Source organism: Streptococcus pantholopis, assembly GCF_001642085.1.
Taxonomy (GTDB): domain Bacteria; phylum Bacillota; class Bacilli; order Lactobacillales; family Streptococcaceae; genus Streptococcus; species Streptococcus pantholopis.
Map to the genome: position 1 here is coordinate 115,100 of NZ_CP014699.1, position 57,671 is coordinate 172,770.

The 57,671-nt window shown below is 42.1% G+C and carries 49 protein-coding genes and 1 pseudogene (1 of these 50 cut by a window edge); 37 read left to right on the forward strand and 13 right to left on the reverse strand.

The window, feature by feature from the left end:
• Positions 1–28, reverse strand: the beginning of a protein-coding gene (gene gla, locus A0O21_RS00605) for an aquaglyceroporin Gla (RefSeq protein ID WP_067060027.1). The gene continues 818 nt to the left of window position 1, outside the view; the window shows 28 of its 846 coding nt (coding positions 1–28); its start codon is at positions 26–28; the stop codon falls past the left edge of the window.
• A 117-nt stretch (positions 29–145) separates the two neighbouring features.
• On the opposite strand from gla, the gene A0O21_RS00610 reads away from it, so the two are divergent.
• Positions 146–2,431 (forward strand): Xaa-Pro dipeptidyl-peptidase, encoded by a 2,286-nt coding sequence (locus A0O21_RS00610; protein WP_067060029.1) that lies wholly within the window; start codon positions 146–148, stop codon positions 2,429–2,431.
• A 251-nt stretch (positions 2,432–2,682) separates the two neighbouring features.
• Here the strand turns inward: A0O21_RS00610 and recD2 are convergent.
• The 3 genes and pseudogenes from recD2 to rnhC form a co-directional block, all read right to left on the reverse strand.
• Positions 2,683–4,956, reverse strand: a pseudogene (gene recD2 / locus A0O21_RS00615) (SF1B family DNA helicase RecD2); the annotation flags it as partial.
• Between the two features lie 265 nt (positions 4,957–5,221).
• Positions 5,222–5,815, reverse strand: a complete 594-nt coding sequence (gene lepB, locus A0O21_RS00620; protein ID WP_067060033.1) for a signal peptidase I — start codon at positions 5,813–5,815, stop codon at positions 5,222–5,224.
• A 14-nt stretch (positions 5,816–5,829) separates the two neighbouring features.
• On the reverse strand, positions 5,830–6,732 hold the full coding sequence (rnhC, locus tag A0O21_RS00625) for a ribonuclease HIII (protein ID WP_067060035.1): 903 nt from the start codon (positions 6,730–6,732) through the stop codon (positions 5,830–5,832).
• A gap of 140 nt (positions 6,733–6,872) precedes the next feature.
• Between rnhC and A0O21_RS00630 the strand changes: the two genes are divergently transcribed.
• The 6 genes from A0O21_RS00630 (at position 6,873) to A0O21_RS00655 (ending at position 12,788) form a co-directional block, all read left to right on the forward strand.
• Complete coding sequence (locus tag A0O21_RS00630; RefSeq protein WP_148660286.1) at positions 6,873–7,433, forward strand: hypothetical protein; 561 nt, start codon at positions 6,873–6,875, stop codon at positions 7,431–7,433.
• Positions 7,434–7,837: 404 nt separating this feature from the next.
• Entirely contained in the window at positions 7,838–8,653 is an 816-nt protein-coding gene (gene srtB / locus A0O21_RS00635) for a class B sortase, LPKTxAVK-specific (RefSeq protein ID WP_067060039.1), read from the forward strand.
• A gap of 126 nt (positions 8,654–8,779) precedes the next feature.
• On the forward strand, positions 8,780–9,094 hold the full coding sequence (gene zapA / locus A0O21_RS00640) for a cell division protein ZapA (protein WP_067060041.1): 315 nt from the start codon (positions 8,780–8,782) through the stop codon (positions 9,092–9,094).
• Positions 9,091–9,639, forward strand: coding sequence for a CvpA family protein (locus A0O21_RS00645; RefSeq protein ID WP_067060043.1), 549 nt, complete (start codon positions 9,091–9,093; stop codon positions 9,637–9,639). Before zapA ends, A0O21_RS00645 begins: the two co-directional genes overlap by 4 nt.
• Before the next feature lie 45 nt (positions 9,640–9,684).
• Positions 9,685–12,021 carry an endonuclease MutS2 gene (locus A0O21_RS00650; protein WP_067060046.1) on the forward strand — a complete coding sequence of 779 codons (2,337 nt, stop codon included), beginning with the start codon at positions 9,685–9,687 and terminating at the stop codon, positions 12,019–12,021.
• 236 nt (positions 12,022–12,257) lie between these two features.
• The gene (locus A0O21_RS00655; RefSeq protein ID WP_227806875.1) at positions 12,258–12,788 is read left to right on the forward strand and encodes a phosphatase PAP2 family protein; all 531 of its coding nucleotides are present in this window, start codon (positions 12,258–12,260) and stop codon (positions 12,786–12,788) included.
• Between the two features lie 180 nt (positions 12,789–12,968).
• Here the strand turns inward: A0O21_RS00655 and A0O21_RS00660 are convergent, their stop codons facing one another.
• Positions 12,969–13,997 carry an NAD(P)H-dependent amine dehydrogenase family protein gene (locus tag A0O21_RS00660; RefSeq protein WP_067060048.1) on the reverse strand — a complete coding sequence of 343 codons (1,029 nt, stop codon included), beginning with the start codon at positions 13,995–13,997 and terminating at the stop codon, positions 12,969–12,971.
• A 238-nt stretch (positions 13,998–14,235) separates the two neighbouring features.
• On the opposite strand from A0O21_RS00660, the gene A0O21_RS00665 reads away from it, so the two are divergent.
• On the forward strand, positions 14,236–15,075 hold the full coding sequence (locus A0O21_RS00665; RefSeq protein WP_067060050.1) for a MerR family transcriptional regulator: 840 nt from the start codon (positions 14,236–14,238) through the stop codon (positions 15,073–15,075).
• 115 nt (positions 15,076–15,190) lie between these two features.
• The gene (gene trxA / locus A0O21_RS00670; protein WP_067060052.1) at positions 15,191–15,505 is read left to right on the forward strand and encodes a thioredoxin; all 315 of its coding nucleotides are present in this window, start codon (positions 15,191–15,193) and stop codon (positions 15,503–15,505) included.
• Positions 15,506–15,681: 176 nt separating this feature from the next.
• On the opposite strand, the gene mutY is transcribed toward trxA, so the two are convergent.
• Positions 15,682–16,836 carry an A/G-specific adenine glycosylase gene (gene mutY / locus A0O21_RS00675; RefSeq protein ID WP_067060053.1) on the reverse strand — a complete coding sequence of 385 codons (1,155 nt, stop codon included), beginning with the start codon at positions 16,834–16,836 and terminating at the stop codon, positions 15,682–15,684.
• Between the two features lie 999 nt (positions 16,837–17,835).
• Here mutY and A0O21_RS00680 point away from each other — a divergent pair.
• The 12 genes from A0O21_RS00680 to A0O21_RS00730 all read left to right on the forward strand — a co-directional run bounded on the left by A0O21_RS00680 (position 17,836) and on the right by A0O21_RS00730 (position 32,669).
• Complete coding sequence (locus A0O21_RS00680) at positions 17,836–18,120, forward strand: DNA repair protein (protein WP_067060056.1); 285 nt, start codon at positions 17,836–17,838, stop codon at positions 18,118–18,120.
• Complete coding sequence (gene lepB / locus A0O21_RS00685) at positions 18,098–18,700, forward strand: signal peptidase I (RefSeq protein WP_067060057.1); 603 nt, start codon at positions 18,098–18,100, stop codon at positions 18,698–18,700. Before A0O21_RS00680 ends, lepB (A0O21_RS00685) begins: the two co-directional genes overlap by 23 nt.
• A 42-nt stretch (positions 18,701–18,742) precedes the next feature.
• Positions 18,743–23,695 (forward strand): InlB B-repeat-containing protein, encoded by a 4,953-nt coding sequence (locus A0O21_RS00690; protein ID WP_067060059.1) that lies wholly within the window; start codon positions 18,743–18,745, stop codon positions 23,693–23,695.
• Positions 23,696–23,783: 88 nt separating this feature from the next.
• The gene (locus A0O21_RS00695; RefSeq protein WP_067060061.1) at positions 23,784–25,181 is read left to right on the forward strand and encodes a SpaH/EbpB family LPXTG-anchored major pilin; all 1,398 of its coding nucleotides are present in this window, start codon (positions 23,784–23,786) and stop codon (positions 25,179–25,181) included.
• Between the two features lie 582 nt (positions 25,182–25,763).
• Positions 25,764–26,702: a class C sortase gene (locus A0O21_RS00700; RefSeq protein ID WP_099092204.1), complete on the forward strand. Its 939-nt coding sequence runs from the start codon at positions 25,764–25,766 to the stop codon at positions 26,700–26,702.
• Positions 26,695–26,844 (forward strand): hypothetical protein, encoded by a 150-nt coding sequence (locus tag A0O21_RS10830; protein ID WP_158511681.1) that lies wholly within the window; start codon positions 26,695–26,697, stop codon positions 26,842–26,844. The genes A0O21_RS00700 and A0O21_RS10830 overlap by 8 nt, the downstream gene beginning before the upstream one ends.
• A gap of 696 nt (positions 26,845–27,540) precedes the next feature.
• The gene (locus A0O21_RS00705; RefSeq protein WP_067060063.1) at positions 27,541–28,278 is read left to right on the forward strand and encodes an amino acid transporter; all 738 of its coding nucleotides are present in this window, start codon (positions 27,541–27,543) and stop codon (positions 28,276–28,278) included.
• An 11-nt stretch (positions 28,279–28,289) separates the two neighbouring features.
• Positions 28,290–28,868: a CPBP family intramembrane glutamic endopeptidase gene (locus tag A0O21_RS00710; protein WP_067060065.1), complete on the forward strand. Its 579-nt coding sequence runs from the start codon at positions 28,290–28,292 to the stop codon at positions 28,866–28,868.
• An 11-nt stretch (positions 28,869–28,879) separates the two neighbouring features.
• Positions 28,880–29,308: an Msa family membrane protein gene (locus tag A0O21_RS00715; RefSeq protein ID WP_067060067.1), complete on the forward strand. Its 429-nt coding sequence runs from the start codon at positions 28,880–28,882 to the stop codon at positions 29,306–29,308.
• The gene (locus A0O21_RS00720) at positions 29,301–30,176 is read left to right on the forward strand and encodes an ABC transporter ATP-binding protein (protein WP_067060069.1); all 876 of its coding nucleotides are present in this window, start codon (positions 29,301–29,303) and stop codon (positions 30,174–30,176) included. The genes A0O21_RS00715 and A0O21_RS00720 overlap by 8 nt, the downstream gene beginning before the upstream one ends.
• 4 nt (positions 30,177–30,180) lie before the next feature.
• A complete protein-coding gene (locus A0O21_RS00725) occupies positions 30,181–30,951 on the forward strand; it encodes an ABC-2 family transporter permease (protein ID WP_067060071.1) in 771 nt (256 codons plus the stop codon).
• Between the two features lie 2 nt (positions 30,952–30,953).
• A complete protein-coding gene (locus tag A0O21_RS00730) occupies positions 30,954–32,669 on the forward strand; it encodes an ABC transporter ATP-binding protein (protein WP_099092230.1) in 1,716 nt (571 codons plus the stop codon).
• Between the two features lie 530 nt (positions 32,670–33,199).
• Here A0O21_RS00730 and A0O21_RS00735 read toward each other — a convergent pair.
• Complete coding sequence (locus A0O21_RS00735) at positions 33,200–33,583, reverse strand: hypothetical protein (RefSeq protein ID WP_067060075.1); 384 nt, start codon at positions 33,581–33,583, stop codon at positions 33,200–33,202.
• Positions 33,584–33,722: 139 nt separating this feature from the next.
• On the opposite strand from A0O21_RS00735, the gene A0O21_RS00740 reads away from it, so the two are divergent.
• Both A0O21_RS00740 and A0O21_RS00745 read left to right on the forward strand, forming a co-directional pair.
• Positions 33,723–34,457, forward strand: coding sequence for a response regulator transcription factor (locus A0O21_RS00740; protein WP_067060077.1), 735 nt, complete (start codon positions 33,723–33,725; stop codon positions 34,455–34,457).
• 3 nt (positions 34,458–34,460) lie between these two features.
• Entirely contained in the window at positions 34,461–35,828 is a 1,368-nt protein-coding gene (locus A0O21_RS00745) for a sensor histidine kinase (protein WP_067060079.1), read from the forward strand.
• 669 nt (positions 35,829–36,497) lie between these two features.
• On the opposite strand, the gene A0O21_RS00750 is transcribed toward A0O21_RS00745, so the two are convergent.
• The gene (locus tag A0O21_RS00750; RefSeq protein ID WP_173644624.1) at positions 36,498–37,613 is read right to left on the reverse strand and encodes an alpha/beta fold hydrolase; all 1,116 of its coding nucleotides are present in this window, start codon (positions 37,611–37,613) and stop codon (positions 36,498–36,500) included.
• Between the two features lie 51 nt (positions 37,614–37,664).
• A complete protein-coding gene (locus A0O21_RS00755) occupies positions 37,665–38,084 on the reverse strand; it encodes a helix-turn-helix domain-containing protein (protein ID WP_067060081.1) in 420 nt (139 codons plus the stop codon).
• 230 nt (positions 38,085–38,314) lie between these two features.
• Here A0O21_RS00755 and rpsF point away from each other — a divergent pair, with 230 nt between their 5' ends.
• The 3 genes from rpsF to rpsR all read left to right on the forward strand — a co-directional run bounded on the left by rpsF (position 38,315) and on the right by rpsR (position 39,647).
• The gene (gene rpsF / locus A0O21_RS00760) at positions 38,315–38,605 is read left to right on the forward strand and encodes a 30S ribosomal protein S6 (RefSeq protein WP_067060083.1); all 291 of its coding nucleotides are present in this window, start codon (positions 38,315–38,317) and stop codon (positions 38,603–38,605) included.
• Between the two features lie 14 nt (positions 38,606–38,619).
• On the forward strand, positions 38,620–39,123 hold the full coding sequence (locus A0O21_RS00765; RefSeq protein ID WP_067060085.1) for a single-stranded DNA-binding protein: 504 nt from the start codon (positions 38,620–38,622) through the stop codon (positions 39,121–39,123).
• Between the two features lie 284 nt (positions 39,124–39,407).
• Positions 39,408–39,647: a 30S ribosomal protein S18 gene (gene rpsR / locus A0O21_RS00770; protein WP_000068664.1), complete on the forward strand. Its 240-nt coding sequence runs from the start codon at positions 39,408–39,410 to the stop codon at positions 39,645–39,647.
• A 209-nt stretch (positions 39,648–39,856) separates the two neighbouring features.
• On the opposite strand, the gene A0O21_RS00775 is transcribed toward rpsR, so the two are convergent.
• Both A0O21_RS00775 and A0O21_RS00780 read right to left on the reverse strand, forming a co-directional pair.
• Positions 39,857–40,540, reverse strand: a complete 684-nt coding sequence (locus A0O21_RS00775) for a DUF1129 domain-containing protein (protein WP_067060087.1) — start codon at positions 40,538–40,540, stop codon at positions 39,857–39,859.
• A 99-nt stretch (positions 40,541–40,639) separates the two neighbouring features.
• The gene (locus A0O21_RS00780; protein ID WP_067060088.1) at positions 40,640–41,584 is read right to left on the reverse strand and encodes a magnesium transporter CorA family protein; all 945 of its coding nucleotides are present in this window, start codon (positions 41,582–41,584) and stop codon (positions 40,640–40,642) included.
• Between the two features lie 261 nt (positions 41,585–41,845).
• Here A0O21_RS00780 and uvrA point away from each other — a divergent pair, with 261 nt between their 5' ends.
• The 10 genes from uvrA (at position 41,846) to A0O21_RS00830 (ending at position 52,823) form a co-directional block, all read left to right on the forward strand.
• Positions 41,846–44,671 carry an excinuclease ABC subunit UvrA gene (gene uvrA / locus A0O21_RS00785; protein WP_067064994.1) on the forward strand — a complete coding sequence of 942 codons (2,826 nt, stop codon included), beginning with the start codon at positions 41,846–41,848 and terminating at the stop codon, positions 44,669–44,671.
• A gap of 191 nt (positions 44,672–44,862) precedes the next feature.
• A complete protein-coding gene (locus A0O21_RS00790) occupies positions 44,863–45,555 on the forward strand; it encodes a hypothetical protein (RefSeq protein ID WP_227806876.1) in 693 nt (230 codons plus the stop codon).
• Positions 45,556–45,643: 88 nt separating this feature from the next.
• Positions 45,644–46,453 (forward strand): Nmad3 family putative nucleotide modification protein, encoded by an 810-nt coding sequence (locus A0O21_RS00795; RefSeq protein WP_067060091.1) that lies wholly within the window; start codon positions 45,644–45,646, stop codon positions 46,451–46,453.
• A 230-nt stretch (positions 46,454–46,683) separates the two neighbouring features.
• The gene (locus A0O21_RS00800; protein WP_067060092.1) at positions 46,684–46,893 is read left to right on the forward strand and encodes a hypothetical protein; all 210 of its coding nucleotides are present in this window, start codon (positions 46,684–46,686) and stop codon (positions 46,891–46,893) included.
• A gap of 120 nt (positions 46,894–47,013) precedes the next feature.
• Entirely contained in the window at positions 47,014–48,078 is a 1,065-nt protein-coding gene (locus A0O21_RS00805) for a M24 family metallopeptidase (RefSeq protein ID WP_067060094.1), read from the forward strand.
• A gap of 544 nt (positions 48,079–48,622) precedes the next feature.
• Entirely contained in the window at positions 48,623–49,090 is a 468-nt protein-coding gene (locus A0O21_RS00810) for a deoxycytidylate deaminase (protein WP_067060096.1), read from the forward strand.
• 77 nt (positions 49,091–49,167) lie between these two features.
• Positions 49,168–49,728 carry an elongation factor P gene (efp, locus tag A0O21_RS00815; RefSeq protein WP_067060098.1) on the forward strand — a complete coding sequence of 187 codons (561 nt, stop codon included), beginning with the start codon at positions 49,168–49,170 and terminating at the stop codon, positions 49,726–49,728.
• Between the two features lie 32 nt (positions 49,729–49,760).
• Entirely contained in the window at positions 49,761–50,150 is a 390-nt protein-coding gene (locus A0O21_RS00820; RefSeq protein WP_067060100.1) for an Asp23/Gls24 family envelope stress response protein, read from the forward strand.
• Positions 50,143–50,589: a transcription antitermination factor NusB gene (nusB, locus tag A0O21_RS00825; RefSeq protein WP_067060102.1), complete on the forward strand. Its 447-nt coding sequence runs from the start codon at positions 50,143–50,145 to the stop codon at positions 50,587–50,589. Before A0O21_RS00820 ends, nusB begins: the two co-directional genes overlap by 8 nt.
• 770 nt (positions 50,590–51,359) lie before the next feature.
• Entirely contained in the window at positions 51,360–52,823 is a 1,464-nt protein-coding gene (locus tag A0O21_RS00830; RefSeq protein WP_067060104.1) for a glycoside hydrolase family 32 protein, read from the forward strand.
• Positions 52,824–52,940: 117 nt separating this feature from the next.
• Here A0O21_RS00830 and A0O21_RS00835 read toward each other — a convergent pair whose 3' ends face one another.
• Positions 52,941–53,906 (reverse strand): LacI family DNA-binding transcriptional regulator, encoded by a 966-nt coding sequence (locus A0O21_RS00835; RefSeq protein WP_067060106.1) that lies wholly within the window; start codon positions 53,904–53,906, stop codon positions 52,941–52,943.
• The gene (locus tag A0O21_RS00840; protein WP_067060108.1) at positions 53,887–55,344 is read right to left on the reverse strand and encodes a sucrose-6-phosphate hydrolase; all 1,458 of its coding nucleotides are present in this window, start codon (positions 55,342–55,344) and stop codon (positions 53,887–53,889) included. Before A0O21_RS00840 ends, A0O21_RS00835 begins: the two co-directional genes overlap by 20 nt.
• A 193-nt stretch (positions 55,345–55,537) precedes the next feature.
• Here A0O21_RS00840 and A0O21_RS00845 point away from each other — a divergent pair, with 193 nt between their 5' ends.
• Positions 55,538–57,451 carry a sucrose-specific PTS transporter subunit IIBC gene (locus tag A0O21_RS00845; RefSeq protein ID WP_067060110.1) on the forward strand — a complete coding sequence of 638 codons (1,914 nt, stop codon included), beginning with the start codon at positions 55,538–55,540 and terminating at the stop codon, positions 57,449–57,451.
• The last annotated feature ends 220 nt before the right edge of the window (positions 57,452–57,671 follow it).

Genomic DNA, 57,671 nt, shown 5'->3' on the forward strand with positions numbered 1-57,671 from the left:
TATACTTCACAGTCCATGCTACATCCATGTGTGTTTATTCCCTCCAAAAGTTAATATTGTTTAGACAAGTACCATTTTATCAAGTATAATAAACAATGTAAAGCTATTTAAGAGAAATAAAAACGTTTACTTGAAGGGATTTTCTATGAAATATAACCAGTATTCTTACCTATCTGTCTCACAGGAGCGCATGCTTTCCGAGCTGAAATCCCTGAATTTCAGCCTTTCAGAAGCACAATCGGATAAAAGCAATCTGGAGAGTTTTGTTCGTCAGACTTTTTTTCATTATCATGATAGCGATTATGCACTGGCGAATATGATAGCCGATTTTGAAACAGATTTGCTGAGTTTTTTTCGTTCAGACCTTCCCTTATCAGCTGCTGTTTTTGACATGGTTGCCCTGCAGCTTTTAGGTTTTATTCCCCGCCTTGATTTTACGGATACAGCTGCCTTTGTCCGTGAGATGGGTTTTCCTGTACATTATCGAAGCGGTCAGGTGATTCCGGCTCTCTATCGCCTTTTGCTTTGCCGGATGAAAAAAGGCATGACTTTGCTGGATGACCTTGTCAGCAAGGGACTGCTTCCGTTGGATAACAGCTACCGTTTTTTTAATGGAAAGAGTTTAGCAACCTTTGATACGGGCCGGCTTATCCGCGAAGCTGTATATGTGGAAACACCGCTTGATACAGATAATGACGGTCAGCTTGATTTGGTTAAAGTTTTTATTATCCGCCATGCTACACAGCATAAACTCCCTGTGATTATGACGGCCAGTCCTTACCATCAGGGGGTCAATATTCCTGCTAATGATAAAAGACTTCATAAGATGGAAGGGGAGCTTTCTGTCAAACAGACCGGAGCCATCACTGTACAGGAAAGTGAAACAGCTGTTTTACCAGTCCCTGACAACTCTCAGCCGATCGGCCAGGCAGAAGAAACCTTCAGCTATACTGACAGTTACGGTCTTAATGATTACCTTTTGGCTCGCGGATTTGCCAATATCTATGTTTCTGGGATAGGGACTGCAGGATCTGATGGTTTTATGACCAGCGGCGATTATAGGCAGATTGAGAGTTTTAAGGCTGTCATTGACTGGCTGAATGGCAGAAATACAGCTTATTCCAGCCACAGGCGTGATAAAAAGGTCTTGGCTGATTGGGCCAGCGGTTTGGTTGCAACGACAGGGAAATCCTATTTGGGAACCTTGTCAACGGGTCTCGCAACGACTGGTGTGGACGGCCTTAAGGTGATTATTGCTGAGTCTGGTATTTCTTCTTGGTATGATTATTATCGGGAAAACGGGCTGGTTTGCAGCCCGGGAGGTTATCCGGGGGAAGACTTGGACGTGCTGACGGAGTTGACCTATTCCCGTAATTTACTGCCTGGGGACAGTCTGCGCAACAACGATGCCTATCAAAGCTGGCTTGACGGTCAGTCGGCCTGCCTCGACCGCATAAATGGTGATTACAATCAGTACTGGCATGATCGCAATTATCTGCCCTATGCCCATAAAATAAATTGTACTGCTGTCTACACTCATGGTCTGCAAGATTGGAATGTAAAGCCCCGTCAGGTTTATAAGATAGTTAAGGCGCTGCCTGCTCATATTCAAAAGCATCTTTTTCTTCATCAGGGTGAGCATGTTTACCTGCATAATTGGCAGTCAATCGACTTTCGCGAAAGTATGAACACACTCTTATCTGAGAAAATGCTGGGGCAAAATCATCATCTGGACCTGCCGGCTGTTATTTGGCAGGACAACAGAAGTGAGCAGACCTGGCAGAGTCTGGAAAGCTTTGGTGGGGGAGATGCTCAAATCCGACTGCCGCTGGGCAATAAGAAGCAGCCTATCCATAACCGTTATGAGGCAGCGGATTTTGCCCACTATGGTAAAGACTTCAACGATTTCAAGGCGGATTTATTCGCCGGCAGAGCTAATCAAATCACAGTCGATTTTCAATTAGAGAATGATATCTTTCTGAATGGTGAAATAAGGCTGGACCTTGCATTAAAATCAAACTGCAACAAAGGTCTCATTTCTGCACAGCTTCTTGATTACGGTATGAAAAAAAGGCTGACAGACCGGCCGCATCTTATCGAATCGGCTGCCATCGATAACGGACAAAATTTTGCCCGCGAAGACCTGCGTGAACTGCCTTTGCAAGCGACGCCGCACCGAGTGATTACTAAAGGCGTTCTTAATCTCCAAAACAGGACAGATTTACTGCTTGTTGAGGCTGTTGAACCGGATGCTTGGATGAGGGTTTCTCTTAAACTGCAGCCCAGTCTATATAAACTTTTAAAGGGCGATACCTTGCGTCTTTTGCTCTATACCACCGACTTTGAGCACACTGTTCGCGATAACAGCGACTACACTCTGACGGTTGACCTTGCTCAATCCTATATGGCTATTCCTGTCAATGCCGAATGAGTTTCAGACAGGTTTCTTGCAGCTACTTCTAAATGCCGCTTGCTCAGAACAAAACCATCTGTAACATGAACAAACGAGCTAGGCCATTCGCCTAACTCGTTTTTTAAGGGCACTGTTTTTGAAACTTATGTTTAAAAAAATGCTTCAATATCAGCCTGGCTGATTCCAATCATCGGGTCAATTGTTAACAGATTATCTTCGGTTAATCTGAAGCTATCAGTTTGCTGATTTGAGGCAGACGGTGTCTTCTTATCACTTTCTCTTTCAGTACTGCTTTCGGGAAAATTCTGCTTTTCATTGGCAGCCGCATTTTTCTGACTGCTTTGCTGAAAGCGCTCGACCAAATAGGTTTTGCGCATAGCGCCTTGCGTTTTAACAGCTGTATCAAAGGCCGACAGTTCTCCCAGCATAACCAGTTTGCTTTTGGAGCGGGTAATGGCAGTGTAAATCAGGTTGCGCTGCAAGAGGCGGCCGCTCTGATGGGTTACAGGCAGGATAACAACCTGAAATTCACTGCCCTGCGATTTGTGGATACTCATCGCATAAGCCAATGTCAGTTTATGCCATTCATTGCGGGGGTAAGTGAGCTCTGTTCCATCAAAACGGACCGCAATTTCATCTTGTTTGGACTCAGTATACTTAGCGGGAATCAAATCGTCAATATAACCGATATCCCCATTAAAAACATTCAGCTCAGCATCATTGAGCAAATGGAGCACCTTATCATTTTTTCGGAAACGAGTCTCATTAAAAAGGAATTCTACAGTATCGTCTAAGGGATTGAGAAGATCCTGAAGCAGTCTGTTAAGATTGTCGATGCCTGCCGGGCCGCGGTACATGGGAGCCAGAACCTGAATTTCTTCTTTTGCGATACCGCTTTTAATAGCAGAACTAACGATTTTACTGACCATATCCGGGATATGCTGACCTTGGGCTTCAAAGTAGGAGCGGTCAGCTTTTTTGTCTGTAAAATCAGCCGGCAGCTCACCTTTTTTTATTTGACTGGCTAATGTAACGATAGTCGATGTTTCTGACTGTCTGAAAATTTTAGTCAAAGCAATCTGCGGCAGCCTCTTAATTTTTAAAAGGTCGGTCAAAACCTGGCCGGGTCCGACAGAAGGCAGCTGGTCGCTGTCTCCGACAATAATAAGCTGTGTATGGGAAGGCAGCGCGCTAAAAAGCTGGTGCGCCAGCCATGTATCAACCATTGAAAATTCATCAACAATCATTAAATCACAGTCCAAATAATCTTCAATAGGGTGATAGTCATTGTCGCCCGTAAGACCTAAATGACGATGAATAGTTGCGCTGGGGAGTCCGGTTAATTCATTGAGACGTCGGGCAGCCCGACCTGTCGGGGCAGCCAGCATGATGGGAAGGTCGCTTAATTTGCTGTCAGTAAGCTTATTCAGACGGGTGTAAGCTCCAATTATACCGTTGATAACAGTCGTTTTGCCGGTCCCCGGTCCTCCTGTAAGCAAGAAGACCTTACTGCTGAGCGCCTGTTTGATGGCTTGTTTTTGTATCTCATCATAAGCGAGCTTCTCCTCTTTTTCCAAATCAGCGACTGTTTTTTCGAGCTCAGATTCAGAAAAAGTCTCTTCTAAAGGCCGGTCAAGAATACGTTTAAGGTGGTTTTTAATACCTGCTTCTGCTGAAAAAAGGCTGTTGTCAAAAATTTTAGTTTCGATATTTTTGACCCTATCTTCAGCGATAAGCCGGCTCAGTTCATGAGCAACAGTAGCAGGATCCAGTTCTATCGGTCTGGCTTCTTCCAGAAGACCGATAGCTTTTTCCAGAAGATCCCGTGCTTCAACATAGGTATCACCTTGCCTGACAGCAGTTTCCAGAAGGCTATGAACAAGTGCTGCGCGCAGCCGCTGGGGTGAGCTGCTTTCAATCCCCAGTTCATCTGCCAGATGATCCGCCATTTTAAACCCGACCCCTTGGATATCTTCAACCAGCTGGTAAGGATTTGTTTCTATAATTTGCAGAGTTTCGGTCTGGTAATAATCAAAAATACGAAAAGCTAGACGATTACTAAGGCCGTATTCAGCTAACTTGGCAAGAATCTGTTCAGTACCATAGTTCAGTTTTAAAGCAGCAATAAAATTATCCTTGCTAGCCTTGGACAAACCGCGAATGGTATCCAATTTTTCCGGTTCTTCCAAAATTTTGTCAATCGTCCGATCACCGTAAAGAGCAATGATTTTTTCAGCTGTCTTTTTCCCAATCCCTTTAAAATGATTGCTGGAAAAATATTTAACCAGTCCGGAAGAAGAGGGCTTTGTCCGCTCATAACGGCTGATTTTAAGCTGCTCACCGTACTTAGGGTGCTGAACCAGCTCTCCCCAAAAAGTATAATTTTCTCCCTCTATAATATCAGCAACAGTACCTGTTACAATAATTTCATAATCAGAAAAAGGGCTGTCGGTATCTTCGATTTCTAAAAGCAGGATTTTAAAGAAATTGCTACTGTTTTCAAAAATAATACGTTCGATGCTGCCGGAAAAATAATATTCCATAAAACCCTCTTACAAACAAGATACAAAGCCCGTTTAAAACGCAAAAGGAAAATAGGGGGCTGACTGACGAATCACAAGATTCTAAGTCAGGACATCTTTTTCCCGCAGCGTTTAGGGCGTGTTTAATTAACAAGATACAAAGCCCGTTACAAGAGCCCAGCAAAAATGACGGTAAGACAGAAATCTATGATTTCGCAGACACACCTCTGTGCTAGATAAGCAGAAGTGTTTAAAAAAAGCCGGAAAGGGCGCGGCGTTCCGGGCTTTAACTAATGAAGCCGATACTTGATAACGGCCAGAAACGAAACTTAACTTCACCGGCTATAGCGCTTTCAGCAAAAGTGCCAACTTCACGGCTGTCTTTAGACACAATGCGGTCATCTCCCAGCAGATAATACTGCCCTTCAGGGACTTGGACAGTAAAATTGGCTTGGCCGTCAGCATCCGTTGTAAATGCTGTTGCCTGAGCGGCTAATTCCTGAAAGAGAGGGCTGTAAGAGTAGGTGCTTTGAAGTTTATCCTGAGTAAATTTTTCCTTATAGGCATCTAGGTAAGCTTCATCTACTTCCTCGCCATTAACAGTAAGGACATCATTATTATAGGCAATCGTGTCCCCAGGCATTCCGATGACGCGTTTAACAACCTGCTTGGTTTGGCCATCTTCCGTTTCGTCGGCGACTACGATATCAAAACGCTGAATCTTAGCAGTTTTGACCATGATCAAACGGTCACCCTCAGCCAGAGTAGGATCCATGGAATGACCATCAACTTGAACCGGAATAAAGATAAATAAACGCAGTAAAACAATAGCCGTAATCAAAAGGGTGAAGGGGCCCCATTCTTTGATAAATTTTCTCATATACTTCCTTATTATTATTTTTTTAACAGTAATTGTGCTTTTTGAGTATTGGCAAAATGAAGTTTTGCCGTACGGGCCAGGCCGGACATGCCGTAAGCGGCTAAAATTTTGCTCGCTGTCATATCCGATTGGGAACCGGCTCCGCTGGGTAAACGGTAGCCGATTTCCTGCCCCAGTTTTGTTAGATTTTCTAAAAAGAGCTTGCGGGCAATGATGGAACTGACTGCTACAGCCAGATACTTGGCCTCAGCCTTTTCTTCCAGACAGACAGCTTGGCTGAAGCGGTTGCTTTCTTTTTGCAGATATTTTTGATAATTTCTGGAACTGGTAAAGGCATCAATAATAATTTTGTCAGGCTGCAGCCCTTTTTGCAGCAGCAAAAAAATGGCTTGATTATGCAGGGCTACTTTGACAGAAACGGCGTTGTGCTGTTTATTTTTACCGACAACCTCATTATATTTCTGCGGTGACAGAAAGAGTGCTTGATAAGGGATTTCTCTTTCCAGAATTGGAGCAATTTGTAAGATTTTAGAATCTGTTAATTGTTTGGAATCAGCAACACCTAATTTTTTCAGCACATCATGTTTCTCAGGGGCAACAAAACTGGCTACAACAGCAAGACCGCCAAAATAAGAGCCGTTTCCGACCTCATCAGAACCAATTAATGACACTTTTTCGTTCCGGATCTCCGGCTGCTTAGAGGGGCTAGAGGCTTTCAGTCCTAGTTTTTGAGCAACACTTTCAACCTGGCTGCCCTGCAGGACAACCTTACCGGACGTATAGATGAGAATCGTCACTTGTTCAAGTTTGGCAGCGAAAACGACATAGGGATTGTGATGTGGAATCTGCTGATTAACCAGACGCTTCTGCAAATCTGCCAGAGCTTTTTTATCCGGCTTTGCAACAAAAGTTTTCATACCTAATATTCTATCACAAAAAGCTAAAAGTTAAAAAAATTCTCCTTGCCTTATTGTAGAATAACTTTTTCAGCGTTATAATAAAAGAAAGGAAAGCGGTTTCAATTTTATTTTTTAGTGTTAAAAGGAGGGTGATGGTTATGAAAAGAACACTTCAATTTGTGGGAACTTTGCTTATTGCTCTTGTTCTAATTGTCTTTATGTCAGCTGTGCGCAGTGAAGAGACCACAACGAACTCCAGTGAGTCTGCTTCGGAACAAGTGGTGCCAGAAGATACCTTGCCGGAAATAGCTGTTATAGAAAAACCAACTGTTAATCAACCTTCTGCCGGAGACAAGCTTATCTCGGGAACTGGGAAAGCAGGAACTGTCATCAGACTCTATATTTTTACTGCAGAAACTTATCAAAACTATGTTTCGATTAGTTCTAACTATCCTGCTACCGTTTCTGAGATGGTAGAAGTCGGACAAGACGGAAAGTGGAGCGTAGATCTGACTGGCAGGCTGTCAGATATAGACGGCAGTACTTATAATTTAACAGCAGGGCATGTTGTAGCTGTTAAGGCGATGACGCTGGATAATGCAAATATTGTGACTGGTATGTCAGAGGAAGTAGCTGTAACTGTTGCCTCTGCACAAGGAGGTTCTGCTGAAAAGGCAGAAACAAAGAAACTGCCGAATACCAGTGCCTTGCCTGAATGATTGCTCCAATGAGAGAGGGGGAACAGTGTCAGATGTCAGATACCATTTTACCCTTTCCCAAGGACTGCTGGGTTAAGACTGCTTTTTCTGCAGTAGCTGTTATTTTGTGATATACGGCAAGAGTTTGGGAGTTTTTCCCAAACTCTTAGAATTTTTTCTTATCTGACGCTAATTAAGCAATCTAAAAAAGACAGACAGCTTTACAGCAGTCTGTTACGGTACAAAAGACTGTAAAACAGCAAAGGAAAAAGGCGGTAAGTCCTATCCCTCTGATTTCGTCTGTGCTCTTCTGAGAGAACGGCTTGGCTGCGGTTGGCTGTTCAGTCAACAAAGGTTTCAGGTGTAACAGCTGAAGATAAGACAAAGAGTACGATATAAGATAAGGCTTTTTCAAGGAGGAAGCTATGAAAAGAAATAATAGGATAGCCATTTTGCTGATATTCCTGCTGATTCTAGTCTCAGCAGCTGCAGCAGTATCCTTTTTTGGAAATAAAAGCAGTCAAACACCAACTCCTCCGGCTGCACAAACTTCGGTTTCTTCTGCCCAAAACCGCTATACTGTTAGTCAGGAAGAAAAAGACTATCTCAAAGAGCGTTTTGCTGATCTTTGGAGCGTTAATCCTGAAACGGTTGCCTATATTTATGCTCCCGGTACAATGCTGGATGAACCGGTTGTTCAAACTGGAGACAACGAAACCTATCTGAACAAAACTTTTGACGGCGGGTATGAGCCTTTTATGGGAACCGTTTTTATGGATAAGGACAATTCCAAAAATTTTGATAACAGCCTTACTTGGCTTTTTGGGCATGCTAGGGGCTCTATGACATCCGATCACCGCATGTTCAATGACGTGAATTTTTATGATAGTCAGTCTTACTTCAATGACCATCCTTATTTAGTGGTAGAAACTCCCAGCAGGAAATATTATTATGAAGCAGCCTTTATGATAATTGTCCCAGAGACGACCGCTCTGTATCAAACTTCCTTTGACAGCCTGACTGATTTTAAGAAGCAGCTTACTCAAGTTGCTCAGGAAGCCCACACGAAAAACATCAATCTATTAATTGATGAAAATGACAACTATCTTGTTTTATCGACCTGCCGCGAAGAAGATGAAACCATTCGCAGCAACCTCTATTGGCGCCAAATTCCTGATGATGAATTGACTGATTTTTTGGCAAAAGAAGGTCAAAATCTGACTTACCAAAACACACGTTAAGTTTGTGTCTGACGGACTTTGTCTTATACCGTTTTGGCTGACAAAAGCTTTTTAGCAGAAAAGGCTGACCGCTATTTTACGAAAATCTTATTTTGCGGTATAATGCTAAATGAGAGGTGTGAGAGTATGACAAGTAAAAATCGCTACAAATTCAGCTTTGGGGACAAGCCTCTGACGCTGACGACTGATAAAGACAACCTTTTTATGGAAGAGGTAGAGCGTGTCGCTAAGGAAAAATATGAGGCCATCAAAGAAAAACTCCCGCAGGCTGATAATGAGACGATAGCCATTTTAATGGCCATTAATTCGTTGTCGACCCAGCTCAGCCGCGAAATTGAGTTTGAAAAAACGGAAAAAGAATTAACTGAGCTGCGGACCAAAACGATTGTCGGCATTCAAAAAAGGGCCGGACAGTCTCAAGGCGGCGGAGAAGAACGATGATTACCTTTCTGCTTTTGCTTATTTTAGTCTGGCATTTCTATATTGGTTATACACGCGGCCTTCTTTTACAAGGTTTCTATTTTGCTGGCAGTATTGCCGCCTTGGTTATTGCTGGGCAATTTTATAAAGAATTGGCTCAGGTCATTACGCTTTGGATTCCTTATTCCAATCCCAGCGAAGGGGCTGAGGTCGCTTTCTTTACAGATGTTGATCTTTTTGATTTAAGCTATGTCTACTATGCTGGAATTGCTTTTTTGCTGATTTTTATGGGGGTTTACCTGCTTGTTCGTTTGCTGGGTATTTTTCTCCATTTAGCACCGCTTGATTATTTCGATAATAGGCGTGCAAATTGTATCAGCGGTACGCTGTCAGTTCTTGTTACTCTCCTGTTTTTTAGCCAGATTTTATCTATTTTAGCGACAGTCCCTTTAGATTTTGTACAAAATGCCCTGTCAGGAAGTTTTTTGGTGCGCTTGCTGGTCAGTCATTTTCCGGCTCTTTCAGCCCTGATAGAAAATCTTTGGACGGTTAATATTCCTAAGTAAGGCAGAAGCCTTACTTTTTTTAACTTTTTAGGTATAATAAAAGGTATGAACAACAAGATTTTAGAGCAAATGGAGTTTGTTAAAGTCAAGAATCTATTTGCAGTCTATTTGCAGACGGAACAGGGGGAGCAGGAACTGGCTGCCCTGACACCGATGACCGAAGAGAAAAAAATCAAGCGCGCCTTTGCGGAAATTTTGGACATGGAGGCTGTTTTCACAGAAGCGCATTCTTTTGGGGTCGGTCAGATTCAGGATATTTCGGTCAGTATTCAGCGGCTGCAGGCAGACGCTGATTTAGATCTTACAGAGCTGCTGGGAATTAAACATGTTTTATTAACTGCAGCCGATCTAAAGCGCTTTTACGCTGACTTGGAAAATGTCAGTTTAACGGAACTGCAGCGCTTATTTGAAGATCTGACTGTCTTTCCGCAGCTGCAGGGCAGTCTGCAGGCGGTTAATGATGCCGGTTTTATCGAGGATTTTGCTAGTCCGGACTTGACTAAAATCCGCCGTCAGCTTCGCCAGCGTGAGGCTGAGCTGCGTCAGCTCCTGCAGGATTTGTTAAAAAAACAGGCCGAGTTTTTATCTGAAAAACTGATTGCCAGCCGTAACGGACGCAGCGTTCTGCCGGTCAAAAACACTCACCGGCACCGGATTCCAGGTGTTGTACATGATATTTCAGCATCAGGTGCTACTGTTTACATTGAACCGCGGGGGGCTGTCAATTTACATGAAGAAATCAGCCGCCTGCAGGCAGATGAGCGCTATGAAATTCAGAGAATTCTGCATGATTTATCTCAGCTTTTGCGGCCACACACAGCTTCTCTGCTTCAAAATGCCTGGATAATTGGGCATATTGACCTTGTCCGGTCAAAATATTTTTTCCTGCGTGACTATAAAGGGACAGTGCCGTCTGTATCGAAAGATAAGACAATCCATCTCCTTGCAGCTCGCCATCCTTTGCTGACTGACCCAGTGCCTAATGACTTGCAGTTTGCTGATGACTTAAAGGCGATTTTAATCACTGGGCCGAATACGGGCGGTAAAACGATTATGCTGAAAACGCTCGGTCTGGCTCAGCTTATGGCCCAGGCCGGTCTGCCTATTCTGGCGGCTGCTGGTTCAAAAATTGCTGTTTTCCGCCAGGTTTTTGCCGATATCGGTGATGAGCAGTCTATCGAACAAAGTCTCTCAACCTTTTCCAGTCATATGACACAAATTGTTGCTGTCTTAAATAAAGCCGACCAAGACAGTCTCGTTCTTTTTGATGAGCTTGGAGCAGGTACTGATCCCAAAGAAGGAGCAGGCTTGGCCATGGGGGTTTTGGAATATTTGCGTTCACTTAATATTAAGACTATGGTAACGACGCACTATCCCGAACTCAAGGCTTATGGTATTATGACAGACTTTGTAGCCAACGCCAGCATGGAGTTTGATCAGGACAGCCTCCGCCCTACCTATCGCTTTCTCCAAGGCGTTCCCGGACGATCTAATGCTTTTGAAATTGCCCGCCGTCTGGGCCTGTCCGATACCATCATTAAAAAAGCCGAAGAACTGACGGAGATGGACAGTGATGCCAACTCCATTATTGAAGAGCTGGAAAAACAAACGCTGGAGAGCCGCCGGCGCTTGGAACACATTGCAGAAATTGAAGAGGAAAACAAGAAGTTCAACCGGGCTGTCAAAAAACTCTATAATGAGTTCTCCCATGCGCGCGACCAAGAGCTTCTGAAAGCAAGCAAACAGGCGCAGGAAATTGTCGACCGCGCCTTATCTGAGAGCGATGAAATCCTTAAAAATCTTCGGGAACAATCGGCTTTAAAACCTCATGAAATTATTGCTGCGAAAGGCCGGCTGAAGGAACTGGCACCGGCAGAAGAGCTGTCCAAAAATAAAGTGCTGAAAAAGGTCAAACACAGCAAAGCACCGCATGCTGGTGATGATATTGTCATTACGGCTTACGGCCAGCGAGGAACGCTGACTAAACAGTTAAAAGACGGGAAATGGGAGGCGCAGGTTGGCCTGATTAAGATGACGGTTGGGGAGGATGAGTTTACCTTAGCTAAAAATCAAACCGGCAAGCAGTCTTCTAAAAAGAAGGAACTTAAGGTTGTTAAAAAAACCAATAGGAGCAGCAGTCCCCATGCTCGTTTGGACTTACGCGGCAAACGCTATGAAGAAGCGATGCAGGAATTAGATGCCTTTATTGACCAAGCGCTTCTTAACAATATGACGCAAGTGGATATTATCCACGGTATCGGAACAGGAGTTATCCGCCAAGGGGTGACTCAGTACCTGCGCCGCAATAAGCATGTCAAAAAATTTGCTTATGCTCCGCAAAATGCCGGAGGCAGTGGCTGCACCATAGCCCATTTAGGCTGACAGCTAAGCACTAAAAATCAATCGGTACTGTTTTTCAGACTGAGCCTCAGTGCTGTAGAAAAGGTATTTGGGAAGAAAGCTGCGGACATTCCGGTGTTTTCATGCTTTTCCTAAGATGGTTTGGTGCAAAGCCCGGTATCTGAAATGCGAGCTATCAGGTTGGATACCTAAATTCAGCGCTTTGATCGCCCTTTAGACTTTCGGTTTCAGATCACGGTTCAGCCGATCTCAAAATCATGATTGCATTTAGTATGACAGTATTTAAGAAAACAGAAAAAAATTATGCGGCTTTTTACAATAGCCTCACAGCTAGAATTCGCCAGCAGCCGCAGAAAATCCGCCTTCTGAATCAGATCAATACGTTTCTAACTAGGCTGATTTATCTGACCTATCCCCTGCTTTTATTAGCTGTATTATGGCAGAAAGACTATCCTTTTCTTCCTTTTGTACTGATTCCTGCCCTCAGCTTTGCCGGTGTATCGCTGCTGAGACGCATTATCAATCTGCCGCGGCCTTATGAAGCATGGGCAATTGACCCCTTAATCAGCAAGGACACCAAGGGCCAGTCTATGCCCAGCCGACATGTTTTTTCAGCTGCTATTATCAGTATGTCCGTCCTGAGGCTTCATACTTGGCTTGGTTTGCTTTATCTTATTTTATCCCTTTTGCTGGCTTGCTGCCGCGTTCTGGGAGGCGTTCATTATCCTAAGGATGTTATCGTGGGCTATGCTTTAGGTCTGCTTTACGGTCTGCTTTTATTTCTATAAAAAGCTATCTTTAGCATTATAGCTTGACTATTCAGACATTGCCTCAAGCAAAGTATCTGTATTGAGACTATGCTCTTTGACTGCTTTTTAGACAAATATCCGAAAAGCTGAAACAGCAGCTAAAAAGAAGAAAGACAGACCTCTGTGAATAGAGACCTGTCTTTTTCTTAATTGGATAGTTTACAGATAAGTGTGCAGAGGAAAGCTTGGGTAAGACAGAAGCGGTAATTTTTCAGCGGTTATAAAGCCTGCCGGATCACTAATAACACTTGGGATACGGTTGACAATGGTAGCGCAGGTTAAGGCAACCGTATCAGGTTTAGAAACTGAAAATTCCAAATCAGGCTGACCGGAAATAAACCAATCGCACATATCGCCGTCTTCTTTACGGTAGACTTTGCCGATGCATTCCACCTCCAGCTCGATTCCCTGCTGTGTTTTAATTTCTGTAACCGCAGACATTCCGATAGCCTGTCCGGCTGGAATTGTCCGTCCCAGTGTCTGAGAATAGACATCCTCATCCAGAATAAAAGGGACATTTTTTTGCTGGATCCTGCTGATTGTCCAGCCCATTTTTGCACAAATCGCTTCAGCAGCATTCCACATATAAGAAGGCAAACTTTCAGCGGCAGCGATTTCCTGATTGAAGCGATCCAAATCATAGCCGGCACCGTGGGCTTCTGCTAAAGCTGGGCCGTAATCTTCTACATTGTAGCTGACTTTCCCGCTGACTTTTTTTATCTTATTCATACCGGCCATAGCTAAGCAGGGCATGTTAATCCAGTAAATGTCCTGCATACCGGATCCGGTGATTGTGACATGATTGGCTTTAGCCAGCTTATCCAACCGGTTGGTTTCCAAAGGAGAGGTTGTCCAAGGGTAGATAGCCTCCTCACATGTGGAAATAACATTGACACCATGTCTTAAAGCTGTTTCGTAGAAATCGAACATTTCAGGCATATAGGAAAAGACAGTTATAATGGCAATATCAGCGTCGCACTGCTCAAAAACAGCTTCGGCATCATCAGAAATAATAACACCTGTCTGACAGCCTAAGTCAGCAAATTCTCCTAAATCTTGACCGACAAGCTGAGGGTTTGTATCAATAGCACCGACAATTTCCACATCGTGGTCTTTTAAGTAGCGGCAGATAAGTCTGGCCATTTTACCGCAGCCAAACTGGACGGCACGGATTTTTGTGTTTCTCATGAGAAGTTCCTCCTTTTATTTAAGTGATAAATATGGTACAAGATGAGATGATATACTGCAAAAGGTCAGTGATTAATAGCAGAGCTGCTATGTCTGCAAGGATTAAAAAGATTTTCTGCCTATATTATAATGTCTATAGTAACTAGAGGGTCAAGAATAAACCATAGAGTGAAATTTCTGCCCCTTGAAAATTCTTCTTTCCTGCTTAAGGCAAAAGTATAAAAAGAAAGGGGAGGCAATGAAAAAACTTTTACGGATTGGAAAATTTTCAGAGATGAATCATATTTCCATTCAGACAATACGTTTTTATGACCGCATTGATTTATTAAAACCTTTCTATGTTGACCCTGTGACCAACTACCGCTATTACCATATTAACCAGTCGTCTATAGTAGATGCTATCCAGCATCTACGGCAGTTAAATTTCTCCTTAAAAGAAATTAAGCTGATTCTTTCACAGGACGACCCTTCGCTTCTTAATAAGCTTGTTGAAAAACACAGACAGGATTTAAAAGAAAAAGAACTTATGCTGAACAGGCAGCAGCAGGACTTGAAAGATTTTCAGGCTTCTTTGCAAGCCTATCAAGAGCATGCTTCCTGTCAGAAATTAGAGATTATTCCGCTCCCCAAGCGGCGAATCCTGTCTTATACTGTAAAAGATAACATTTACCAAATGACCGCAGAAGAGTATGAACTTCAGCTAAGAGGGCTGAAACACAAAATTCAGTCTTACAGGCCTGCTTTCCAAAATTTTGGCTGTATCGGTTCGATTATGCCTCAGCAATCTTTCTTATTAGGAAACTGGTACTCTAAAGAAATGATTGTTTTTACACAGTCTGAGCTGGGTTTCCCTTTTACAAAAGTCAGCAATCTTCCTCCATCGCTTTATGCTGTGAGCTACTGCGATTCTTTTCAGGAAGAACTGGCTGCTTTGCCTCTTTTTTTAAAAGCTGTTCAAGAAGCAGACTGCCGTATTTGCGGTGACTATGTCTGTCAGGTCATCTATGAGCACCCTAAACTGACAGAGGCAGAAAGAAAAATGTTTATCCGCATGCAAGTCCCGGTTCAGTATAAGTAACACGGATTCAATTTATTCTGTGTGGACAGTTTTTCATTTACCGTAGTAAATATTTGGCAAAACACTTTTTTTCCCGTACAATAGGCTCATAAACTAAAAGAAACGAGGGAAATACATGACACAGGTTGTTACAGATAAAACTTTTGCTGCTGAAACAGATCAAGGTCTGGTTTTAGTTGATTTTTGGGCTACTTGGTGCGGCCCCTGCCGGATGCAGGCTCCTATTTTAGAACAGCTTTCCGAAGAGCTGGACGAAGATGAGCTTAAAATTGTTAAGTTGGATGTAGATGAAAATCCTCAAACAGCACAGCAGTTTGGCATCATGTCCATCCCTACTCTGCTTTTTAAAAAAGATGGAGAAGTGGTTAAACAAGTGGCAGGTGTTCATACAAAAGATCAGCTTAAAGAAATTGTAGCTGAGCTGAGTTAATCAGCCGATTGTTAAGTAAATAAAACCAGCGTCTATAGCATTAGACGCTGGTTTTATTTGTTTAAAAATAGAAATAGGGCTAATGAATAAAATCCTAAATCCGTCAAAGGTCTTTGCTTGAAATGAGCCTACTGCCTGCAATAGACTCCAAGGACATAGTTTAAGTGGGCAAAAACCTAATCGTTGTCGTGTTTCAGGTATTCGTCCAGAATTTTCTGCTGCGGTGCTGCAAAAGGATAATTGACAAAATCGGCCGCAGAAACCCAGCGGACGGTTTCACTCTCCTGTATATCAGCCGCTGCCAGCAGACCTTCTGTCAGCTCAATCTGCCATTTCCGATGGCTAAAGACATGTTTAAGCTGGCTGAAGTGTCTGTCAGACCAGCTGGGACTGATCTGATACTGCTCTTCAAACACCTTTTTTTGAAACAGAGTTTCCCGCAGACTGTCAGCACTATCGTCAAATAAAGTTAATGGCTGTACGATAAAGCTTGTTTCCATCAGCGGGAAGGACCAAAAACCTTCCAGCAGGCGGCTGTTCTTATTTTTTTCCAGTAAATAATCGCCTGTTTCATTTCGGATAATAAAAGCTTGAATTTGTACCGGCTGCGGTTTTTTCTTAGGACGCTTGATGGGGTATTTGTCCATTGTTCCATTTAAATATGCAGCACTGAAAAAGCGGACAGGGCTCTCCTCTGGTCTGGGATTTTTGGCCGATTCAATATCGCTCCCTAGATCCATCAAGGCCTGGTTAAAGTCTCCCGGCCGGTTAGGATCAATTAGGATTTCCATTAAAGCCTGAAAAATTTTACGGTTTTTAGGCTGACCAATATCATAATCAATTTCAAATAAACGCGACAGCACACGCATAACATTTCCATCAACAGCGGGTTCCGGCAAATCAAAAGCGATGCTGGCTATAGCACCGGCAGTGTAAGGGCCGATGCCTTTGAGCTGGGCTATTTGTTCATAGTTTGCTGGGAAATGTCCCTGGTATTCCTCAACGATCTGTCTGGCAGCCTTTTGCATATTGCGGACTCTGGAGTAATAGCCCAACCCCTCCCAAGCCTTGAGCAGCTTTTCTTCATCGGCGGCTGCCAGGTCGGTGACAGTCGGGAAACAGTCAAGAAATCTCTCATAATAAGGAATAACGGTCTGAACTTGGGTTTGCTGCAGCATAATTTCTGAAATCCAGATTTTATAAGGATTTTTAGTCCGGCGCCAAGGGAGATCCCGCTTCTCTCGGTCGTACCAATTGAGGAGTGTTCGCCGGAAAGAGGCAATCTTGCTTTCATCCCACATGACAATCCCATAGGCTTTTAAATCTATCATACCTCCTATTGTAGCAAACTGACTAAAAATTTCAAAATTGTACCATTTTATGAGTTTTATACTTGACAGGCGAAAACGCTTACAGTATAATAAAGGTGAAATTAAATAAGACTCAGTAAAAATGAAAGGAGATGTTTAGGAAGATTTTAGGAGTCTTCAGTAGGTAGGCAATCGTGATTTGATTATAAGGAAGGTGGCACATATGTTAGTTTTAAATATAGGCCGCTATAAAAACGGTGATAGTAAATAGCAGGCGGTTTTTCCGCTTCTGAGAAGACTTTGAAAAATATTCGTTTTTGGAGGTCGGTTTATGCATGTAGCTAGGTATAAAAATGGAGATACTGCTTAGATGGGAACTTAAGAGTTTCTGTCAGCAGTAAACAGATTAGAAGAGGTACAGACAATGCTTAAACTTAATCTAGGCCGCTATAAAAACGGCGATATTTCTTCTTGATACTAACAAAAATAAAACAAACAAAACTTATAAAAAAATCATACTAAAAACACAAGCAGTCTCATATGAGGCTGCTTTTTTTATTAAGATACCAAGCCCGTTAAAAACGCAAAAGGAAAATAGGGGACTGACTGACGAATCGCTAGATTCTAAGTCAGGACGTCTTTTTCCCGCAGCGTTTAGGGCGTGTTCAATTCATTAAGATACCAAGCCAAGCCCGTTAAGAAGGCAAAAGGAAAAAGGCGGTAAGCCAGAAATCTCTGATTTCGTAGGCGCCCCCCTGCCAAGACGACTAGACGGGTGCGGTTGGCTGCTAAGGCGACAAATCCTTCAGACGTTTACGGCTGGATAGTAAGAGATCAGCACTCAGTTTGACTTCTTTTTCAGGGCCGGCCTGCTCATGTCAGCATAAAGAGGGCTGCAGCGGCGGTGTATATGTCATATAAATGATAAAGTGTTAATTGTTTTGTAACACAATGTAAAATTAATTGCATGTTTTATTTGTATTATGATATAATTAACACGAAAGGTTATAAATTATAGTTATGTTAAATAAAGAGAGAAAAAATTTAAGAAAACTTAAAAAACCTGAACTTTTAGAGATTATGCTGGCGCAGAGTGAAGAAATTGAAGCGCTGAGAAACCAACTGGCTGTCGCTGAAAAAAAACTGGCAGACAGAGAAATTATTCTTGAAGAATCGGGTTCTCTGGCTGAGGCTTCGCTCAAACTGACAAATGTGTTTGTAGAAGCGCAAAAAGCAGCTGATTTATACTTAGACAATATAAAAGCAAAACTAGGAGAAGAAGATGGAAAAGCCGACAGAAGCTAAGAGTCAAGAGGTTCCTAGACTGCCTGAAAAAGCTGAAATTGAGATTGCATACAAAGAACTGAGCTACCGCAAGAAATTTTTAGAAACCTTAAGAAGCACCGCCTTTATGCTGACAGTTGTTGCAGCTGTTGCTGTTTTGGTTGCTGTGCTTTTTTTGCCCATTTTGCGGATTTACGGCAAGTCTATGAAAGGGACGCTGGACAGCGGAGATTTAGTTGTTTCAGTTAAGAGCAACCACTTTGAAACAGGTGATATTGTTGCTTTCTACTATAATAATAATATTCTGGTGAAACGGGTTATTGCCGAATCCGGCGATTGGGTTGATATGGATAAGAAAGGCAATGTCTATGTCAATCAGAAAAAAATAGCTGAACCTTATCTGAAAGAAAAGGCTTATGGAGAAACAAATATTACCTTTCCTTATCAGGTTCCTGACGGACGTATTTTTGTTATGGGGGACAACCGCAAAGTTTCTATTGATTCCCGTAACAGTTCAGTAGGGACAGTGGCTTCAGAACAAATTGTTGGAAAACTTATCTTTAAAATCTGGCCGCTGCCTGAACTAGGCCTGATTCAATAATATTAAATAATCCGTAAAGAAAGGAAAGTGAAAAGACAGGCGATGAAACAATGGTTTGATTTTAAATATCTGAGATCGCTTCAGTCTCGATATAAAAAATTAGCAGTCGCATTTGCGATAGTAGTTGTTTTTGTAACCACTTATGCCTTAATTCTGCCGGCCATTACGCTGGATCAGAACACTGCCAGTCAGGAACCCGGTATTGAGGCCGCAGAGTCAAATGCTCAAGCGGCAGAAGATGCGCCTCCTGCAGCAGATACAGAAACTGAAAATCAGTCTCAAGCCGATGACAGTGCTTCTCAAGATACAGCAGAAGATGAGGCTGATTTGATTACTCAGCCAACGAGTCTGCAGTACAGCGGGAATAATTATGAGATTACGGTTAACTTTGATGCAGATGCGAAACTGCCTATAGGAGTGGAACTCAAGGTTGAAGAAATCAAAGAAAGTTCGGACAGTTACGCAGCTCATTATGAGCAGACCAAAAAAGCGCTGGACGGTGATGAGCTGTCCTATGCAAGATTTTTTGACATTTCCTTTGTCTACCAAGGCAAGGAAGTCGAACCCTCAGCTGCGGTAGAGGTGCAAGTCAGCTATCCTGAGGGACTGAAAAAAGAAAAAGACAGCGAACTTTTGGCTGTGCATTTTGCCGATAACAGTGATAAAACAGACCTTCTTGCGGTTGAATCAAGCGAAAAAGACGGAAAAATATCGGAAGTCAGCTTCTCAGCAGACAGTTTCTCTGTTTATGGTGTCGTGCAGCGCGGTATCACCATCGAAGGGGTCAACTACTATACGGTCAAGTTTGTTTATACAGATAATGACGGTAAGGAGCAGGAAATTTCCACTTTGGTTGATGTCAAAGAAGGGGCCACTATTGGCTCGCTTCCTGAGGATCCTTTTAAATCGGGCTATCGTTTCGATCATTGGGAAAACAAGGAGACTGGCGAAACCGTTACAGCGGATACGCCGGTTACAGATGATATGACGGTTGAGGCTGTCTTTACTGATATCTCAATCTATACTGTGACTGCCAATTATTTTTACCATAATAACAGTGCTGGCCGAGATGTGACTTTTGATACTGAGATTTACCAGATTGAAGAGAATGACACACCTTACCGTATTACGCCCCCTGCTTCTACCGAAGTCAGCAAGGGCGAAGATACCAGCCTACCTGCTGATGCAATTTACTATCCCCAACAGTCTTTGATTGAACTTAAAGGGGAAGACTTAGCCGCTAAGGATGCCGCTGACGGAAAAGAAGATCAGAAGATAACCATTAATGTTGAGTATGTGCCTTACACAGCAGAATATGATTACGTCTATATGCTGAAAGACCTTGACGGTGAAGGCTATTCTGAAATAGAAACGGTGCATGCTTACGGTGTTCTCGGATCAACTGTAAGACCGCAGGTTCTTTCCTATGATTATGCCAATTTTGAAAAAACAGAATCGGTCGAGATTAAAGAGGCTAAAGGGCAGAAGCTCTATGTCTACTATACCAGAAAGAGCTACACACTTTCCTATGATACCAAAGGTGGCTCTTATATAGCACCGCAGACCGGTCTCTACCAGAGCAAGCAGCCTCTGACAGAGACAGTTCCTACTAAGACAGGCTATGATTTTGTCGGCTGGCATGAAAAGGCTGATTTGTCTGATGAGGCTAAAACCAGCGGGTCAGTGACTTTAAATAGTGATAAGACCCTTTACGCTGAATGGAAAGGTAAGACAGTTGATTATACCATTGTCTACTATAAAGAGCAGTATGATAACAGCAGCGGGACGACCCGCTTTGTCTATGACAGTGCCAAGAGTGCACAGGGACAGGTTGGGACAACGGTTTCAGCTGCCGATGCTCCAGCAATCAGCACAGATACTACCGGCTATGAAAAAGACAGCGCACAAAATGCTGACTCCAAAGTGGAAATAGCCGCCGATGGTTCCTCAATTTTAAAAGTTTACTATAAACTGAAACGCTATACTTTTATCTTTGATTTGAACGGTCCAAGTATTGATTACAACTGGGAAACAACCGGCAAAATTAATAAAAACGGACAAGTTTATTCCGGAAGTCAGTATCGCATTTCTGATGTAGTTCTAGGTCAGGATGTTTCTGCGGTTTGGCCATCCGGTACCGATGAAGTTTATGACACTTCTAGTAGACAGTGGCTTTTTGTTGGCTGGATAAATCCAAGCAATGGGAATATTTTGTTTACAACCAGACGGTTTGAAGTGACGCCGGATATGATACTAGGGGCAGATGCTAACAATCAAAAAATCTACACAGCCAGATGGCGCGAAGATGTAGTTACTTTTAATGTTGAGTACTATCTGCAGTCTGCCGATGACCCGTCTGTCTATGTAAAATCTGAAACTTACAGTCAATCTTTTGCTAGTACTTCAGGGTCAACGCTTAGCCCAAAAGAAATCAGCGGCTTTACTTACAGAAATGGGACACCGAGCGGTTATTCGGGAACAAATGTTAATAATTATGGAGGTACTTACCGTTTCTACTATAACAGAGACAGTTTTGAAATTGATTATTATTATGGCAGCAGCAAGATAGAGACTAAGTCGAACATTCTTTTTGATGCCAATATTAATAACAAAACTTATAACTTCACGCCGTCCCGGCCAGATGGTGTTGATGAGGATTATACTTGGGGCGGCTGGTATGCCGATGCGGGGCTGACAACACCTTACGACTTTGCGACCATGCCGGCTAGCAATGTGGTCCTCTATGCTAAATGGCAAGCACCGAGCTTCAAAGTGACTTTTGACACCAATGGCGGTGACAGCCAGGCACCAGCCGCTCAGACTGTTGAAAAATATAAGGAAGCTAGCTTCCCAGACAGCCCGACTAAAAAGTATTATGATTTTGTCGGCTGGTATACAGAGCCTGACGGCGGTGAACTTTATGACTGGTCCAAGCCGGTGACTGAGGATATCACTCTCTACGCTCACTGGCAGCTGAAACCACTGACCTATACCGTCCGCTATTTAGAAGCCGGTACTAACAACCCGCTGGCAGCTGAAAAAACAGAGACCAGTCCGGCCTTTGCTTACAATCAGGAAATTTCTGAGTCTGCTCTGGCTATTACAGGCTACAGACCGGACGACACCAGCAAAACAATCCACTTGGACTATGAAAACAATGTGATGACTTTCTATTACTCGCCTAAGGTAGCCGATGTTACCTATACGATTAAGTATGTCCTTGCGGATAATGAAGCCATTGAAGTAGCGCCGACTGTCACTAAGACAGTTGACGGCAGCACTATCCGAGCTAAAGAATCGGCTGCGCCAGTTGATAAGGACCATATGGCTTCGCAGGCCGGAGTAACTGAAGAGATGCTGTCTGTCGATTATTATCCTTTAGAAGATGTGGAGAGCTTAGTGCTGTCTTCTCAGGCAGACCATAACGTTATTGTCTTTAGATACCGCAATTATGATACGGCTCAGATTACGGTTAATTACCTGGATATGGACGGGAACCCGATTCCCGGTCAGGATCCGCTGACTGTTCTAAAGAAAAAACCAGGAACGTATACAGTCAACCGTAAGTCCATAGACGGTTATACCTTTGAAGAGTCCAAAGACAGCAATGATGATAAAAATAAGGTTGTCTACCGAATCGACAAGGGTGAAACCATCACTATTGACCTTTACTATAAGAAAAATATAGCTGTCACCGCTCAAAACAAAGAGAAAACCTATGACGGTACAGCTCTGACCAGCTCCGGTCTCTCAGACCTTCAGAACAGCTACAGCGATATGCTGGCTGAAGGAGACAGCTTGGACAGTGTGGCTTACAGCGGCAGTCAGACAGATGCCGGAGTCAGTCAGGTGATACCTAAAGACCTAGTCATTAAGGACAGTGATGGCAAGGAACGCAATTACTACTATCATATTGATTACAATCCTGGTGTTCTGACTGTTCATAAGCAGCCGGTGACGGTAATAATCAGCGGTCAAACGAAGGAAAAGGTGTACGACGGTCAAGAGGCAAGTGTCACTTATGATGATATAGAGATTGTTGACAGCAGCAAACTCTATACAGAATCCGACCTGACCTTTACCGGCCCGAGTGATGACCAAAAGGTTTCTGCAACAGATGCCGGTACTTATCAGCTGAATTTGGAGAATCGTTTTGTCAATGAAAACCCTAATTTTGATGTGACTTTCCAAGTCTCTAACGGACAGCTGGTGATTAAACCGCGGAATCTGACACTGGTTTCTGCTTCGGCAGACAAGGCCTACGACGGTTCAAGCCTGACAGAGGATACCATAACTCTCAAGGTTCCGGACGGTGCTGATTACAGCGGCTTTGTTGAGGGAGAAGGCGCCAAGTATACAGTGACCGGCAGCCAGACTGATCCCGGCCAGTCGGAAAATCGCTTTAGCTATACTTTTGATGACCATACTAAGGCGCAAAACTATGAGATAGTGACCGAGTTTGGGAAGCTGACTGTTTTGCCGACACTCAATGTACAAAAAACCAATAAGAGCTGGGAAGCCTTATCTGGCGGTAAATTCCAGATAAGCAAATGGGATGGCAGCAAATGGGCTGCGGTTGCTGATTTCGATGAAATCACTATCAGCAGTACCGACGGTGCTAACATTCCGGGGTTGACAGCCGGCCGTTATAAACTTAAAGAAACGGCTGCGCCGGATGGCTACATTGTTTTAGGTGATGACATCTACTTTACTGTTACAGAAAAAACAGCTGAAGATGGCCTTTCATCGACATACAGCATTGAGCTGACTGATGAGAACGGCGATGCTGCAGAGGTTCCTAATGCCAGACTGCAGTCGGGAGCCGGCCAGTACAGCCAGCGGCTGCAGATAGCTAATGAGCCCGGCCGAGCTCTGCCGCAAACAGGCGGTCAAGGCAGATATTTCTATCTTGTCTGCGGTTTTGCACTGATGGGAGGAGCCTTGCTTGCTGCTCTCCTTAAAGAAAAGCGTAGGAGGAGGTCGTCCTATGGCTGATACCTCTTAAGTTGACTGCATGCTTGCAAAAAATCTGGAGCTAGGCAAGGCTTAGCTGAATCAATTATATTTTAGAAGAAGGGATATTATGAAGAATTTAAGAAAAATGGTAGCGCTGATACTGGCTGTACTGACAACCGTATTGGCTGGCGGACTGGTATCTGCCGATAACACAACAGGATCTATTACAATCAGCAATGCTTCGGCGGGGCAGGAATACTCGGTTTATAAACTGTTTGATGCAACCTACAGTGCCGATGGGATTTCATACAAGGTGCCAAGCGGCAAGACCTTTACCGGCAATGAATGGTTTGATGTCGACAGCTCAGGCAATGTCTTGGCCAAAGAAGGCGCTGATGTTTCTACAGAGGCATTCAAAACATGGGCAGAAAGTTTCGGCACTCAGATTGGCGACAAGGTAACAGCACAAAATAACACGGTCGTCTTTGATAATCTGCCATTCGGCTACTATTTTGTGAAATCTTCTCTTGGGGCAACGCTGACTGTGGACAGTACCAATCCTGATGCGACAGTGATTGATAAAAATGAAACCAACCCTACAATTCCGGATCCAAGCGACGGCGGCGGTAAGAAAATTATTGTTGACGGGAAAACGGAGTCAACAACAACTGCTAAAATCGGCGACACCGTTAATTTCCAAATCAAATACACTGCAACTAACCATGTGACAGCTGATGGCAAAACTGAACAAATCACTAAATACACCATCAAAGATACTCCAACTGATCTGGATATTGACGAAACTTCTGTCAAAGTAACGGTAGGCGGGACTGATGTGACAGACCCTAATAATATTACTAAATCAACTAACGGAGAATTGACAATTGTTCTGCCATGGGTAAATGGCAGCACCAGCATTTATAATTCACCGACAGACGTTATTGTTACTTACAATGCCGTTGTGACCAAAGGCGCACAGGATGGCACTGCAAGCAACAAAGCGGCGATTTCCTACGATACTGCAACATCTCCTGACAATCCTGTCAACCCAAATGACCCAGGCGATAATGAAACAACAGTCAACACTTACAAATTTAATTTGGTGAAAACTGACGGAACTAAAAATCTGACAGGTGCTCAGTTTAAGCTCTATACAGCAGCCAACGGCGGTGAAGAAATCCAAGTCGTCAAAGATGGCGACAGCTACCGTGTAGCTGAGGCAGGCGAAACAGGTGTGGCTATCGAAGCTGGCCAAGTAGATATTAAAGGGCTTAAGGGCGATACAACTTACTATCTGGAAGAAATTAAAGCGCCGGACGGCTACAATATTTTGACAGAACGTCAGGCCGTAACTATTGACCCCAAAAAAGCTAATCAAACAGAGGAAGTTATCAATAGAGCAGGTGCGGAACTGCCATCAACAGGTTCTATCGGCACCACTCTCTTCTATCTCTTTGGTTCTCTTCTGGTAATCGGTGCTCTCATCTTTATGATTGCTAAAAGAAGAATGAAGAATCAGGCATAAAGCAGTTTTAGAGTATTTTCAGCCTATTAAAAAGAAATCTCCGGAAGGAGCAGCAGCTTTTTCCGGAGATAGCTCTTTTATAAGAACGGTGCTTCTTGCTGTGATTTTTAAGAGCTTTTCTATCTTGATTAATTGAACTTGCCCTAAATGCTGCGGGAAAAACCAGTCAAACTGAGTGCTGAGCTATTACTATCCAGCCGTAAACGTCTGAAGGCTTTGCAGTCTTAACAGCCTGCCGCCCCCTTCTAGTCGTTCTGGCAGGGGTGCGCAGACGAAATCAAAGATTTCTGGCTTACCGTCATTTTCCTTACGCATTTAACGGGCTTTGTATCTTGGTGAACTGAACACGCCCTAAAATCCTAGTGAAAAAGATGGCTGTCAGCGTGATGCCAGCATCACTTGTCAGTCCCTATTTTCATACGGATTTTTAAACGGGCTTTGTATCTTGGTGAACTGAACACGCCCTAAACGCTGCGGGAAAAAGATGTCCTGACTTAGAATCTGGCGATTCGTCAGTCAGTCCCCTATTTTCCTTTTGCGTTCTTAACGGGCTTTGTATCTTGGTGAAAGGGGTTTGTCGTCTTGCTGGATTGGCTAAAAAAGCATATAACAGCTATAAGTTTGACAGGGGTTTTTCTTATTGGCCTCGGTCTTTTGGCTTATCCGACTGTCAGTGATTATTGGAACTCTTTTCATCAGTCTGAAGCCATAATGGATTATGCTAAAAGTGTGTCGGACATGGATTCTGAAGCTTACGATGAGATATTGGCGAGCGCTAAAGCCTATAATGCTCAAAATAAGATGAACTGGAATTTTTCCAAAGAAGACCGCACACAGTATGAAAAAGAGCTTAACTTCAATAAAAGCGGGATTATGGGTTATATCAATATTCCCAAAATTGATATTAAACTGTCTATTTTTCACGGGACAGATGAATCGGTTTTACAGACTTCGATAGGGCATCTCGAGGGGACTTCGCTGCCGATTGGAGGAACGGGGACCCACAGTGTGCTTTCCGGTCACCGCGGCTTGCCTTCTGCCCGGCTGTTTTCAGACTTGGATAAACTGCGTGAAGGGGATGTTTTTACCCTGCATATTCTGGATGAAACGCTGACATATGAAGTCGACCAAATTCGCGTTGTTGAACCGACTGACTTGTCGCAGCTGCAGATTGACCCCGATAAAGATTACTGTACCTTGGTGACCTGTACTCCTTATGGGATTAATACTCATCGTTTATTAGTCAGAGGCCACCGTATTGATAATCTTGACGGGAATGCCAATGTGATTGCTGATGCGGTACAGCTTAAACCTATTTTTATTGCGCCTTTCCTTGCGGTTCCTATTTTATTGATTTTACTCGCCTATATTTTACTGGTAACAAGCCGTCCTTACCAAGAGCGCTATAAAAATCGTAAGCAGAACTACTTGCGTCAGCATGATTTACAGCCTGTACCAAATAACAAGAAAGACCGCCAGAAAGTTCTGGATAAGTTAGAACGGTATTTAAAGCATGACTAAAATAAAAATTATTAATAAGCCGCTGGCGACTATGGAGAGTCTGTGCGAAATTGCGGCTAAAACGAGCAAACAAGCTGGGACATTTTGTCCCAGCTTGTTTGCTTTATATATTGGCTCATTGTCAGCTGGAATGGGGACTTAAAGTTAATATCTGGAGAGCACTAATTTGAACAGCTTTTTTTGGATTTACCATTCATTATAGAATAGCGACTATTCATGACAAAGTGATTTATTTTTCTTTTTGATGCGCTATACTAATCCATGTAAAGACGAAGTGCACAAAACGCTCTTTAAAAAAATAAGGAGGACACTTATGACAAGTGAAACTGGGAATAAGAATTTTCCAAGAGACGGATGTAAACTAACTAATAACTAAATTTGATTGCAGCACAATTGCTTGTAGAAGGGAGGAATTTTAAATGATAATAACAATTGTTGCAGATGACTCAGTCTGGCAAGAAGTTCCAATGTCAAAAAAAAGAATCCCTGATTAAAAAGCTAAACCCATGATTCAAAGGAGAAATTTCAAATGAAAAAACAAAGCAAACGCAATACAGTCAGTGTCGGTATCTTCACATACACTTATACACGCGGCCGTCACTCAATTTAAGATAGACTAAATACAAGGAGGAAACAATCATGAAAAAACAAAGCAAACGCAATACGGTCAGTGTCGGTATCTTCTCATATACTTATACACGCGGAAATCATAAGATCTAAGCGGGAAATAATTTTTACTGATAGTTAACGGACGAACAGTTAACTATCAATAAGATGGGGTTTAATAATCTATATTTAAACCCTATCTTATTGATAAAAAATAGAAAAGGAAAAAGAGATGTTATATACTTCAATTTTAAAATCAGTAGCAAGTCGGAGAGATGTCAAAATATTTTTTGCTTTTATTATCTTGCCCTTGTTAGTACCATTTTTGTCTCAAACAATGGAAGGTGCCCAATCTAATTTTGGTCAAAGTTTTCTAACATTTTTGGACTTGACTTTAAATACTCAATATCGGATTATCTTGCCAGTTATGATTTTTTCACTGGTTGTTACTTCTGTTTTTAAAGATGAAATTGATTCTGGGATTATGTTCCTCTACAAAGATATCAATCGGACAAAGATTTTTAATGCTAAAGTCTTAAGTCTATTTAGCGTTTATGGTTTATATCTCTTAGGTACAGTAGTGGCAGGTTTGTTTGCCTACTATGTGATAATGGTGCCTAGAGGAGCTGTATCGGGCAGTCTGCTTCCTGAACAAATGGCAGATATCGGTCAAGCGGTCGTTTCAATCATTTCAACTGCTTTATTGAACCTGATTACAATCGTATTGGTAACGATGGTTTCAATTACATCAAAAACGATCCAATCTGTACTGACAGGTGTATTCTTTACATTGCTTGTGACAGTATCTCCAATGCTTATTGGTATTCGATATCTATTTCCAAGTGGCTATGTGACGATGAGTCAGAAGAGTTTTGGCATGGCCTTCCTACTGATTATTGCCTTATCAGCTCTTTATTTAGGAATCTGTTACATTCGAGGATTGCAAAAATTTAGAAAGATTGAATTTTAGGAGAAGTGACAATGTTATTATCAAGTATAAAACATCTCTTTATCGTAATAGGACTGGTTGTTATAGCTTCGCTAGTCTATGTATTCGGTACCTCCATGCTATTCTTTAGTTCTGGAGATCAGCTAGAATTCTCTTATCTGCTTTCGCTTTTCTGTTTCATGCCCTTAGGATTCATCATTTTACCGCATTTTATAGCGAAAAAGAATAATCTTTATTCAAGCGGGCATAACATTCGCTTTAGTTGGCAGTCATATGTAATATTAGCTGTTTTAATTTTCTTGGTCAATCACTTCTTTATCAAAAGCAGTGAATATTTCCACCAAATGATTATTTCAGCCTGTGAGGAATTCCTCTTCCGCTTTGCCCTCTACAAGATTTTGCGAAAGCATTATCCTTTCTGGCCAACAATTATTATTACTTCCCTCTTGTTTGGATTTGTCCTTCATTTGAACTATCCATTTATAGACAATTTAATACTCAGAGCGCCAATAGGCTTTCTCTTTGCACTGCTTGCTTCACGCCTTGGGCTGCAATATTCGATTGCTGGTCACTGGCTTTATAACCTAGTCATTTCACAAGTTAGTTTTTAGGAGGTCTCATTATGACACTATTATTCATCGCTGCAATTATCTATATCATTCTGACATTAGCTGGATCGCATTTCTTACTAGCATTATCCGCTTCGAGCTTTGCTTTGCTGGTCTATGTCTTGCCGCTTCTACTTAATTTTCTAGTGACAAAAGTGCAAAAGAATGACAAGCAAAAATTGATTGCAAGTGTGGTTTGTCCAACCTTATCCTTATTATACTATATCGGTCTTACTTATTTGTCCTCATCTTCAGGTGTTTGGTCAAAATTTGTTGAAGTCAATAGCGTAGCAAACAGCAGTGTGAGTATGGAAATTACAAAAACACCGCTTGCTGCTTCACAACTTATCTTTGTTGCATTAGTTTTCTATGGTGTTTCATTAGCAGCATATTTTATCGCAAAATCATCAGTATCTAGAAATAAAGGAGTTCAACATGCTTAAGGTTGAAAAGATTTCAAAAAAATTCTCAGGGAACGATTTTTATTCTCTCAAAGATGTCAGTATGGAAATTGAAAAAGGAGAGATTGTTGGTCTAATTGGTAAAAATGGTGCAGGGAAATCAACCCTGATGAAATTGATGGCAAAATCTTTGAAGCCAACATCTGGAGCCATTACTTATAAAAAAGAAGATATTAACAGTCGTGACAATGTATTGGATGATTTTGGGATTATGATTGATCCTGTCTTCTATCCGGAAATGTCTGTTATCGATAATTTAAAATTTTACCTCAAGTTACACGGTAAACAAGATTTATATTCTAATATTGAAAGTACTTTGAAAATCGTTGAACTTTGGGATGCTCGGAATCGTAAACCCAAAGGCTTCTCATTTGGGATGAAGCAACGGACAGCCTTGGCAATTGCTATGGTGGCTGAACCTGACTTCCTTATTCTTGATGAACCTTTTGTTGGTCTGGATCCAATCGGAGTTCAAAAACTCATTGATATTCTCAAAAAATGGTCAAGCGAACGTCAAATCTCCATGCTGATTTCCAGTCACCAATTGGGAGAATTAGAGGCGTTATGTGACCGTTATATTTACATTGATGCTGGGCAGCTAGCTGATTCATTCTTAGGACAGGAAGCTCAAAGTGTTGTTGTCCACTTGACAGAAGGGGCTGACTTAGAGCCCTTGCAGGCACTCTTATCAGAATCTGTCAAATTGAACAACAATCAGCAATTAGAGATTTCGACTGCCGCTGATAAGGAGACCTTGAATACAGTTTGGTCAAATCTTGGGAACTGTCGTCTCATTGAAAGTATTGAAATTAAAGAGAATCATCTTAAAGATGTTTTTATGAAAGGATAAGTCTATGAAAGGCATTTTTTCAGCAGTATTAGAATCAGTTTGGAAGCGCAAGGAAACCAAAATATTCTTGGTTTTCGCCCTCTACCCTTTGATTTACTATGTTGCATCGTTCTTTGGGTCATCAAACTTTATGCAAATTGATGTTGGACAGGGTGTTCAAGTTGGCTACCTCGACTTTGCTGATATGATGCTCAATTCAATAGATGCAATGATATTACCAACTTTAGCCCTGTATTTTTTAACCATTTCAGTCTTTAAACGCGAGACAGATGATCATACCATGTTTTTATATAAGGATATCAATCGTAAATCGATTTTTCTATCGAAATTTTTCAGCCTAGTTCTTATCTTGGTACTCTACTTCATTTTATTCCTTGCGGTAAGCATGTTTGTTCATTACAGTCGTGTTGTTAACATGGATTTTGGCAGCAGCCGCTTTGGGTCTGACAATCTCTACAGTACCCTCTATGTCATCATTAATCTATTGGTGATCTTTCTTAAGGGGATCTTGTCCATTGCCGCAGCAGCATTTCTTTCTCTACGCTTTGGAACAGGGGCAACTATGGGAGTCTCCATTGCTCTCTCTCTAACGATGGCCGTCACTTCCATCATCGGTGGCCCTATTGCTATGATCTTCCCAAATGGTTACAACCAGTTTTTCAAAGGCATCAGTGATATTTGGATTCCTTTGGTGGGTTCAGTATCTGTTACTGCTCTCTATACTGTCATTTGTAATTATTTTAGTATTGAAACATTTAAAAATTTGGAGTTTTAATGATAACAAATCAATTGTTCAAGCTGCTGATTAACTTCCTCAACAAGCCAAAATTTATTTTAGGTTTTGTTCTGAGTTTGATAGGAACAAATTTAGGTCTTTTGTTGCCGCAGCTAATTGGTAGATTATTAGATGTAAAATTTTTAACAGAAATCAGCTCCCAGCCAAATTTGTTAGCCGGGATGGTTCTATTTTTCATTTCTGTTTATGTTATTCGGGCAACCTCATCCTATTTAGTAGGTACATGTGGTAGCCAAGCCTTAAATAAAATTCAAAAATACATCTATGATCACCTTTTAAAAACATCGGTTCAGGAGTTGGATACCTATCAGTCTGGTGACTTGGCCAGTCGTCTGACAAATGACATGTCTATTGTTCTCAATTTCATCACAGCTGTCATCCCAAATTTATTATTAAATTTCATTATTATTGCTGGTTCAATTTATTTTTTATTCACAATCAGTCCCTCAATGACTCTGATTAGTTTAGTTATTGTCCCAGTCTTGCTATTGATTATTGTTCCTATCAATGCTCGATTAGAATCCTACTATAACAATTACCAAACTGGAGTTGGGGAAATTTCTAGCCGCATCAGTCATAAGTTTGTTCACATCCGTCTTATGAAGGCTTTTCGAGGGGAGCGTAGTGAAGCAAGGGAAATGGGGAAATCTTTCGACCGTCTGACTGCAAATTATAAAAAAATTATCGGTTGGTCTTCCTTCCAAAACACCCTAATCAGCAGCCTAATGATGGGATTCATTATCCTGATTCTGGTTCTGGCTGGTGGTGAAGTGGCTAAGGGGGCAATGACCATGAGTTCATTGATGACTTTTGTTCTTTATCTTACGCAGATGATTGACCCAATATCAGATATTTCGGAAGGTGCGACTGAAATTAGCGAGTTTAAGAGTGTCTCAAACCGTTTGATGGAAGTTCTGAAATTAGCTAAAGACGATTATTGTGAGGATAAATTTGGTCTTGAGAATACAGCTATTAACATGAGCGGAGTCAATTTCGCTTATGATACGGATAATATTTTGAATAATTTGTCTGTTCAAATTCCTTCGGGCAAGCATGTTGCCATTGTTGGTCCCAGCGGGGCAGGGAAATCGACCATCTTTTCCTTGTTAATGAAATTCTACCAAGATTACCAGGGAAGTATCCAAATTGGTCAGCAGGAGTTGAAGAATTTATCACCCAGCCAGGTCCGTCAAATGATTTCTTACATCCCTCAAGATAATACCTTATTTCATGGCACAATCCGTGAAAACTTGCTTTATGGTAAAAATAGTAGCGTTTCGGAAGAACGTTTACAAGAAATTCTTGAGCAACTTGATCTATCTCGGCTAATTGATGAATTGGAAAAGGGTATTGATACTGGGATATCAGATAGTGGTACGGGACTTTCAGAAGAACAAAAGCAGCGCTTTAACATTGCCAGAGCTTTTCTAGTGGACCACCCTATCTATCTTTTAGATGAGGTAACAGCCAGTCTTGATAGTGTTACAGAGAGCATCATTAGTAAGGCAATTGATAAATTCACAGCAGGAAAGACCCGGTTGACGATCGCTCACCGCTTAAATACGATTAGAGAAGCTGATTATATTCTGGTTTTAAATAAGAATGGTTCTGTTTCAGATTTTGGGGAGCACCAGCAATTAACCCAGCGTAGCAGCCTCTACAATCATTTCCTGTCTGAATTGCAAGAAGCAAGTTAAAAAGTGAATGAAACTATCTATCAAGAATTCTTAGTGAATCTGAAGGAGTTTTTCAGCTCTTTAAGTTCTGAGCAGCCACCTGAAACAGTCTATCTATCCCAGGCTGTCAAAGGTTCAATCACCATACCTTGCTCTTGTTCATTGCAGCAAAAATCGACTGCTTTACCATTAGAATAGACTTTCTGTCGTTCCCGCAAACACCTAGATTTGCTATTTTGTTTTCTTATTTCAAGGCACCTTTCTCTGTACTTAAATCAAAAGCGGCATTGCTTTTGTAATAAAAGCCATAGAGAGAATTGCTTGTTGGGAAATGCGCAAAAGCGATTATTTTTCTTAAACACAATAAAAGCTAACCATGATTGCGCAATCATGGTTAGCTTTTATTGTGCACGTTTCAAGAAGATTACAAAATTATTTTTTGTTTATGTATTTGATGTCTAAAGCACTTCTTTAACATTGAAGACTTTATTATGTTGTGATATGATAAAAAAGTAATTGGGCCATATAAAAGAGGCCTAATCTTATTTTTTTCAGAAGATGTTAGATTGATAAGACATGTAATCATCAATGTATTGGCATATTTCATTTTTATCGAGTTCTTTGCTGCTTATGACCCCCAGAAAGCTTATGTGGGTTCTGAAAATCATCGTATAATTGAGCTGATCAGCGACTAAAATAATCTGATTTGAGTAGCTGTTAGAACTAAAACGGATATATTTTGATTGTTGAATGCCATCCCAATCTTTTAGTGTAGAGTCATGGATGATGAAGAATAAATTAACTTTACTAAGTAAAGGAAAATCTATATGGTGGGAAATTACTAAGCGATGACTTGGATATTTTTGTTTTAAATAATCTTGGATAATGATTTCTAAGTCTGTCTTGTAAAATAAGGGCTGAATGAGATAAATCACTATGCTTCCTTTCCGTTTTTAATAATATTATAAAATAATCAAAGGGCTAGGGTTGCAAATATAATAAATAGGCTTTTTTTTGTCACAAATGGAGTTAAAGTCTAAAAATTAATGTGTATTGCTTTTGGAGAGAGGTATTATGTTAAATATATTTATATTAGAGGATGACTATTTACAACAAACTCGTTTAGAAAATATCATTAAGCAAAGTGCTGCTTCAAAAAATTTAAAGTACAGACATTTAGAAATATATGGGAAACCCCAACAACTGCTAGATGCAATTACTGAGAAAGGGAATCATCAGTTATTTTTTCTTGATATTGAAATCAAAGGGGAAGATCAAAAAGGAATGGAGATTGCTCGCGAAATTCGTTTAAAAGATCCTAATGCTGTTATTGTTTTTGTGTCAACACATTCAGAATTTATGCCTGTAACCTATAAATACCGTGTTTCAGCACTGGATTTCATTGATAAGGGACTGCCTGAAGAAGAATTTCAAGAAGCTATCGTTTCAGTATTGGTTCATGCTTATGAGAATATGGGGCGTACTGTCGGAGAAGATGCCTTTATCTTTAAGAATAAGCATTCACATGTTCAGGTTCCTTTTTCAGATGTCCTTTTTTTTGAAACCTCAACAACTGTTCATAAGGTTATTCTCTACACAAAGACAGGGCAATTAGAATTTTATGGGAAAGTATCCGAAATCGCTAAATCGGATGAACGACTATACCAAAGTCACCGTGCTTATGTAGTTAATCCTGAAAATATTGTCCGCATTGACCGGTCTAATCATATGATTTATTTTGAAGGTGATGAGACTTGTTTTGTCTCTAAGCTGAAACTAAAAGGGCTGATTGAAAGAGTGGAGAAATAAATAGTGGCGGGTAGTATATATAGTGGGTTAATCATCCTAGTCGACTGGCTGATCAAATTATTTGTATTCAGTAAAATAAGCGGTCTGAAAATAGGATTAAAAAAGATTTTGATTATTCTGACCGGTATCCTTGTTTTGACTTGGATTTCACAAGGACTGGGGCCATTCATTGAATCATTTTATCTTGTCCTTATACTTATCTTTATTTTACGGCCCAGATGGAAACCTTCTCAGTATCTCTTTTATGGCTTAGTCCCGATTGTGTTGGTGGATTTATTTCAGCGAATAACAGGGATTTTTATGGTAAAACACTTGTTCGTTTTCAATGCGAACACCTCTAGCGATGATTTTATCTTTAGCTTATTCTCTCTTCTCGTATTTCTACCTGTTTACTTCCTATTTATTCGGATCATGCAGGTTGATTTTGAAAATATTGATATCATTTTTAAGGGCAAGATGTATCAGGTAACTGTTTATATCATTAATGCCTTCCTTCTGGTATACTGTGTGGCTATTAATCCTTTGATGGTTTGGAATAATCAATCCCAATTCTCACTTGAAGTTCCCAATTATAAGTTCAGCATTGATGTGACTCGCTTTTACCTTTTATTCTTTATTGCAGCCATTATTTATGTTAATTTTAGGGTCAAGGATCAGCTGGACAAGGAATTGCGCCGTTCAAAAGAACGACAATTGAAATCTCTGTCAGAATATAGTCAACATGTAGAATCGCTTTATCGGGAAATCCGTAGCTTTAGACACGATTATACTAATATTTTAGTTAGTCTTTCTCAGTCTATAAATAATGGTGATCTGCCCATGATTAAGCAAATTTATGAATCTATTTTAGAGGATTCGGATAAAAAGTTTTATGATGCCAAATACGATATGGCTAATTTGGCGAATATCAAGGATGAAGCATTAAAAAGTATTTTATTTGCAAAACTGAGTCAGGCTCAGCATGCTGGCATTGATGTGACAGTTGAGATTATTGAGCCGATTGGAGTACCTAATATGGAATTACTGGATATCATTACTATCCTTTCAATTCTATTAGATAATGCTATTGAAGCTTCTTTAAAAGCAGAGGAACCAAGTTTTTTGTTTGCTTACTTTAAAGAGGCAGATCAGACTATTCTGATTATTGATAATGCAACAAAATTGGATAAAACTGATACTAAATCAATATTTAATTACGGCGAATCCAGTAAAGGTGAAGAAAGAGGAATTGGTTTAGCTAATGTTAGGGAGATTCTAGGGAAATATCCTGATGCTAGCTTAATGACCACTAGTTCCAATTACCGATTTAGACAAGAATTGCATATTCTCGAAAAGACGGCGTACATGCCAAGTTTGGATAAAGACAGCTGAGAGCTTTAATCTTTATGCTGAATGTCGTCAAGTCTACCGTTGTCCAGAAATCACTGTCAATCGCAGAAGAAGGCCAATTAGAAGCTCTTGAGCTATTAGATTGCGGACCAGATTAGAAGTGATTTGAAAGAATTTTATCATTGAACTGCGACAGTGAGTGGACTGAATTTTAGCATGTTTTTTTAACTATGACAGGTTTTGCTTTTCCTGGAATTAAAGGAGCGGAAGCACCTTTTGGTGAGTTGGACGGTTTAAAAAATTATCATGGGTTTACAAGAACTTTTTGCCTCGTTTTCATTATTAGAGTTGCCGATTTTAAAAAGAGGCCTTGTTTGCGGTCTAAGAACCTAAACCCAGTTCACTAAGAGTTGGTTTCTCAGGCACATTGTCGGAAAAATCTAAATACAGGATTAATTCGCCATGCTGGGATTTTTAATCCAAGAAAGTTTGTGATAAAATCGAATTACTTTTGTATGAGTCTTTCTAAAATGATAGTTTTGACGCTTTTTCATTATAAATTATATGAAATTTTTTCTACACCCAAAAAGGCCCTATAACCTCTGCAGTAGATCCCACTGCAGAGGTTATAGGGCCTTTTTAGTTTAAGACGGCGTTTTGTCACTGTCTTTTTCGCCTTTGCTGCCTTTATAAAGCGGTTTTTCAGCAGCTTTAATCAGCTGTCAGTAAGGCCAGTTGATCGACAGCTTTAATAAAAACTTCAGGTTTCTCAGCATGAATGTCGTGGCCGCTTTTGATATGGTTGATAAAGGTATTCTGCCTCAGTAAGCTGTCAACGCGCTTAGCATCCTCATCGTCCATGGCACTGAGAAGGATACCGTTATCATCATAATAATCTTCCATGTTGGCAGGTTTTGCAGCATGCAGCAAAACAGAGGGGCACTGAATGTTTTTAAGCGTCTCTTCCTGATTATAGCCATTAAACCAGGAAAAATCATAAAAAGTAAGTCCGAACTGCAGATCATACTCGCCTGTACCGTCCTGTAAGTTAGCAGTTAAAGTGTAGATTTCGTTGATTTTCAGTTCAGGAGGGTAATACCATATTTTAGGGATGGTCTGAGGATGTTTCTTCATATAGCGGAGAGCTGGATTTTTGACAAGCTTATCGAAGATTTCTTGGCTGCCAAACAGTTCTGCCATATAAGAATGCTCTAATGAATAGCGTGTAAAGTTCACCTCTTTGCTTGCTAGAAAGTCAGCCATATCTTTGAAGCCCAGCCAGGCAAAAGTTGACTCTGCCCGGCCTTTTTCGGTTGAAAAGAAGGGGGCGTCTTCAATCAGCAGCCCTTTAACCGCATCCGGCTCATTAGCCGCTACCCAAGCGGCAATCAGACCGCCGGAAGAATGTCCGGAAATCAGCACAGGCTCTTGAATAACAGTATCAATAAACCAAGCGATATCCTGGCCGATAGCTACTGCCGAGTATTTTGCCGGATCTTTGCTGGAGCCGCCGTGTCCGTAGTAGTCAACTGCATAGATATGATAGCGCTGCGAGAGTTCTCCCAGTACTTTGGCATAATCTTCCCAGGACACCTGCTGACCGTGCAGTAAAACCAAGGGCTCCCCTTTATCAGGACCTTCCCCGTAGTTGAGGATGGAACCATCCGGCAAATGGGCTTGCTTTTCCTTAAACTGAGCTTCCTTAATCCGTTTGGTTGTCTTTTGCTCATAGGTCATGTTGCGGTAGGCGTAAAAAGCTAACCCTATTCCGGCAGTGATTAAAAAACAACTAATGATGATAAGCATTCTTTTCCTTTTCTTTTTCATTTTTTGCTCCCTTTTAGGCTGAACCTGCCTTGGCAGCTCAACTGTTCTATTTTATTTATTGTTTTTAGCTTTGAGGGACTGATAGCCTTCTAAAAAGAAATCAACATTGACTAAGGCTAAACCTCTGTCAGTATCGCCAATTAGGAGTAAATCGTCGCCTGGCTTAATGGCAAACTGTTTTCTGGCTCTTGCCGGCAAAGAGACAGAACCATCCTTCTGGACGGTCACGCTGCCAAAAATATACTTCCCCTTTTGCTGAGGCAGAGCTAAAAGCGCAGGATCCAAATGCAACAAATCTTCCATACTGACATCGAAGCATTCTGCCAATTTGGCGCAGGAGAGGACATCAGGCAGGCTGCTTCCTGCTTCCCATTTGGCCACTGTCTGTCTTGAAACACCGATTTTTTCTGCCAGACGCTCCTGGGACAGGTTTTGTTTTTTTCGCAGCAGTTTTATATTTTTGTCAATCATAGGCTACCTCTTTCTTGATAGCATTAGTATAGCAGAAAAACAGAAGCTTACAAGCAACAGGCTTTGCCATATTGCTTCTTTTTTGTTAAAAAAGGGAGCAGGCCATGCCAAAACCGTTTGAATTTCACTTGCATTTAGACTAAAATTCCTGTATAATAATGTTTCGTGAGTATCCCTCACTTACTCGCGGGAGAACCGCGGGTCACTAGTCCAAAAGGAGGAACAAATCAATGGCTAAATACGAAATTCTTTATATTATTCGTCCAAACATTGAAGAAGAAGCTAAAAATGCTTTGGTAGCGCGTTTTGATACCATCTTAACAGACAACGGCGCTGTTGTTGCTGAATCAAAAGATTGGGAAAAACGCCGTCTGGCATATGAAATCCAAGATTTTCATGAAGGGCTTTACCATATCGTTAATCTTGAAGCGAATGACGCTGCTGCTCTTAATGAGTTTGACCGTCTGGCTAAAATTAATGATGACATTCTTCGCCATATGGTCGTTAAATTAGACGCTTAAGAAGAAGGTAACTTATGATTAATAATGTCGTACTTGTGGGACGCATGACCCGTGACGCAGAATTACGCTACACCCCAAGCAATCAGGCTGTGGCAACTTTTACTTTGGCAGTCAATCGCAATTTTAAAAATCAGGCCGGAGAGCGTGAAGCTGATTTCATTAACATTGTCATTTGGCGGCAGGCCGCAGAAAATTTAGCTAATTGGGCTAAAAAGGGGACTTTGCTTGGAATTACAGGCCGAATTCAGACCCGTAATTATGAAAATCAACAGGGTCAGCGTGTTTATGTGACGGAAGTTGTTGCTGATAACTTTCAAATATTAGAAAGCCGTGCTGCGCGCGAAGGCGCTAATACAGGTAATTATCAGTCTTCAGGCGGGAACCAGTCTTTTGGCGGTTCACCACAAGGCAGCGCTCAGCAGCCTTCACAGAATCAAACCCCAAATTTTGGCAGAGATGAGAGTCCTTTCGGAAATTCAAACCCCTTGGATATCTCTGATGATGACCTGCCATTCTAGAGAAAAGCAGATAAGCGGTATTACTGTATTACTGCCTGAGAGCACCTGACTGCTTTAGTGCCTCTGGTTTTCTGTTTATTCTCTAACCTTAATATCAAAATAAATAGGCCCCAAGCGCTGTGTAAAAAAAAAAAGCTGCAGTCGAAGGAAGCGCAGGCTGACCTAGAAATGTGGCTAATCTATGAGTATAGACTTTCCCTGAGTTTTTAGTGGCTCATTGGTCAGTCTCCTATTTTTACCTTGCGTTTTAAACGGGCTTTGTATCTTAGTAAAGGAGAAATGATATGGCTCAACAACGCCGCGGCGGTTTTAAACGCCGTAAAAAAGTTGATTACATCGCAGCTAACAAAATTGAATACGTTGATTATAAAGATACTGAATTACTCAGCCGCTTTGTTTCAGAGCGCGGTAAAATTCTTCCGCGCCGGGTAACAGGCACATCAGCTAAGAATCAGCGTAAAGTCACTACAGCTATCAAACGTGCACGTGTTATGGCTTTGATGCCTTTTGTCAATGAAGACTAAACCTCTTATTTGATAGTAACTAAACAGCTTATAAGCTATCTGCTTATAAGCTGTTTTTTTATAAAAAAAGAGTGAGATTAAAATCAGATTTCGGCGGTATCCTGATTTTAATCTCACTTATCATAATTGACCGCCCCCCAGTTTGCAGCAGGAATGTAAAATTTTCGCTGAAAAGCGCTTCTCTGTTCCCAGCCTCTCTTTTTTGAGAGTTAAGGCCGTTCTTGCTGGGCGGTTAAGGCGTTTAAAATATTATATTTTCGTTTAAGATAGAAGCGTACAGCAAGTGATACGCCTCCAAGAACAACTAAAGCATACCAAGGGAGCTGTGGGTTGAGACTGGCCGGCAGGAGGGCGGTGGCAGAATAAATAAGCACAAAGGCCAGCATAGCAGCGCCCAAGATAAAGAAGGTTTTGAGCCGTCCCGGGCGCTGGCTCTTTTCTTTGCCCATATGCCGGTAAAGAAAGTGGTAGGTGGCGTACATAACAGCGCCGGCTCCGAATCCCAGTGTTATCAGTGAAAAGAGGCCTGTAGCTGCCGTATTGCTGTTGAAGAGCATAAGGATACCATTAAGCAGTGCCACGATTCCCAGAAAAAGCAGGGATGTATCTAGCCACATCAGCCATGGATTGGTATTTTTTTCTTGCTGGTCTGCTGCAGTGCTGCCGGAGCTCCTTTTTTCAGGGGAAAAGGCAGAAGCCCAGACTGTCGGCGAACCGAGGAAAGAGCGAGCCGGGATACCATTTTTCTGATTTTCCAGTATTTCCGGCAGAACTTCTTTAAGAATGGCTTGGGTTTCAGTTTCTGTTTTGCCATCTTCCGTAAGCTGGCGCATAGCAATGCGGATAAATTCTTGGTTTTTTCTGGTCAATTGTGATAGTATTTCTTGATCCATGATTTCTCCTTAAATTAAGATACAGAGCCGTGTTTAGTTCCATCAAGTTTAGTCCTGATTGGGACAGCTGCTTAATGCGAAGGCTTCAGTCAGTCTGATTTAAAACCATTTTTTTCTGATGAAATAGACAACAACGATAGCGCTCATTATTGAAGCGATTAAAACGATATACCAAAATGCGTGTTCCAAACCGTTTAAAGGCAGCCAATTGTTTTTAAAGTTCATGCCGTAGGCGGAAAAGATAACTGTAGGAATATCCAGCGCCATTGTCATCAGAGCCAGCGTTTTCATAATGGTATTCTGGTTATTATTGATAATTGAAGCAGTGGTTTCAGTCATGGCATTTAAGACATTTTCATAAATCCCTGCCATCTCAATCGCCTGCTGTGTTTCGATCAAAGTATCTTCCAGAAGGTCTTCGTCTTCGATATATTTTTTGAGGCTGCTGGTACTGCTGGAGAGTTTTTTGACGATACGCTCGTTAAATTTAAGCGAAGCCTTTAAATAGACAATAGATTTCTCCAGTTCCATCATATCAATCAGCTGTTCGTTCCGAGTCGCACCTTCCAGCTGAGCCTCAATTTTATCGCTTTGCCTGTCAATCGTCCGCAGGGCTGCCAGATAGAGTTCGGCGTTGCGGTATAGGAGTTGAAAGACAAAACGGGTCTTCATAAAAGTATAGAAGTTGCGCACCCGTCGGTTGTAAAAATGATCAAAGAGTGTCAGTTCTTCCAAACAGGTCGTAATAACAGCGTTTTTGGTTACAATGATACCTAAAGGAATCGTAACATAGTAGCTCTTATTATTGCGCTCTTCATAGGTTGGGACGTCAACAATAATAATGGTATAATTGTCTTCGACAGAAATACGGGAGGTCTCTTCTACGTCAAGCGGAGCCCGTAAATCAGAGATGTCAATGTGGAACTGTTCAGCCAGCTGACTTGACTCTTCCTGGGAGGGGTTGACCAGATTAATCCAAGCACCCGGCTCGAAACTTTCAATTTCTTTGAATTCCAATGCTGTTGAAAGAAACATTTGCTTCATGACAAGCCCTCCTTCGAAGTAAGATACCGTGCTGACAGCTTTAAACCAAGCAGAAAAGAAGGCCGTACAGGGAGGCAAAGCCTGCTGTTTTATCAAATAGTAACAGCAGCCAGCCCTGTACTGCTTGTTATCAACTGAAGCACACTGTTCTATTATACTATAATTGTTGAATTTTGGGGCAAGAGATTACGATAAATTTTTGATATAATAATACAGACAGTTAGATAGGAGGGTATGTTTTCAAAAAAGCATACAGAAATTATGCAGGATAAATTGGTAATACACGGGGCCAGAGCCCATAATTTAAAAAACATTGATGTTGAAATACCGCGTGATAAACTGGTGGTTGTGACCGGTCTTTCCGGTTCAGGAAAATCAAGTTTGGCCTTTGATACCATTTATGCGGAAGGCCAGCGCCGCTATGTTGAAAGTCTGTCGGCCTATGCCCGGCAGTTCCTCGGGAATATGGAAAAACCGGATGTTGACTCAATTGACGGGCTTAGTCCGGCTATTTCTATTGACCAGAAAACGACCAGTAAAAATCCTCGCTCGACAGTAGGAACAGCAACGGAGATTAATGATTATCTGCGTCTGCTCTATGCGCGTGTAGGGGTGCCTTACTGTATTAATGGTCATGGTGCAATTACTGCTTCATCTGTCGAACAGATTACAGACCAGATTCTGCAGCTGCCGGAACGGACTCGGATGCAGATATTAGCCCCTGTTGTCCGCCGAAAAAAAGGCCAGCATAAAACTGTTTTTGCCAGAATACAAAAGGATGGCTATGTTCGTGTTCGTGTTGACGGGGAAATCTTTGATATTGCAGAAGTTCCCGACTTATCAAAAAGTAAACTCCATAATATAGAAATCGTCGTTGACCGACTGGTTAACAAAGAAGGTATACGAAGCCGCCTCTTCGATTCCATCGAGGCCGCCCTGCGTTTAGCCGACGGTTATGTTATCATTGATACGATGGACGGCAGTGAGCTGCTTTTTTCAGAGCATTACTCCTGCCCGGTCTGTGGTTTTACAGTACCGGAACTAGAACCCAGACTCTTCTCTTTCAACGCTCCTTTTGGTTCCTGCCCGACCTGTGATGGGCTGGGAAGCAGGCTAGAAGTGGACTTGGATTTAGTTGTCCCCGACAAAAGCAAAACGCTGCGTGAGGGAGCTCTGGCTCCCTGGAACCCCATTTCTTCTCAGTATTACCCGGCTATGCTGGAGCAGGCTATGACTGCTTTTGGTATCGATATGGATACCCCTTTTGCTGATTTATCAGAGGATGATCAAAACATCATTCTTTATGGTTCTGGTGAGCGGGAGTTTCATTTCCATTATATCAATGATTTTGGCGGTGAGCGTGACCTTGATTTGCCTTTTGAAGGAGTCGTTCATAATATTGACCGGCGCTATCATGAAACAGCCAGTGATTTCACCCGCAATGTTATGCGCGGTTATATGAACGAGCTGCCTTGTGTGACTTGCGGCGGCTACCGTCTGAATGAACAGGCTCTTAGTGTCCGGGTCGGCGGTCAGAAAGGTCTGAATATTGGTGAAGTTTCTGACTTATCTATTGCTGATCATTTGGAATTGCTGAACCGTATTGAACTGTCGGAGACTGAAAAAACCATTGCTGCTCCAATTGTTAAGGAAATCAAGGATCGCTTGACTTTTCTGCATAATGTCGGCCTGAACTACCTGACGCTTTCGCGTTCTGCTGGGACCCTCTCAGGCGGTGAAAGCCAGCGGATTCGTCTGGCCACTCAAATCGGCTCCAACTTATCCGGAGTTCTCTATATCCTTGACGAACCTTCAATAGGCCTGCACCAGCGCGACAATGACCGCCTGCTTTCAAGCCTGAAAAAAATGCGGGACTTAGGCAATACCCTGATTGTGGTTGAACATGATGAAGACACCATGATGCAGGCAGACTGGCTTATTGATGTTGGTCCGGGTGCGGGTGATTTTGGCGGTGAAATTGTAGCTTCAGGGACACCCAAGCAAGTTGCTAAAAGCAAGGCTTCCATTACCGGTCAGTACCTGTCAGGTAAACAGGCCATTGCCGTTCCTTCAGAGCGGCGTGCAGGCAATGGGCGTTTCCTTGAGATTAAAGGAGCGGCCGAAAACAATCTGCAAAATTTAGATGTCCGTTTTCCCCTGGGGAAATTTATCGCGGTGACCGGTGTATCCGGTTCAGGTAAATCTACCCTAGTTAACGGGATTCTCAAAAAAGCTGTTGCCCAAAAATTGAACCGCAACTCGGCTAAACCTGGTAAATACCGGTCAATAACAGGGATTGAGCACTTAGAACGTCTGATTGATATCGATCAAAGTCCTATTGGCCGGACTCCGCGTTCCAATCCTGCCACCTATACTGGAGTTTTTGACGATATTCGGGATTTATTTGCCAAAACAAATGAAGCTAAAATCCGCGGCTACAAGAAGGGACGCTTTTCTTTCAATGTTAAGGGAGGCCGCTGCGAGGCCTGTTCCGGTGACGGAATCATCAAGATTGAGATGCATTTTTTGCCGGATGTTTATGTTCCCTGCGAAGTCTGCCATGGGACCCGTTATAACAGCGAGACTTTGGAAGTTCACTACAAGGAAAAAAACATTGCCCAAATCCTCGATATGACCGTCAATGATGCTGTTGATTTCTTTGCTCCCATTCCTAAAATTGCCCGCAAACTGCAGACGATTAAGGATGTCGGACTGGGTTATGTCACATTGGGACAGCCTGCAACAACCCTTTCAGGAGGAGAAGCACAGCGTATGAAACTGGCCTCTGAACTCCATAAACGCTCAACGGGCAAGAGCCTCTATATCTTAGATGAACCGACAACAGGTCTCCACACGGACGATATTAAACGTCTCCTTAAGGTTCTTGAGCGTTTTGTGGACGACGGCAACACCGTTCTTGTCATTGAACACAATCTTGATGTGATTAAGACAGCTGACCACATTATAGATTTAGGTCCGGAAGGCGGTGTCGGAGGCGGAACTGTCGTTGCTACAGGCACTCCGGAAGAAGTCGCACAAATCACAGAAAGCTTTACAGGCCAGTATCTCCAAACAAAATTAAAATAAGCGCAGATCCGGCAGCTCAGCCGGATTTTTTTGCGTTTTTTACCTTTTTTTCTTGACAAATTGCTTGATATACTACCTATATCAAGGCTTGACTTTACAGCCAAGCCTTTCTAGCGGCAAAAACAGTAAGTACAAAGTATTTAGCTGTTATTTTAGAAGCCGTTGTGTAAGCGCATTCAAAAGGAGAAGCAATGAAGGCAGCACAAACACTTATCTATTGTTATCGCATGACACATGACTATGGTGTCAATCCTTGTACTTTTACTATGGATTATCAGCCTACACCTGAATTGTTAACCGAAGGCGGCTGTATGAAAGCGATTCGAGCCAATCTTAAGAAGCACTGGGCAGACAAGATAAAGAATAAGGAAATTGATGCTTATATTATGGCAGTTGCAGGTCATTCTGATGATGGCGGCCGTAAAACAGATGTCGCTAGGAAACATTTTATCAGTCCTAAATACAACGGCTTGATTTTTACAGCAAAAATAACAGACATCATGACGAAAACTGAATATTTACGATCACCCATTTCTAAGAATCGGCGGGATGCCTATAATTACCAATGGGAAGCGGATCAGGATAATTTAGCATTTTCACCTTCTATGCAAGAAGCTGTCATTGTATCTAATGAGTTCAGATATTTTGGGAAATCACCGAAGGTATTGCCTCAGCATATTATCGAATTGTTTCCTAATGGCAGTCGGGCTATGTTAAGCGGAAAGAAAATGCCCCGCTGGAATCCCAAAAATGGTTTATATTATTCTGATGAACGTCCGAAAGAGACACAGGAACTTTTAGATTTTATTAAAACTATTTTCCAGTCGGAAGAAGAACATGTTGTGGATTTGCCTTACTACCCTATTTACATTCATGAAAGCTAGGAGGACTTATGAGTTATTATCAGTAAATATACTTTTATAATGAATTTTAGCAACACCTCTATAGCTTGATTAGTAAAGGAGAAAAACAATGAAGATTATATTGTCAAGAAAAGGGTTTGACAAATCAAACGGGGGTTTCCCAAGTCCTATCTTGCCTGATGGAACCTTATTATCAATGCCGATACCTACTAAGAATGATTTTCTGACCTTTGATGAGCTGGAATATGAAGGTGTCACTTATGCTGATATTTTGAGACAGTTGCGGGGAAAAGAAGATGAATTTAACCATTCTCACTGCCATCTTGACCCGGATATTCGGAAACAGGCCCGGAAAATACCGATACCAGACTGGCAGCCGGCTTTTGGGCAAATTAACTCAGCCCAAGGTTTTTTAAGGAATCAGCAGGTTGGACTTGGTGACCTGTTTTTATTCTTTGGCTGGTTTAGACAAACTGAAGGGGATTTAAAGGCTGGGACGTTGAGATTTAAAAAGGATGCCCCAGATTTAAATGTCATTTACGGTTACCTGCAAATTGGTGACATGATTAATCAGTCCGAGAAATTGCAGACCGCCTATCCTTGGCATCCGCATTCTCACAGTTTTCGTGCTGAGAAAACTACCAATATGCTTTATTTAGCAAGTGAAAGCCTAAGCTTTAATAAACAGCTTAGTGGCTCAGGAGTATTTCAGCTTTCAGAAAATAAAATCCTTACTATGCCTGGGGGGACTCGTTCTGTTTGGAAGGAGATTGACGCTCTGTCTCCAGATAATCTCCGTGGCCATCATAAAAATTCTGCTCGGAATGGCGGTATTTATTACAGTGGAATCTGGCAGGAAAAAGTTTTAAAAGAAAACGCTCTGTCAGAAGAGTGGGCAAAAGGACTGTTTGAAAAATAGACAGATGATTTAGAAATGGAGAATAGCCTAAAGTTGTAAAAAGAGATGCGCCATCAGTGCTGACTTCTCATTTATCTAGCTGTAGCCGTCTGAAAGTTTTGTTGTCCTAGCGGCCGACAACAGCTTTCTAGTTGTCTTGACAGAGGTAGGTCTGCCAAATCAGAGATTTCGGACTTACCATCATTTTCATACAGGTTTCTTAATAGGCATTGTATCTTGTTTTAAAGGAGGTGAGAACGATAATAACACTGCAAATTGATAAGGAGTGGAACGGAGATTATACGTTTACGGTTTCTAATACATTCGAGAGCAGAAGCCTCTCTGTACCAAGTTATCAAGTATCGGATTTTGGAATTCAGCAAGCCAAGAATAATATTCAGTTTGCATTTGATTTAGATGACGGTATCTCTAAAGTTAAGCAAGCTTTAGGGATATACTAAGCGCATTGCCAATGTTTTTTAGAACTCACTATGAGTTCTTTTCTTTTGCCTGTTTTCCTAGAATTACTGCTGAAATCATGATAGAATAAAGGAAAGCTATATGATGAACGAGGAGTTTTTATGGAGCAAAGAATCCTCAATTTTGAGCGAAAACTTGCTCAGTCGGATCTTGATGGCTTTTTAGTCACTGATTTGCTGAATATTTATTATTTAACAGGCTTTTCTGGGACTGAAGCAACGGTTTTTATCTCTAAAAACCGCCGGCTTTTTCTGACTGATGCCAGATACGTTTTAGCAGCTCAAAATACTGTATCGGGATTTGAAATTATTGAAAGTCGCCGGCCACTGGCAGAGATTGCTGAGATAGTGAAAGCTGATCGGCTTGTTCGTCTGGGATTTGATCACCAAGTAACTTTTGCCTATTACCAGAAGCTTCAGACCTATTTTGCAGGAATCGACTTGGTTGCGCTGGCTGATTTTACAGAAGAGCTGCGCCTTGTCAAAGATCCCAAGGAAATAGCTGCGATTCGAATGGCCTGCCGCATTACCGATCAAGCCTTTGCTGATGTTTTGGATTTTATTAAGCCGGGAGTGACAACGGAATGGGATCTTGCTAACTTTTTAGACTTTAGAATGCGGAAGTACGGGGCTTCCGGTCTTTCTTTTACCACGATAGCAGCCTCAGGCTGCCGATCGGCTATGCCGCATGGGACAGCCACTGAAAAGGTGATTCAAAACGGGGAAATGCTGACTTTGGATTTTGGCTGTTACTACAATCATTATGTCAGCGATATGACTCGCACTGTTCATATTGGTCCGGCGACAGATGAAGAAGGTGAGATTTATGATACCGTTTTGCGCGCTAATCAAGCGCTTATAAGAACAGCGAAAGCTGGTCTCAGTTACCGTGATTTTGACAGTATTCCGCGTGAAGTTATTGAACAAGCGGGATTCGGTCAGGATTTTACACATGGTATCGGGCATGGTATTGGTCTTGATGTTCATGAACTCCCTTATTTCAGCGGGACTGACGGAATACTTAGAGCAGGTATGGTTGTAACAGATGAGCCGGGGATTTACCTTGATAATAAGTACGGTGTCCGTATTGAAGATGACCTTCTAATAACTGAAGATGGCTGTGAGGTTCTGACAGAATCGCCCAAGGAGCTGCTGATATTGTCTTAAAAATTTGTTTAGCCCACAGAGCTAAAAGAGAAAGCTGAGCAGCTGGCATAGCTAAGAATTCTACAAAAAGAAGAATCCCAAAGCTGCTGTCTGCTTAATCCTAGAGGTGAGAGAATTTTATGGCTGAGGTCCTGTGCCTCTTTTCTCGGCTAACCGTCAGCCGTAAACGACTGAAGGACGATTTTAAAAATAGATCTTAATGTTTGTTATGGTGTTATTTGCAAGACGCAGTAGCCTAGTGGCACTTTATTCGCTTTTTCAAAGCTTTAAAATGCCTACTAGGCTTTGCGGGGGTGGGACAACGAACTTTGTGGTCTGGGGTTCTGTCCCACTCCCTAGTCGTTCTGGCAGAGGTGCGTCTGCGAAATCGCAGATTTCGGACTTACCGTCAGCCGTAGCCGTCTGAAGGCTTTGCCGTCTTAGGAGCCGCCTGCACCCTTCTAGTCGTCTTGGCAGAGGTGCGTCTGCGAAATCGCAGATTTCGGACTTACCGTCATTTTTGTTTTGTTCTTTTAATGGGGATATGTCTTTGTGGAGTGTGTTTATGGTTAAAGATCAACGTTTATCTTGGCAGGATTATTTTATGGCGAATGCGGAACTGATTTCCAAGCGTTCAACTTGTGACCGCGCGTTCGTGGGGGCCGTTTTGGTTAAAAATAATCGGATTATTGCTACCGGCTATAATGGTGGTGTTTCAGAAACTGACAATTGTAACGAAGTGGGGCACCAAATGGATGACGGCCATTGTATTCGGACTGTGCATGCGGAAATGAATGCCCTGATTCAGTGTGCTAAAGAGGGGATCTCAACTAACAATACAGAGATTTATGTTACCCATTTTCCGTGTATTAACTGTACAAAGGCACTTTTACAGGCCGGGATAAAGAAGATTACTTATAAGGCCAATTACAATCCGCATCCATTTGCTATTGAACTATTGAAGGCGAAACATGTCCCCTATGTACAGCATGATGTGCCGGAACTTAAGCTGGGGAATGGCTCGGACCAGTAGTGAATCAGAAAAAAATTTGAGCCCCTGCTTATTTTATGATAGAATGAGTTGATAACTATTTATAAGAGGTAAGAAGAATGATTGAAGCAAGCAAGCTCAAAGCTGGGATGACTTTTGAAACGACAGACAATAAATTATTAAAGGTCCTTGAGGCCAGCCACCACAAACCTGGTAAGGGCAACACTGTTATGCGCATGAAACTGCGTGATGTACGGACAGGTTCAACTTTTGATACGACTTACCGTCCGGAAGAAAAATTTGAGCAGGCTATTATTGAGACTCGTTCTGCACAGTATCTCTACCAAATGGACAGCACAGCCTTTTTCATGGATACTGAAAATTATGAGCAGTACGAAATTCCGGTTGCTAATATTGAGCAGGAATTGCTCTATATTCTTGAAAATTCGGAAGTCAAAATCCAGTTTTACGGGACGGAGGTTATCGGCATAACGGTACCGACAACTGTTGAATTGACCGTAACTGAGACACAGCCGTCAATCAAAGGAGCTACTGTAACAGGTTCAGGCAAACCTGCCACTCTGGAAACCGGGCTTGTTGTCAATGTGCCGGACTTCATTGAAGAAGGACAAAAATTAATCATTAATACAGCGGAAGGGACTTATGTTTCGCGTGCCTAAGCCTTTGACCCGTAGCTATAGAAAGGACTACTATGACAACTGAAAATATTGGTGATATTGTTATCTCTCCCAGAGTGCTCGAAGTGATTACCGGAATTGCTGCAACTAAAGTTGAAGGCGTTCACTCGCTCCACAATAAAGTCGTAACGGATAGGCTCAGTAAAGCGACCTTAAGCAAAGGTGTTTATCTGCAGACCGAAGAGGACGGCACGATTAACACCGATATCTATGTCTATTTGCAGTACGGTGTATCTGTTCCGGAAGTGGCAATGGCGGTTCAAAAAGCTGTTAAAGCTGCTGTTTATGAAATGGCAGATGTCATTGTTTCTTCGGTTAATATCCATGTGCAAGGAATGGTAACTGAGAAGACAGCAAAGCCGGATATGAAGTCTCTGTTTGAAGAGGATTTCTTAGATGACTAATACATTTGAAAATTCGCGCCGTGACTTGCGTGAACGCGCATTTCAGACCTTATTCAGCTTAGAATTGGGCGGCGATTCTTTAGGAGCTATGCAGTTTGCTTACGGCTATGATAAGGATCAGGGAAGCCAGGAGATTCCTGCTTTTCTTTCCGACCTTGTTACAGGGGTCCTCACTTACCAAACAGACTTGGATCGGATAATCAGCCAGCATTTAAAATCAGGCTGGTCTCTGGAGCGTCTGACACTGACTGATAAAACCTTGCTGCGTTTAGGCTTGTATGAAATCAAATATTTCAGTGAAACACCAGACCGTGTAGCGGTTAATGAAATTATCGAAATAGCCAAAAAGTACTCTGATAAGACATCAGCAAAATTTGTTAACGGACTTCTGAGCCAATTCGTTATTGAAGAAAAAGAAGAAGCTGACAGTCTTAACTAAAACATTTTTTAAAACTTATAAAACGGGTCCACCTCTATGATTGCTTTATATCATAGAGGTGGGCCTTTTTTTATTTAAATCATTTTTTAATCAGCTGCGAGGACAGTTCAAAAATTGCGCCATGGAACCGTTTTCGTTATAATATAAGAAAAGGTACTGCTGTTGAACTGAACACGGGCTAAGCTCTTTGCAGTGAAATCATCCAGTGGATGATTTCAGCCCGAACTCAGAAAGGGAGAGTGAGGGGCTGGAAATTTGTGTCGTTACTTAGTTACCGTCAGCCGTAAACGTCTGGAGGCTTTGTCGCCTTAGCAGTCGACTGCACCCTTCTAGTCGTTTTGGCAGAGGTGCGTCTGCGAAATCGAAGATTTCGGACTTACCGTCAGCCGTAGCCGTCTGAAGGCTTTGTCGCCTTAACAGTCGACCGCACCCTTCTAGTCGTTTTGGCAGGGGTGCGTCTGCGAAATCGAAGATTTCGGACTTACCGTCATTTTCTTTTTGCGTTTTTAACGGGCTTTGTATCTTGATGAACTGAACACGGCCTAAACGCTGCGGGAAAAAGATGTCCTGACTTAGAATCTGGCGATTCGTCAGTCAGTCCCCTATTTTCCTTTTGCGTTTTTAACGGGCTTTGTATCTTGATAATTGAACACGCCCTAAGAGCTGTGCAAAAAAGATAAAATTTCCTAGAGTCTTAGCGACTCTTCGTCAATTTTCCTATTTTTGCTTTGCTCGTTAACGGGCTTTGTATCTTTTTAGAAGGAGGAATTATGAAAGAGTGGACGCTTGCTGAACGTTATCGTGTTTTGGAAGACAAAAGTCAGATAGAAGAGCTTTACAGCCGCATCAGCCGATCGGACTACCGCCAGGCCTATCACGTTCAGCCGATAACCGGCCTCTCCAGCGATCCTAATGGTTTTATTTACCATAAAGGGCAGTGGCATCTTTTTTATCAATGGTGCCCTTGGGGTGCTGTTCACGGGCTGAAATACTGGTATCATGTGCTATCAAAGGATCTGATTCATTGGGAAAATAAAGGTATAGGGCTTGCACCGGATACATTTTATGATAATAAAGGCGTTCATTCAGGTTCCGGTTTTTCATATGACAGTACGCTTTATCTTTTTTATACAGGCAATCACCGTGATGAGAACTGGGTAAGAACACCTTATACTTGTGCAGCCAAGCTCAGTGATTCAGGACAGGCCAGTAAGCTCCCTCGGCCTCTTTTTGGCCCTCATCCTGATTATACAGAGCATCAGCGCGATCCCAAAGTTGTCTACCATGAAGAGAAGCAGCGCTATTATATTTTACTTGGTGCTCAATCGAAGGAAGGCAAAGGCAAAATTTTGATTTATACGTCTAAACAGCTCCTTGCAGGCTGGACTTTTGCTGGAGAATTGAAGGTTCCGGGCTATGAAGATTTTGGCGGTATGTGGGAATGTCCGTCAATTGCACACCTAGGCGGCAGTGATGTTCTTGTTTTTTCACCGCAGTATACCAAGATCCCTGGAAGAAATGCGAATACAAATCACACAGTCTATCTTATCGGCCGGATGGATTACGACAGCTTAACTTTTACAGCAGAAGGGCCTTGTCGCTGCTTAGATTACGGTTTTGACTTCTATGCCGCTCAGTTTGCAGCTAATGTTCAGGATAAGAATAAAGCTGTTTTGACTGCTTGGATCGGCCTGCCGGATAACCATTATCCTACAGAAGAAGAGGAGTGGGAGGGGAGCCTCTGTTTACCAAGGGAACTGAAAATTCGCAACGGCCGCTTACTGCAGCAGCCAGTAGAGCAAGTTAAAGAACTGCGGCAGGAAAAACTGCAAATAAATCAGCAGCAGAATTTACCAAGAGTCTGTGAGCTTGAAGCTGTCAATAAGGGGACAGATTTCCGTCTGAGTCTCTTTACCAAGTCAGATGGCAGCGGCGGTTTAGAGATTCACTATGATGCCAAAAGCAATCTCTGCCATATTGACCGCAGTCAGATGGATCAGCGCTTTAATCAGGAATTAGGCGAAGAACTGACCCTGCCATTGGAGACACCTTTGACTTATTTGTCTGTTTTTATTGACAGATGCTCTGTGGAGCTTTTCTTTAATCAAGGCGAGGCGACTTTCACTACCCACCTCTACCCAACAAGTCAGGAAAGCTTTTATACCGTCAGCGGAGAACTGGATTTAGAGATCTGGACCTTAAAAAAGGCTGTAAAAGACAGTTTCATCGTTTAAAAAATAATTAAAAACCATCGAGTTTACCTCCTTATTTGAGGTGTTCGATGGTTTTTATCATAGCGTTTGAAGTCCTTACTGGCAGCTGGCAAAAGTGGATGAACCCCTTTACTTGTCTCAGATGCTTTTGCCCGAAAGTAGAGTAATCGGCAGAATATATTCTGTTTTTAGTTCTTCTGTCCCTTGGATTTTCTTGAGCAGGAGTTCGACCATTAATTTGGCAATGTCACTGATTGGCTGCTTGACTGAGGTCAGATAAGGGACATAGTTTTCAATGAATGTTGTGCCATCGTAGCCGATAATTTTTAGATCTTCAGGAATTTTAATGCCAAGCTCCTCTGCTAGTTTTATCACCAGCATTGCTGTGACATCATCAGAAGCAAAAATACCATCTGGTTTTATCCGTTTGATTAAGTTTTTGATTTCCATGGTTTTTCGAACAGGAGAGAAATCACTGGAAATATTAACGTAAGTGGCATCGGGTAAGACAGAGCTGAAACCGACACGCCGTCTGGCCGTTGGAGAGTCGCTGTCGTCATTGCCTGTAATCATGGCAATATTTTGGCAGCCTGCTTTGGCCAAAGTCTGGGCGGCCAGCACACCGCCGGCGAAATTATCAGAAGAAACGACAGGGATATTAGGTGAGAGGTTACGGTCAAAGGCAATAATCGGTGCTGTGACACGATCGTAATCAGAAATGCCTAGATTGTGGCTGCCGGAGATAATGCCGTCAACTTGATTGGCTTCCAGCATCTCCAAATATTCTTTTTCTTTATCAGAGTTATGTTCACTGTTGCAGATAATCGTCTTGTAACCTGCTTCAAAAAATTCACGCTCCAAATGTTCAATTAACTCAGCGTAAAAAATATGGCTGATATTTGGGAAAATCAAACCGACTAGCTGGGCTGATTTCCCCTGCAGACTGCGGGCCAGATTATTGGGACGGTAGCCCAGTTCCCGCATGGCCTGAGTGACTTTATCAATTGTTTTTTGCGAAAGATAGCCTTTCCTGTTAATAACGCGTGAAACGGTTGTCGGACTCACTCCGGCTAGTTTTGCAACATCAGTTAGTTTTGCGACCATAGTCTAATTCATAGTATTTCCCGCTGACATCACCATTTTTTATAAGAATCCCCGTCTGATCCTTATTAGGGAAAACACGTCCGGAAAATACTTTTTCTCCTTTATTAATAAAAATTTCAAAGACTGATTTATCAATGAAGATATTAGCGCTTATCTGACCGGGGTCAACAGAACAGGAACGGGTTTGTCCGTATTCCGTGGCATACTGTTCTCCGGCTTGGCTTCTGTCAATAGTAATTTCCCCTTGCTTGCTGTCCACCATGATTGAAAAACCTTTTCCTTTTTGGTCAGCAAAGAGGATGATTTCAGTTTGTTCTTGAGCTGCGAAAATCAATTCCAGTTCATAGACATTATTGGTAGAAGGCAAATTGTCGAAAGTTTTGCCCTCGTCCTTGCGCAGACTGACAATCGCTTCTACAGGATACTGATAGAGCTTGCCGTCTTTGATTTTCAGCTCTTTAACCAATGAGAGTACGCCTTGGTAGTCAAATTTATCTGTTGGGTAGGCAATATCAGGGAGCCCCAGCCAGCTGACTGTGAGGGCGCGTCCATCCGGCGCATTGAAACCTTGAGTGGCATAGGCTTCAAACCCATAGTCCAGATTTTGGATAGCTGACGGTTCTTTAAGTTTCCCAGTCTCAGGTTCAAACGACTGAGCGATTTTATACATATTAGGGTAGATATTGCGGTAATCACTGATCGTTTTGTCCAATCCTTGCGGGCAATAGAGCAGGACAGGCTGCTTGTCAACAAAAACAAGGTTGGGGCACTCCATCATATAAGCAGTCCCGTCATTGGCAAAATCTAAATCAGCTGCAAAATGCCATGCTTTGTAATCACGATTATCTGCCTTATAGAGTTTGATAAGTCCCTTTTTATTTTTATTCTGAGCACCGATTAGGGCATAATATTCACCTTCATAGTAAAAAATCTGCGGATCGCGGAAATGTGCTGTAACATCGTCCGGCTGTGCAATCAATGCCTTTGGAACTTTTTCCCAGTTTCCTTTGCTGTCAAGGAGCACGCCGTTTTGATAGGTCTGGCGCAGCCAGTTTTCATCACGGACATTGCCGGTATAGAAGATAAACAGCTTATCACCAAACTGCATGGCTGAACCGGAATACATGCCGTGACTATCTAGGGGACTGTCAGGGGTTAAAACTGTTCCGGTCTCTTCAAAGTGGACTAAATCGGTTGATTCTGTCTGCACCCATGATTTCAGACCATGAGCAGCTCCGAAAGGAAAGTACTGATAAAAAAGCTGCCATTTGCCCTTGAAGAAGGAAAAGCCATTGGGATCATTTAACAATCCGTAGGGGGGTTCGATATGAAAGTTAGTATGCCAAGGAGAGCGGGCTGCATTTTCCTTGATCTTCTCCAACTCGGCCTCTGACCAGTCAGCATAAGGCCTGTATTTTTGCTCGCGTGTTAGCGCCATCTGTGCCTCCGTGTAATTAACTTTATAACTCTATAATAGACGTTTTCAGAGCAAAAAGCAATTAAATGCGGTAAAAAAACAAGTTTGAATAAATTTATGTAAAACGCTTGACATATTTTAAAAAAATGTTACAATAGTAGTACGTTGAAAGTGAAACGCTTTCAAAAATAATTTTAGAGGAGCTTTTTGCCACATGGATAATGCACAAATTGCAAAACAGGTTGTCGATGCCATCGGCGGTGTGGACAATGTCCGCAGTGTCACCCACTGTGCCACCCGTCTTCGTGTCATGGTCAAAGACGAATCGGTTATCGATAAAGACACAGTTGAAAATATTGACAAAGTTCAGGGTGCCTTCTTTAATTCAGGTCAGTACCAAATCATTTTTGGGACCGGAACGGTTAACAAGATTTATGATGAAGTTGTAGCTCTTGGTTTGCCGACAGCTTCTAAAGAAGAGCAAAAAGAAGAAGCGGCTAAACAAGGGAACTGGTTCCAGCGTGCTGTTCGGACTTTTGGTGATGTTTTCGTTCCTTTGCTTCCGGCAATTGTCGCTACAGGTCTTTTTATGGGGATTCGCGGTGCCATTGCACAGGATGAGATTTTGCAGTTTTTCGGGACTACAGCCGAAGAATTTCAGTCTACCAATTTTTACACCTATACAGTTGTTTTAACTGATACGGCCTTTGCTTTCTTCCCAGCTTTAATTTCTTGGTCAGCCTTCCGTGTATTCGGCGGCAATCCGGTTATCGGTCTGGTTTTGGGGCTGATGATGGTCAACTCTGCCCTGCCAAATGCTTGGGCAGTTGCTTCCGGTGATGCCACACCGATTTATTTCTTCGGATTTGTTCCGGTAGTCGGCTACCAAAACTCGGTTCTGCCAGCCTTCTTTGTCGGTTTGCTCGGTGCTAAGCTGGAAAAATGGCTGCACAAGAAGATTCCGGATGTTCTTGATCTTCTGGTTGTTCCTTTCCTGACCTTTACCATCATGTCCATCCTGGCTCTCTTTGTTATTGGTCCAATCTTCCATACAGTAGAAGACTATGTATTGGCAGCAACAGAGTTCCTGCTCAATCTGCCATTGGGGCTTTCCGGCTTAATTATCGGAGGTCTTCATCAAGTTATCGTGGTAACAGGTGTTCACCATATCTTCAACCTGTTGGAATCTCAGTTGATTGCTAATAACGGTGCCGATCCGTTTAATGCGATTATCACTGCTGCAATGACTGCTCAAGCAGGAGCAACTTTAGCGGTTGGTGTCAAAACGAAATCTGCTAAGTTAAAAGCTTTGGCTTTCCCAGCTGCTCTTTCTGCCGGCCTTGGAATCACTGAACCGGCTATCTTCGGGGTTAACCTGCGCTTTGGGAAACCATTTATCGTCGGTTTGATTGCCGGTGCTGCCGGCGGCTGGCTGGCTTCCATTCTTGGCCTTGCAGGTACTGGTTTTGGGATTACTATTATTCCGGGAACTCTTCTTTATCTTAACGGTCAGCTTTTGCAGTATGTCATCATGGTTTTGGCAACAACAGCTCTTTCCTTCACCTTGACATATATGTTTGGCTATAGCGATGAAGAAGAAGTGGCTAATACTGAAGCAACCGCAGCTCCGGTTGTTGAAGAAAAAGTTGTTGAAGAAGCTCCTGTCGCTTTAGCTGATACAACCGTTCAAGCACCGCTTTCCGGTGAAGTTGTAGCTCTTGAAAATGTCAACGATCCAGTATTTGCCAGCGGTGCCATGGGACAAGGTTTGGCTATTAAACCAAGTGAGGATGCTGTTTACGCACCGGCTGATGCTGAAGTCACCATTGCTTTTGAAACAGGCCACGCTTACGGACTGAAGACAGAAACCGGAGCAGAAATTTTAATTCATATCGGTATTGATACTGTTTCAATGGACGGAGACGGCTTTGTTAAAAATGTTTCTGCCGGACAGAAAGTCAAAGCAGGCGATAAGCTTGGTTCATTTGACTCAAGTAAAATTGCTGCTGCCGGACTTGATAATACCACGATGATTATTGTAACGAACTCAACTGACTTTTCTTCAGTTGAAGGATTAGCCAGCGGTTCAGTTAAACAGGGTGATGACTTGCTTAAAGCAGCAAAATAATGGCTGTCTGCGAGTCGGTCAAAATAGGACTTTAGACGAAAAACAGCAGTCCTGTCTGCCAAAGACGGTTTCACCTTGTTAACACAGCAAAACAATAAATGAAAGACCGGGACTTTGTCCCGGCCTTTTTAAGATACAAAACCCGTATTCAGTTCATCAAGATATAAGCCCGTTAAAAAAGTAAAGCAAAAAAACGGTAAGTCCGAAATCTTTGATTTCG

Bases quoted from the DNA above. Each gene is read 5' to 3' on its own strand.
- A0O21_RS10830 (WP_158511681.1), top strand. From the start codon at position 26,695: ATGACTAAAATAAAAATTATTAATAAGCCGCTGGCGACTATGGAGAGT.
- A0O21_RS00830 (WP_067060104.1), top strand. From the start codon at position 51,360: ATGAAAGAGTGGACGCTTGCTGAACGTTATCGTGTTTTGGAAGACAAA.
- A0O21_RS00740 (WP_067060077.1), top strand. From the start codon at position 33,723: ATGTTAAATATATTTATATTAGAGGATGACTATTTACAACAAACTCGT.
- A0O21_RS00610 (WP_067060029.1), top strand. From the start codon at position 146: ATGAAATATAACCAGTATTCTTACCTATCTGTCTCACAGGAGCGCATG.
- A0O21_RS00840 (WP_067060108.1), bottom strand. From the start codon at position 55,344: ATGGCGCTAACACGCGAGCAAAAATACAGGCCTTATGCTGACTGGTCA.
- A0O21_RS00705 (WP_067060063.1), top strand. From the start codon at position 27,541: ATGTTATATACTTCAATTTTAAAATCAGTAGCAAGTCGGAGAGATGTC.
- A0O21_RS00715 (WP_067060067.1), top strand. From the start codon at position 28,880: ATGACACTATTATTCATCGCTGCAATTATCTATATCATTCTGACATTA.
- efp (WP_067060098.1), top strand. From the start codon at position 49,168: ATGATTGAAGCAAGCAAGCTCAAAGCTGGGATGACTTTTGAAACGACA.
- mutY (WP_067060053.1), bottom strand. From the start codon at position 16,836: ATGATAGATTTAAAAGCCTATGGGATTGTCATGTGGGATGAAAGCAAG.
- uvrA (WP_067064994.1), top strand. From the start codon at position 41,846: ATGCAGGATAAATTGGTAATACACGGGGCCAGAGCCCATAATTTAAAA.
- A0O21_RS00660 (WP_067060048.1), bottom strand. From the start codon at position 13,997: ATGAGAAACACAAAAATCCGTGCCGTCCAGTTTGGCTGCGGTAAAATG.
- A0O21_RS00835 (WP_067060106.1), bottom strand. From the start codon at position 53,906: ATGGTCGCAAAACTAACTGATGTTGCAAAACTAGCCGGAGTGAGTCCG.
- A0O21_RS00690 (WP_067060059.1), top strand. From the start codon at position 18,743: ATGAAACAATGGTTTGATTTTAAATATCTGAGATCGCTTCAGTCTCGA.
- lepB (WP_067060033.1), bottom strand. From the start codon at position 5,815: ATGAGAAAATTTATCAAAGAATGGGGCCCCTTCACCCTTTTGATTACG.
- A0O21_RS00645 (WP_067060043.1), top strand. From the start codon at position 9,091: ATGATTACCTTTCTGCTTTTGCTTATTTTAGTCTGGCATTTCTATATT.
- A0O21_RS00630 (WP_148660286.1), top strand. From the start codon at position 6,873: ATGAAAAGAACACTTCAATTTGTGGGAACTTTGCTTATTGCTCTTGTT.
- A0O21_RS00810 (WP_067060096.1), top strand. From the start codon at position 48,623: ATGGTTAAAGATCAACGTTTATCTTGGCAGGATTATTTTATGGCGAAT.
- A0O21_RS00750 (WP_173644624.1), bottom strand. From the start codon at position 37,613: ATGAAAAAGAAAAGGAAAAGAATGCTTATCATCATTAGTTGTTTTTTA.
- lepB (WP_067060057.1), top strand. From the start codon at position 18,098: ATGGAAAAGCCGACAGAAGCTAAGAGTCAAGAGGTTCCTAGACTGCCT.
- A0O21_RS00725 (WP_067060071.1), top strand. From the start codon at position 30,181: ATGAAAGGCATTTTTTCAGCAGTATTAGAATCAGTTTGGAAGCGCAAG.
- zapA (WP_067060041.1), top strand. From the start codon at position 8,780: ATGACAAGTAAAAATCGCTACAAATTCAGCTTTGGGGACAAGCCTCTG.
- A0O21_RS00790 (WP_227806876.1), top strand. From the start codon at position 44,863: ATGAAGGCAGCACAAACACTTATCTATTGTTATCGCATGACACATGAC.
- nusB (WP_067060102.1), top strand. From the start codon at position 50,143: ATGACTAATACATTTGAAAATTCGCGCCGTGACTTGCGTGAACGCGCA.
- A0O21_RS00720 (WP_067060069.1), top strand. From the start codon at position 29,301: ATGCTTAAGGTTGAAAAGATTTCAAAAAAATTCTCAGGGAACGATTTT.
- A0O21_RS00655 (WP_227806875.1), top strand. From the start codon at position 12,258: ATGATTGCATTTAGTATGACAGTATTTAAGAAAACAGAAAAAAATTAT.
- A0O21_RS00775 (WP_067060087.1), bottom strand. From the start codon at position 40,540: ATGGATCAAGAAATACTATCACAATTGACCAGAAAAAACCAAGAATTT.
- A0O21_RS00665 (WP_067060050.1), top strand. From the start codon at position 14,236: ATGAAAAAACTTTTACGGATTGGAAAATTTTCAGAGATGAATCATATT.
- rpsF (WP_067060083.1), top strand. From the start codon at position 38,315: ATGGCTAAATACGAAATTCTTTATATTATTCGTCCAAACATTGAAGAA.
- A0O21_RS00805 (WP_067060094.1), top strand. From the start codon at position 47,014: ATGGAGCAAAGAATCCTCAATTTTGAGCGAAAACTTGCTCAGTCGGAT.
- A0O21_RS00650 (WP_067060046.1), top strand. From the start codon at position 9,685: ATGAACAACAAGATTTTAGAGCAAATGGAGTTTGTTAAAGTCAAGAAT.
- A0O21_RS00765 (WP_067060085.1), top strand. From the start codon at position 38,620: ATGATTAATAATGTCGTACTTGTGGGACGCATGACCCGTGACGCAGAA.
- rnhC (WP_067060035.1), bottom strand. From the start codon at position 6,732: ATGAAAACTTTTGTTGCAAAGCCGGATAAAAAAGCTCTGGCAGATTTG.
- A0O21_RS00820 (WP_067060100.1), top strand. From the start codon at position 49,761: ATGACAACTGAAAATATTGGTGATATTGTTATCTCTCCCAGAGTGCTC.
- A0O21_RS00780 (WP_067060088.1), bottom strand. From the start codon at position 41,584: ATGAAGCAAATGTTTCTTTCAACAGCATTGGAATTCAAAGAAATTGAA.
- A0O21_RS00845 (WP_067060110.1), top strand. From the start codon at position 55,538: ATGGATAATGCACAAATTGCAAAACAGGTTGTCGATGCCATCGGCGGT.
- A0O21_RS00710 (WP_067060065.1), top strand. From the start codon at position 28,290: ATGTTATTATCAAGTATAAAACATCTCTTTATCGTAATAGGACTGGTT.
- A0O21_RS00755 (WP_067060081.1), bottom strand. From the start codon at position 38,084: ATGATTGACAAAAATATAAAACTGCTGCGAAAAAAACAAAACCTGTCC.
- A0O21_RS00695 (WP_067060061.1), top strand. From the start codon at position 23,784: ATGAAGAATTTAAGAAAAATGGTAGCGCTGATACTGGCTGTACTGACA.
- trxA (WP_067060052.1), top strand. From the start codon at position 15,191: ATGACACAGGTTGTTACAGATAAAACTTTTGCTGCTGAAACAGATCAA.
- rpsR (WP_000068664.1), top strand. From the start codon at position 39,408: ATGGCTCAACAACGCCGCGGCGGTTTTAAACGCCGTAAAAAAGTTGAT.
- srtB (WP_067060039.1), top strand. From the start codon at position 7,838: ATGAAAAGAAATAATAGGATAGCCATTTTGCTGATATTCCTGCTGATT.
- A0O21_RS00795 (WP_067060091.1), top strand. From the start codon at position 45,644: ATGAAGATTATATTGTCAAGAAAAGGGTTTGACAAATCAAACGGGGGT.
- A0O21_RS00680 (WP_067060056.1), top strand. From the start codon at position 17,836: ATGTTAAATAAAGAGAGAAAAAATTTAAGAAAACTTAAAAAACCTGAA.